General features: G+C 71.1%; 48 protein-coding genes and 2 pseudogenes. 25 read left to right on the top strand and 25 right to left on the bottom strand.

Going from position 1 to position 52,557, the window contains the following annotated elements; genetic code table 11:
- The first annotated feature begins 348 nt into the window (after positions 1 to 348).
- Complete coding sequence (locus NGB36_RS30355) at positions 349 to 1,149, top strand: SDR family oxidoreductase (protein WP_255923809.1); 801 nt, start codon at positions 349 to 351, stop codon at positions 1,147 to 1,149.
- Positions 1,150 to 1,502: 353 nt separating this feature from the next.
- Here the strand turns inward: NGB36_RS30355 and NGB36_RS30350 are convergent, their stop codons facing one another.
- From NGB36_RS30350 to NGB36_RS30315, 8 genes are all read right to left on the bottom strand, one after another.
- Complete coding sequence (locus tag NGB36_RS30350; protein ID WP_255923808.1) at positions 1,503 to 2,129, bottom strand: HdeD family acid-resistance protein; 627 nt, start codon at positions 2,127 to 2,129, stop codon at positions 1,503 to 1,505.
- A gap of 85 nt (positions 2,130 to 2,214) precedes the next feature.
- Positions 2,215 to 2,811 carry a TetR/AcrR family transcriptional regulator gene (locus NGB36_RS30345; RefSeq protein WP_255923807.1) on the bottom strand — a complete coding sequence of 199 codons (597 nt, stop codon included), beginning with the start codon at positions 2,809 to 2,811 and terminating at the stop codon, positions 2,215 to 2,217.
- Positions 2,799 to 3,572 (bottom strand): enoyl-CoA hydratase family protein, encoded by a 774-nt coding sequence (locus tag NGB36_RS30340; protein WP_255923806.1) that lies wholly within the window; start codon positions 3,570 to 3,572, stop codon positions 2,799 to 2,801. The genes NGB36_RS30345 and NGB36_RS30340 overlap by 13 nt, the downstream gene beginning before the upstream one ends.
- Positions 3,573 to 3,605: 33 nt before the next feature.
- Positions 3,606 to 4,769 (bottom strand): acyl-CoA dehydrogenase family protein, encoded by a 1,164-nt coding sequence (locus NGB36_RS30335; RefSeq protein WP_255923805.1) that lies wholly within the window; start codon positions 4,767 to 4,769, stop codon positions 3,606 to 3,608.
- 22 nt (positions 4,770 to 4,791) lie between these two features.
- On the bottom strand, positions 4,792 to 6,780 hold the full coding sequence (locus tag NGB36_RS30330; RefSeq protein WP_255923813.1) for an acetyl/propionyl/methylcrotonyl-CoA carboxylase subunit alpha: 1,989 nt from the start codon (positions 6,778 to 6,780) through the stop codon (positions 4,792 to 4,794).
- 8 nt (positions 6,781 to 6,788) lie between these two features.
- Positions 6,789 to 8,387, bottom strand: coding sequence for an acyl-CoA carboxylase subunit beta (locus NGB36_RS30325; RefSeq protein ID WP_255923804.1), 1,599 nt, complete (start codon positions 8,385 to 8,387; stop codon positions 6,789 to 6,791).
- The gene (locus tag NGB36_RS30320; protein WP_255923802.1) at positions 8,384 to 10,087 is read right to left on the bottom strand and encodes an acyclic terpene utilization AtuA family protein; all 1,704 of its coding nucleotides are present in this window, start codon (positions 10,085 to 10,087) and stop codon (positions 8,384 to 8,386) included. Before NGB36_RS30320 ends, NGB36_RS30325 begins: the two co-directional genes overlap by 4 nt.
- Entirely contained in the window at positions 10,084 to 10,905 is an 822-nt protein-coding gene (locus NGB36_RS30315) for a TIGR03084 family metal-binding protein (protein WP_255923801.1), read from the bottom strand. Before NGB36_RS30315 ends, NGB36_RS30320 begins: the two co-directional genes overlap by 4 nt.
- A gap of 262 nt (positions 10,906 to 11,167) precedes the next feature.
- Here NGB36_RS30315 and NGB36_RS30310 point away from each other — a divergent pair, with 262 nt between their 5' ends.
- Positions 11,168 to 13,351 carry a SpoIIE family protein phosphatase gene (locus NGB36_RS30310; protein ID WP_255923800.1) on the top strand — a complete coding sequence of 728 codons (2,184 nt, stop codon included), beginning with the start codon at positions 11,168 to 11,170 and terminating at the stop codon, positions 13,349 to 13,351.
- A 41-nt stretch (positions 13,352 to 13,392) separates the two neighbouring features.
- Here NGB36_RS30310 and NGB36_RS30305 read toward each other — a convergent pair whose 3' ends face one another.
- Positions 13,393 to 14,766 carry an MFS transporter gene (locus NGB36_RS30305; protein ID WP_372509567.1) on the bottom strand — a complete coding sequence of 458 codons (1,374 nt, stop codon included), beginning with the start codon at positions 14,764 to 14,766 and terminating at the stop codon, positions 13,393 to 13,395.
- Positions 14,767 to 15,028: 262 nt separating this feature from the next.
- Between NGB36_RS30305 and NGB36_RS30300 the strand changes: the two genes are divergently transcribed.
- Positions 15,029 to 15,766 carry an aquaporin gene (locus NGB36_RS30300; protein WP_255923799.1) on the top strand — a complete coding sequence of 246 codons (738 nt, stop codon included), beginning with the start codon at positions 15,029 to 15,031 and terminating at the stop codon, positions 15,764 to 15,766.
- A 326-nt stretch (positions 15,767 to 16,092) separates the two neighbouring features.
- Entirely contained in the window at positions 16,093 to 16,263 is a 171-nt protein-coding gene (locus NGB36_RS30295; protein ID WP_255923798.1) for a hypothetical protein, read from the top strand.
- Between the two features lie 15 nt (positions 16,264 to 16,278).
- Here NGB36_RS30295 and NGB36_RS30290 read toward each other — a convergent pair whose 3' ends face one another.
- On the bottom strand, positions 16,279 to 16,914 hold the full coding sequence (locus NGB36_RS30290) for a MarC family protein (protein WP_255923797.1): 636 nt from the start codon (positions 16,912 to 16,914) through the stop codon (positions 16,279 to 16,281).
- A gap of 161 nt (positions 16,915 to 17,075) precedes the next feature.
- Here NGB36_RS30290 and NGB36_RS30285 point away from each other — a divergent pair, with 161 nt between their 5' ends.
- Together NGB36_RS30285 and NGB36_RS30280 are read left to right on the top strand one after the other, a co-directional pair.
- On the top strand, positions 17,076 to 17,585 hold the full coding sequence (locus NGB36_RS30285; protein ID WP_255923796.1) for a DMT family transporter: 510 nt from the start codon (positions 17,076 to 17,078) through the stop codon (positions 17,583 to 17,585).
- A gap of 67 nt (positions 17,586 to 17,652) precedes the next feature.
- Positions 17,653 to 18,519 carry a polysaccharide deacetylase family protein gene (locus tag NGB36_RS30280; protein WP_255923795.1) on the top strand — a complete coding sequence of 289 codons (867 nt, stop codon included), beginning with the start codon at positions 17,653 to 17,655 and terminating at the stop codon, positions 18,517 to 18,519.
- Positions 18,520 to 18,523: 4 nt separating this feature from the next.
- On the opposite strand, the gene NGB36_RS30275 is transcribed toward NGB36_RS30280, so the two are convergent.
- Together NGB36_RS30275 and NGB36_RS30270 are read right to left on the bottom strand one after the other, a co-directional pair.
- Positions 18,524 to 18,958 (bottom strand): hypothetical protein, encoded by a 435-nt coding sequence (locus tag NGB36_RS30275; protein WP_255923794.1) that lies wholly within the window; start codon positions 18,956 to 18,958, stop codon positions 18,524 to 18,526.
- A 369-nt stretch (positions 18,959 to 19,327) separates the two neighbouring features.
- On the bottom strand, positions 19,328 to 20,083 hold the full coding sequence (locus tag NGB36_RS30270) for an SDR family oxidoreductase (RefSeq protein WP_255923793.1): 756 nt from the start codon (positions 20,081 to 20,083) through the stop codon (positions 19,328 to 19,330).
- 71 nt (positions 20,084 to 20,154) lie between these two features.
- On the opposite strand from NGB36_RS30270, the gene NGB36_RS30265 reads away from it, so the two are divergent.
- The 8 genes from NGB36_RS30265 (at position 20,155) to NGB36_RS30230 (ending at position 27,746) form a co-directional block, all read left to right on the top strand.
- A complete protein-coding gene (locus NGB36_RS30265; protein ID WP_255923792.1) occupies positions 20,155 to 20,466 on the top strand; it encodes a 4a-hydroxytetrahydrobiopterin dehydratase in 312 nt (103 codons plus the stop codon).
- Positions 20,467 to 20,552: 86 nt separating this feature from the next.
- Positions 20,553 to 21,848 carry a multidrug effflux MFS transporter gene (locus tag NGB36_RS30260; RefSeq protein ID WP_255923791.1) on the top strand — a complete coding sequence of 432 codons (1,296 nt, stop codon included), beginning with the start codon at positions 20,553 to 20,555 and terminating at the stop codon, positions 21,846 to 21,848.
- Positions 21,845 to 22,984 carry a serine hydrolase domain-containing protein gene (locus NGB36_RS30255; protein ID WP_308288950.1) on the top strand — a complete coding sequence of 380 codons (1,140 nt, stop codon included), beginning with the start codon at positions 21,845 to 21,847 and terminating at the stop codon, positions 22,982 to 22,984. Before NGB36_RS30260 ends, NGB36_RS30255 begins: the two co-directional genes overlap by 4 nt.
- Before the next feature lie 87 nt (positions 22,985 to 23,071).
- Positions 23,072 to 24,022: a metal ABC transporter solute-binding protein, Zn/Mn family gene (locus NGB36_RS30250; RefSeq protein WP_255923790.1), complete on the top strand. Its 951-nt coding sequence runs from the start codon at positions 23,072 to 23,074 to the stop codon at positions 24,020 to 24,022.
- A 12-nt stretch (positions 24,023 to 24,034) separates the two neighbouring features.
- Entirely contained in the window at positions 24,035 to 24,934 is a 900-nt protein-coding gene (locus NGB36_RS30245; RefSeq protein ID WP_255923789.1) for a metal ABC transporter ATP-binding protein, read from the top strand.
- Positions 24,921 to 25,850, top strand: a complete 930-nt coding sequence (locus NGB36_RS30240) for a metal ABC transporter permease (RefSeq protein WP_255923788.1) — start codon at positions 24,921 to 24,923, stop codon at positions 25,848 to 25,850. Before NGB36_RS30245 ends, NGB36_RS30240 begins: the two co-directional genes overlap by 14 nt.
- Positions 25,847 to 26,701 (top strand): metal ABC transporter permease, encoded by an 855-nt coding sequence (locus NGB36_RS30235; protein ID WP_255923787.1) that lies wholly within the window; start codon positions 25,847 to 25,849, stop codon positions 26,699 to 26,701. Before NGB36_RS30240 ends, NGB36_RS30235 begins: the two co-directional genes overlap by 4 nt.
- Positions 26,702 to 26,726: 25 nt before the next feature.
- The gene (locus NGB36_RS30230; RefSeq protein WP_255923811.1) at positions 26,727 to 27,746 is read left to right on the top strand and encodes a small ribosomal subunit Rsm22 family protein; all 1,020 of its coding nucleotides are present in this window, start codon (positions 26,727 to 26,729) and stop codon (positions 27,744 to 27,746) included.
- A 49-nt stretch (positions 27,747 to 27,795) separates the two neighbouring features.
- On the opposite strand, the gene NGB36_RS30225 is transcribed toward NGB36_RS30230, so the two are convergent.
- From NGB36_RS30225 to NGB36_RS30210, 4 genes and pseudogenes are all read right to left on the bottom strand, one after another.
- Complete coding sequence (locus NGB36_RS30225; RefSeq protein ID WP_255923786.1) at positions 27,796 to 29,325, bottom strand: phytoene desaturase family protein; 1,530 nt, start codon at positions 29,323 to 29,325, stop codon at positions 27,796 to 27,798.
- 38 nt (positions 29,326 to 29,363) lie between these two features.
- Positions 29,364 to 30,224, bottom strand: a pseudogene (gene alc, locus NGB36_RS30220) (allantoicase); the annotation flags it as partial.
- A pseudogene (locus tag NGB36_RS34100) lies at positions 30,130 to 30,387 on the bottom strand (helix-turn-helix domain-containing protein); the annotation flags it as partial. The pseudogenes alc and NGB36_RS34100, both read right to left, overlap by 95 nt.
- Before the next feature lie 74 nt (positions 30,388 to 30,461).
- A complete protein-coding gene (locus NGB36_RS30210) occupies positions 30,462 to 31,127 on the bottom strand; it encodes a biliverdin-producing heme oxygenase (RefSeq protein WP_255923785.1) in 666 nt (221 codons plus the stop codon).
- 239 nt (positions 31,128 to 31,366) lie between these two features.
- Here NGB36_RS30210 and NGB36_RS30205 point away from each other — a divergent pair, with 239 nt between their 5' ends.
- The gene (locus tag NGB36_RS30205) at positions 31,367 to 32,074 is read left to right on the top strand and encodes a bifunctional DNA primase/polymerase (protein WP_255923784.1); all 708 of its coding nucleotides are present in this window, start codon (positions 31,367 to 31,369) and stop codon (positions 32,072 to 32,074) included.
- 37 nt (positions 32,075 to 32,111) lie between these two features.
- Here the strand turns inward: NGB36_RS30205 and NGB36_RS30200 are convergent, their stop codons facing one another.
- Positions 32,112 to 33,137, bottom strand: coding sequence for an SCO2278 family lipoprotein (locus NGB36_RS30200; protein WP_255923783.1), 1,026 nt, complete (start codon positions 33,135 to 33,137; stop codon positions 32,112 to 32,114).
- A gap of 70 nt (positions 33,138 to 33,207) precedes the next feature.
- Positions 33,208 to 34,065 (bottom strand): type I methionyl aminopeptidase, encoded by an 858-nt coding sequence (map, locus tag NGB36_RS30195; RefSeq protein ID WP_255923782.1) that lies wholly within the window; start codon positions 34,063 to 34,065, stop codon positions 33,208 to 33,210.
- A gap of 123 nt (positions 34,066 to 34,188) precedes the next feature.
- Here map and NGB36_RS30190 point away from each other — a divergent pair, with 123 nt between their 5' ends.
- The 3 genes from NGB36_RS30190 to NGB36_RS30180 all read left to right on the top strand — a co-directional run bounded on the left by NGB36_RS30190 (position 34,189) and on the right by NGB36_RS30180 (position 35,477).
- Positions 34,189 to 34,410 carry a hypothetical protein gene (locus NGB36_RS30190; RefSeq protein WP_255923781.1) on the top strand — a complete coding sequence of 74 codons (222 nt, stop codon included), beginning with the start codon at positions 34,189 to 34,191 and terminating at the stop codon, positions 34,408 to 34,410.
- A 54-nt stretch (positions 34,411 to 34,464) separates the two neighbouring features.
- On the top strand, positions 34,465 to 35,175 hold the full coding sequence (npdG, locus tag NGB36_RS30185; RefSeq protein ID WP_255923780.1) for an NADPH-dependent F420 reductase: 711 nt from the start codon (positions 34,465 to 34,467) through the stop codon (positions 35,173 to 35,175).
- A gap of 92 nt (positions 35,176 to 35,267) precedes the next feature.
- On the top strand, positions 35,268 to 35,477 hold the full coding sequence (locus tag NGB36_RS30180; RefSeq protein ID WP_255923779.1) for a hypothetical protein: 210 nt from the start codon (positions 35,268 to 35,270) through the stop codon (positions 35,475 to 35,477).
- Between the two features lie 4 nt (positions 35,478 to 35,481).
- Here the strand turns inward: NGB36_RS30180 and NGB36_RS30175 are convergent, their stop codons facing one another.
- A complete protein-coding gene (locus NGB36_RS30175; protein ID WP_255923778.1) occupies positions 35,482 to 36,267 on the bottom strand; it encodes a site-2 protease family protein in 786 nt (261 codons plus the stop codon).
- A gap of 132 nt (positions 36,268 to 36,399) precedes the next feature.
- On the opposite strand from NGB36_RS30175, the gene NGB36_RS30170 reads away from it, so the two are divergent.
- On the top strand, positions 36,400 to 39,750 hold the full coding sequence (locus NGB36_RS30170; RefSeq protein WP_255923810.1) for an AfsR/SARP family transcriptional regulator: 3,351 nt from the start codon (positions 36,400 to 36,402) through the stop codon (positions 39,748 to 39,750).
- Positions 39,751 to 39,788: 38 nt separating this feature from the next.
- Here the strand turns inward: NGB36_RS30170 and NGB36_RS30165 are convergent, their stop codons facing one another.
- From NGB36_RS30165 to panB, 5 genes are all read right to left on the bottom strand, one after another.
- Entirely contained in the window at positions 39,789 to 40,601 is an 813-nt protein-coding gene (locus NGB36_RS30165; RefSeq protein WP_255923777.1) for an ABC transporter permease, read from the bottom strand.
- The gene (locus NGB36_RS30160; protein WP_255923776.1) at positions 40,598 to 41,605 is read right to left on the bottom strand and encodes an ATP-binding cassette domain-containing protein; all 1,008 of its coding nucleotides are present in this window, start codon (positions 41,603 to 41,605) and stop codon (positions 40,598 to 40,600) included. Before NGB36_RS30160 ends, NGB36_RS30165 begins: the two co-directional genes overlap by 4 nt.
- An 81-nt stretch (positions 41,606 to 41,686) precedes the next feature.
- Complete coding sequence (locus tag NGB36_RS30155) at positions 41,687 to 42,394, bottom strand: anti-sigma factor family protein (RefSeq protein ID WP_255923775.1); 708 nt, start codon at positions 42,392 to 42,394, stop codon at positions 41,687 to 41,689.
- Positions 42,391 to 42,945, bottom strand: a complete 555-nt coding sequence (locus NGB36_RS30150) for a sigma-70 family RNA polymerase sigma factor (protein ID WP_255923774.1) — start codon at positions 42,943 to 42,945, stop codon at positions 42,391 to 42,393. Before NGB36_RS30150 ends, NGB36_RS30155 begins: the two co-directional genes overlap by 4 nt.
- A 194-nt stretch (positions 42,946 to 43,139) precedes the next feature.
- Positions 43,140 to 43,994 (bottom strand): 3-methyl-2-oxobutanoate hydroxymethyltransferase, encoded by an 855-nt coding sequence (gene panB, locus NGB36_RS30145; RefSeq protein ID WP_255923773.1) that lies wholly within the window; start codon positions 43,992 to 43,994, stop codon positions 43,140 to 43,142.
- Between the two features lie 231 nt (positions 43,995 to 44,225).
- Here panB and NGB36_RS30140 point away from each other — a divergent pair, with 231 nt between their 5' ends.
- Positions 44,226 to 45,263: an endonuclease/exonuclease/phosphatase family protein gene (locus NGB36_RS30140; protein WP_255923772.1), complete on the top strand. Its 1,038-nt coding sequence runs from the start codon at positions 44,226 to 44,228 to the stop codon at positions 45,261 to 45,263.
- A 166-nt stretch (positions 45,264 to 45,429) separates the two neighbouring features.
- A complete protein-coding gene (locus NGB36_RS30135) occupies positions 45,430 to 46,692 on the top strand; it encodes an MFS transporter (protein ID WP_255923771.1) in 1,263 nt (420 codons plus the stop codon).
- A 42-nt stretch (positions 46,693 to 46,734) separates the two neighbouring features.
- Here NGB36_RS30135 and NGB36_RS30130 read toward each other — a convergent pair whose 3' ends face one another.
- Positions 46,735 to 48,489, bottom strand: coding sequence for an NAD+ synthase (locus NGB36_RS30130; protein ID WP_255923770.1), 1,755 nt, complete (start codon positions 48,487 to 48,489; stop codon positions 46,735 to 46,737).
- 109 nt (positions 48,490 to 48,598) lie between these two features.
- Between NGB36_RS30130 and NGB36_RS30125 the strand changes: the two genes are divergently transcribed.
- The 4 genes from NGB36_RS30125 (at position 48,599) to NGB36_RS30110 (ending at position 52,278) form a co-directional block, all read left to right on the top strand.
- On the top strand, positions 48,599 to 49,432 hold the full coding sequence (locus NGB36_RS30125; protein ID WP_255923769.1) for a DUF998 domain-containing protein: 834 nt from the start codon (positions 48,599 to 48,601) through the stop codon (positions 49,430 to 49,432).
- Entirely contained in the window at positions 49,429 to 50,277 is an 849-nt protein-coding gene (locus NGB36_RS30120; protein ID WP_255923768.1) for an alpha/beta fold hydrolase, read from the top strand. Before NGB36_RS30125 ends, NGB36_RS30120 begins: the two co-directional genes overlap by 4 nt.
- Positions 50,278 to 50,481: 204 nt before the next feature.
- Positions 50,482 to 51,843 (top strand): gamma-glutamylpolyamine synthetase GlnA2, encoded by a 1,362-nt coding sequence (gene glnA2 / locus NGB36_RS30115; RefSeq protein ID WP_255923767.1) that lies wholly within the window; start codon positions 50,482 to 50,484, stop codon positions 51,841 to 51,843.
- Positions 51,844 to 52,050: 207 nt separating this feature from the next.
- Entirely contained in the window at positions 52,051 to 52,278 is a 228-nt protein-coding gene (locus NGB36_RS30110; RefSeq protein WP_255923766.1) for a tautomerase family protein, read from the top strand.
- The last annotated feature ends 279 nt before the right edge of the window (positions 52,279 to 52,557 follow it).

The following is a 52,557-nucleotide window of genomic DNA, read 5'->3' as shown; positions in this document are numbered from 1 at the left end:
GAGGCGAAGGAGCCCCGAGCCGGCACGGACAGCCGGCTCGGGGCCTTCCGATGCCGGGGTCTTCGCATCCGCCAGCAGGCGCCGGGCAGTTGTGTCACGTGATGTCAGACTGTGGCGCATGCCTGGGGACATGACCCGCGGAGAGGTATCGGCCACCCGAATTCGCCACGTCGCCATCAAGCGGCTCGGCGAAGGAGCGCGGGGAGGCGGGCTCGTCCCGCGTGGTGCAAGCTGCGGAGGAGGAGGCGACACCTGCCGAGCCGCATCCGTAGGCGGTGGTGGGCCGGCTCGTGTGGCCGGGGCGCCACCCTCGGCCCGCGTGAGCCGGATGAACTGCGAAGGGCGATCATGAGTGCGAGGGGTACGAACGCAGGGAAGTCCGGGGCCGCGGTTCGGGACGACACACCGTTGTCGGGGTGTGCGGCGCTGGTGACCGGCGCGTCCAGCGGCATCGGAGCGGCCACCGCCGTGGCGCTGGCCGAGCAGGGGGCTGCCGTCGCACTGGTCGCACGCCGCGCCGACCGGCTTGAGGAACTGGCCGCAACCATCCGCGGTGAGGGCGGATCGTGCGCCGCCCTTACCGCCGACCTGAGCGACCCGGTACAGGCGCGCACGGTGGTCGAGGACGCTGCGGAACGCTTCGGACGGCTGGACGTGCTGGTGAACAACGCCGGCTATGTGGCGATGGGTGCGGTCGAGGAGGTCGATCCCGGAGATCTGAACCGCATGGTCGACCTCAATCTGACGGCCGTCCTGCACACCTCGCAGGCGGCGTTGCCGCACCTGCTGAGTGCGACAGCGGACGGCCCCCGAGGCGTCGCCGATCTGGTGAACGTCAGCTCGGTCGCGGGCCGCGCGGTGCGCAGGAACAACGGAGTCTATTCGGCGACGAAGCACGCCGTATGCGCGTTCAGCGAGGCCCTGCGCCAGGAGGTGACCGGGCGGGGCGTCCGGGTCGGCCTCGTCGAGCCGGGTCTGACCATGACCGAGATGGCGGCCGGTGCCGGATCCTCGGCGGCACGCGGCATGCCTCAGGAGTCCTGGCTGCGGGCTGACGACATCGCCCGCGCCCTGATGTTCATGATCACCCAGCCTCCGCATGCAGCGATCAACGAGATCCTGGTGCGTCCGACGGCCCAGGAACACTGATCTCCCCCGCGTGGGATGAAGGTCCCCGCCCGCGGCGGCCGCGCCGTGGCCCGGGGCGCAGGGCTGCCCACGGGCGGGCTGCTTCCAGTTGTGCGGCCACCCTGATCACCACCGGCGACCCCAACCATGTAGTGGTCGTAGTGGTCTTCGACGGCCCGCACCGCGACTCCATCGTGGCCCCGTAGGTCCCCCGCCAGGTCTTCTACGCGCCCGATCCACCCCAGATCCAGAACGGCCTGATGCGCACGGAGCAGGGGTGGGTCCGCGCCGGCAACTGGATCCAGCGCTACCAGGCAGCGCCCCTGCCACACCCCAGGCCCGTAGCGGACCGCCGCCGCAGCACTGTCGCCAGGTCAGAGGCTCTGCCCCGCCGGCTCCTGCGGCAAGTGTTCGACACGGCTGCGCAGTTGCACACCGTGCACCACCTCGGTGATGCCCAGGGCGAGCAACCAGATTCCCGCGACCAGCGTGAGCGCGGCGATCGAGCCGAACGGCGAGATGATCAGCACGATGCCGGCGAGCAGGGTGATCACCCCGAGGAAGGCCTGCCAGCCGCGGGCGGGCATGCCTTCGGTGGCTATCGCCGCGGCCGTCAGCAGGATGCCCCTCAGCAGCCAGCCGAATCCGATCCACAGGGCGAGCAGCAGAATCGACTCCGCCGCCCCGCGGAAGCAGATCAACCCGAGCAGGATCATCAGTGCGCCGCTGACGAAGCTCAGGACGCGCATATGGGCCGCCACATGCGCACCGAATGCCCCGGCGAGCTGGAGAACACCGCTGACCAGCAGATAGATGCCGAAGAGAGCGCCGACCACTACCAGCGACGCACCTGGCCACACCAGGATGATGATGCCCAGCACGATCGCGGCCACGCCGGTGGCCAGGAGGATCTGCCATGCGGCCTTGCCGAGGGAGGCAAGGACGCCACTGTAGGGTCCGGCCTGCGGTGTGTCACGTGGAGTGTCCGAAGGGATGCTCATGGTGTTCGCCTCCTCGATGGGACGGAAGGGATGCACCGACATGACCATGGTCACCCGAATGCCCCGGTCCCGCCTGATCGCCGTGTCACGGCGCCGAGAGCGCGTCCTCGATGAGGTGGGACCAGTGGGCCACGATGCCGTTGCGGCGTGTGCTGTCGTCGGTGAGAAGGTTGGCCAGGCCCAGCCCGCGTGCCATGTCGAGGAATCCTTGGACCGTCTCGCGGACGCCGGGGCGGGATTCGTCCGCGCCCAGGAGCTCCACGGCCATGCGATGGGACTCGCGGCCGATGCGGGCCTCCAGCGCGATGACCGTAGGGGCCAGCGACGGTTCGTTCGAGGCAGCCACCCACAGCTGCAGCGCCGCTCGGAACAGCGGGCCGGTGTAGAGCCCGACGATCGCCGAAACGATGTCGTGCGTCGTCCTGACGCCCTCGCCGCCGACGAGTTCGCGCAGGGCGGTGGAGCGTTCTTCGGCCATGTGCTCGACCGCGGCGGTGAACAGGTCCTCGCGGGTGGGGAAGTGGTGCTGCGCGGCGCCCCGCGAGACCCCGGCGCGCTCGGCGACGACGGCGACGGTGGAACCCGACCAGCCGTACTCCGCAAGGCAGGAGACCGCCGCCTGCAACAGCTTCTGGCGCGTGGCGCGGCTGCGGTCCTGCTTGGGGGATGTCACCGTACCCATGACGGATCCCGGCGTTCGAGGAAGGCGGCCATCCCCTCGCGCGCCTCGGCCGAGGCGAACAGGCGCGCGGAGGTGGCGGCGAGGTCCTGCGTGTCGCGGTCGAAGGAGTCGCGCAGGACCTGCGTCGTCAGCCGTTTGGATTCGGCGAGGCCCTGGGGTGAGCCACGGAGCAGGCCCTCGATGACGGGCGCCAGGAGCTCGTCCACATCACCGGAGCCGGCCAGGGTGACCAGGCCGACGCGTACGGCCTCCTCGGGTCCGAAGCGCTCGCCGGTGAGGTAGTAACGGGCGGCGGCGCGCGGGTCGAGGCGGGGCAGCAGCGGGATTGAGATGATCGCCGGGGCGAGCCCGAGGCGGGCCTCGGTGAAGGCGAACGATGCGCCGGGCCCGGCCGCCGAGATGTCGCAGGCGCCGAGCAGCCCGAGGCCGCCGGCCCGGGCGTGGCCCGTGACACGGGCGACGACGGGCTTGGGCAGCTCGACGACGGCGCGCAGCAGACGGGCGAGACCGAGCGGTCCCGATGCCAAGGCCTCGGCATCTGACGATGCTTGCGAGAGGTCGGCGCCCGCACAGAAGGTGGTGCCGGTGTGGGTGAGCAGTACGGCGCGGGTGGCGTCGTCGGCCGCCGCGGCGTCGAGGGCGTCGTGCAGTTCGCACACCAGGCGTGCGGAGAGCGCGTTGCGGTTGTGCGGGGAGTCGAGGGTCAAGGTGGTGATCCCGCGGTCGTACTCCCGCCGCACCAGCGGTGTTGCGTCGGCCATGAGGTGTGCTGTGTTCCCTTCGCTGTGTTCGCTTCAGTATGACTTCGGCAGTCCCAGGGTCTGGTGGGATACGTAGTTGAGGATCATCTCGCGGCTGACCGGCGCGATCCGCGCCACCCGGGCCGCGGTGACGAGCCTGCCGAGCCCGTACTCCGTCGTCAGGCCGTTGCCGCCGAGGGTGTGCACCGCCTGGTCCACGGTCCTGACGGCGGCTTCGGCCGCCGCGTACTTCGCCATGTTGGCCGCCTCGCCGGCGCCCACGTCGTCGCCGCGGTCGTAAAGGTGGGCGGCCTTGGACATCATCAGCCGGGCCAGTTCGAGCTCGATATGTGCCTGGGCGAGCGGGTGGGCGATGGCCTGGTGGGCGCCGATGGGCTCCTTCCACACCTGCCGGGTGCGAGCGTAGTCGACCGCCCTGGCGAGCGCGTACCGGCCCAGGCCCAGGGCGAATGCGGCGGTCATGATGCGTTCGGGATTGAGCCCGGCGAACAACTGCAGCAGGCCGGCGTCCTCGTCACCGACGAGGGCCTCGGCGGGGAGCCGCACATCGTCCAGGACCAGCTCGAACTGCTTCTCCGGAGCGTGCAGTTCCATGGGGATGGGGCTGCGGGAGAAGCCGGGGGTGTCGCGGGGGACGATGAACAGGCAGGGCTTGAGCTTGCCCGTCCTCGCGTCCTCGGTGCGGCCGACGATGAGCGTGGCATCGGCGATGTCGACGCCGGATATGAAGACCTTGCGCCCGGTGAGCAGCCAGTCCGTGCCGTCCCGGCGTGCCGTGGTGGTGATCCGGTGCGAGTTGGAGCCGGCGTCGGGTTCGGTGATGCCGAAGGCCATGGTGATCCTGCCGTCGGCAAGACCCGGCAGCCAGCGCTGCTTCTGCGCCTCGGTGCCGAACCGCGCGATCACCGTGCCGCAGATGGCGGGCGATACGACGAGCATGAGCAACGGGCAGCCCGCGGCACCAAGTTCCTCCAGCACAATGGCAAGTTCGGTGATGCCGCCTCCTCCGCCGCCGTACGCCTCGGGGAGGTTGACGCCGAGATAGCCGGCCTTGCCGGCCTCCGCCCACAGCTCGTCGGTGTGCCGGCCTTCGCTGACGACGCGTTCGAAGTAGCTTCGTCCGTAGCGGGCGCCGAGAGAGGCGACGGCGGCGCGCAGCGCTTTGTGTTCGTCGGTTTCGAGGACCGCGGTGTTCATGGAGATCCCTCCTGGGCTACGGCTACGGCTGCGGCACTTGCTGCGGACGGGGCTCGTCGGTGACGACGGCGAGAAGGGCGCCGAGTTCGACCTGGCGGCCGGGGGCGGCGTGGAGCGCGGTGAGGGTGCCTGAGGCGGGGGCGACGATCTTGTGTTCCATCTTCATGGCCTCCAGCCACAGCAGCACTTGGCCTTCGATGACGGCTGCCCCGGGGGCGAGGCCGTCGGCGACGCGGACCACGGTGCCGGGCATCGGGGCCAGCAGTGAGCCCGGTTCGGTCCGGGCGGTGGGGTCGGTGAAGCGGGGGAGAGCGGTCAGGGCGTGAGCGCCGAGCCCGCTGCTGTCCACGTGGATGCGGTCGCGGTAGCGGGCGATCTCGAAGTCCCGCCGCACACCGTGGACGTCGAGCGTGACGCGGCCGGGAGCGGCGCGGTGCAGCCGGACGCCGGGGAAGCCGTCGGCGTCGAGACCGTCGCGGGTGAGCCGGTAGCGGATCTCGACCTCGGTGCCCACGGGCTCGATCACGTATCTCTTCACCTGGGGCAGGGAGGGCACATTGCGCCAGCCACCGATCCGGCCGGGCAGGGTGCGGGTGTGCGCGGCGGTGTCGGACAGGGCGCAGGCCAGCGCCGCGAGACGCTGCGGGTCCTGCGCGGTGGGCGCGGCGTGTGCGGCAGGCGCGGTGAGCTGTCCGAGGTGGCGTTCGTAGAAGCCGGTGTCGATACGGGCCGCGACGAACTCCGCAGAGGTGAGCGAGCGCACCAGCAGGTCGCGATTGGTGACGGGGCCGTGGATGCGGGCGCGTTCAAGGGCGTGCGCCAGCAGGCGCACCGCCTCGGAACGGGTAGGGGCATGGGCGATCACCTTGGCGAGCATCGGGTCGTAGTGGGGGGTGATGGCCGAGCCCTCGGTCACCCCTGAATCGACCCTGAGCCGTCCGCTCCCGGCGGAGCTTCCGTTCGCTTCTCCGCCCGCAGCCGGCACTTGCAGACGGTGCAGCACACCCGTCTGCGGCTGCCACGAGTTCGCCGGGTCCTCGGCGTACAGGCGGGCCTCGACCGCGTGGCCGTCGGCGGCGGGCGGCTCGGACGGCAGCTTCTCGCCCTCGGCGATGCGCAGTTGCAGGGCGACCAGGTCGATTCCGTGGACGGCCTCGGTGACCGGGTGTTCCACCTGCAGGCGCGTGTTCATCTCCAGGAAGTGGGCGCGGCCGTCGGGGGCGACCAGGTATTCGACGGTGCCCGCACTGACGTAACCGACCGCGCGGGCAGCGGTGACCGCCCTGTCCTGCAGTTCGCGGACGAGCCGGTCGGGCAGCCCCGGCGCGGGTGCCTCCTCGATGACCTTCTGGTGGCGGCGCTGGAGCGAGCAGTCGCGGGTTCCGAGCGCCCATACCGTGCCATGGGCGTCGGCGAGCAGCTGAACCTCCACATGGCGGGCGTGCTCCAGGTACGGCTCGACGAAGACCTCTCCGTCGCCGAAGGACGATGCGGCCTCGGTGGAGGCGGCCGCCAGCTGCCCGGGGAGCTCGTCGAGGTCGCGGACGATGCGCATGCCCCGTCCGCCGCCGCCCGCGGCGGCCTTGACGAGAACGGGCAGGTCGGCCGCGGTGATGCGGTCAGGGTCCAGCAGCCGCCCGCCCATGAGCTGCTTGGCGCGGGTCTTGGACGCCATCGCCTCGATGGCGTCGGGCGGCGGTCCGATCCACGTCAGCCCGGCATCGGTCACCGAGCGCGCGAACTCCGGGTTCTCGGCGAGGAATCCGTAGCCGGGGTGGACGGCGTCGGCTCCGGACGCCAGGGCCGCCTTCACGATCAGATCGCCGCGCAGATAGGTGTCCGCGGGCGAGTCGCCGGACAGGCGCACCGCGGCGTCGGCCTCCCGCACGTGCGCGGCCGACTCGTCCGCGTCGGAGTGCACGGCGACCGTGGCGATGCCGAGGTCACGGCAGGTACGGAAGACGCGGCGGGCGATTTCACCGCGGTTGGCGACGAGCAGGGTGCGGATCAACGTGCGCCTCACATTCGGAAGATGCCGAAGCCACCCCGCGCTCCCTCGACGGGTGCGGTGTGGATCGCCGACAGGCACAGGCCGAGGACGGTGCGGGTGTCGCGGGGGTCGATGACACCGTCGTCGTAGAGCCGGCCGGACAGGAACATCGGCAGCGACTCGGACTCGATCTGCTGCTCGACCATGGCACGCAAGGAGGCGTCCGCCTCCTCGTCGTAAGGGCGGCCCTTGGCCTCGGCCGATGCCCTGGCGACGAGGGAGAGGACCCCGGCGAGCTGCTGCGGGCCCATCACCGCGGACTTGGAGCTGGGCCAGGCGAACAGGAAGCGGGGATCGTACGCCCGCCCGCACATGCCGTAGTGGCCGGCGCCGTAGCTGGCCCCGACCAGCACGGACAGGTGGGGGACACGGGAGTTGGAGACCGCGTTGATCATCATCGCGCCGTGCTTGATGATGCCGCCCTGCTCGTACTGCTTGCCGACCATGTAGCCGGTGGTGTTGTGCAGGAACACCAGGGGGATGTCGCGTTGGTTGGCGAGCTGGATGAACTGGGCGGCCTTCTGCGACTCGGCGCTGAACAGGACGCCCTGGGCGTTGGCGAGAATCCCGACGGGGTAGCCGTGCAGCCGAGCCCATCCCGTCACCAGGCTGGGGCCGTAGAGCGGCTTGAATTCGTCGAAGTCGGAGGCGTCGACGATGCGGGCGATGACCTCACGGGGATCGAAGGGCGTCTTGAGGTCGTCGGGGACGATGCCGAGCAGCTCGTCCTCCGCGTACGCCGGAGGCTCGGCGGGTCCCGGATCCGGGTGTGCCTTACGCCAGTTGAGCCGGTGGACGACGCGCCGGGCCTGGCGCAGGGCATCCTGCTCGTCGGTGGCGAAGTAGTCGGCGAGTCCCGAAGTGCGGGCGTGCATCTCGGCGCCGCCCAGCGACTCGTCGTCGCTCTCCTCGCCCGTGGCCATCTTGACCAGCGGCGGCCCGCCGAGAAAGACCTTGGCGCGCTCCTTGACCATGATGACGTGGTCCGACATGCCGGGGATGTAGGCGCCGCCGGCGGTGGAGTTGCCGAAGACCACGGCGATGGTGGGGATTCCGGCCGCCGACAGCCGGGTCAGGTCCTTGAAGAGCGCCCCGCCCGGGATGAAGATCTCCTTCTGGCTGGGGAGATCGGCCCCGCCGGATTCGACGAGACTGACGCAGGGGAGCCGGTTGGCGAAGGCGATCTCGTTGGCACGCAGCGCCTTCTTCAGGGTCCACGGGTTGCTGGCTCCGCCGCGCACGGTCGGATCATTGGCGGTGACCAGGCACTCGACGCCTTCGATGACACCGATTCCGGTCACCAGGGAGGCGCCCACCTGGTAGTCGCTGCCCCACCCGGCCAGCGGGGAGAGTTCCAGGAAGGGTGTGTCGGGGTCGAGGAGCAGTTCGATGCGTTCGCGGGCGAGGAGCTTGCCGCGTCGATGGTGGCGCTCGACGTACTTCGGGCCGCCTCCGGCGACCGCTTTGGCGTGCTCGGCGTCGAGTGCGGCGAGCTTGCCGAGCATGGCCGCGCGGTGGGCGGCGTACTCGGGACCGTCGGAGTCGAGCGTGGAGCTGAGCACGGTCACAGCGGCTCTCCCATGAGCAGGATCTGCGGAATCTCCAAGTAACGGGCGCGCAGCCACTCCCCGACGGCCTTGGCCTGCGGGTCGAAGCGGGCTTGCGAGGCGACGCCCTGGCCGAGAAGGCCCTCGACGACGAAGTTCAGCGCCCGCAGTCGGGGCAGGACGTGGCGCGCTACCGGCAGGTCCGCCGCATCCGGGAGCAATTGCCGGAAGCGGTCGACGGTGAGCTCATGGGCGAGCCAGCGCCAGGCGTCATCGGAGCGGGCCCACACCCCCACATTGGCGTCGCCGCCCTTGTCGCCACTGCGCGCTCCGGCGACGGCACCCAGCGGGGCACGGCGGGTGGGACCGGCCGGCAGGGGTTCGGGCAGCGCAGGCTCCGGGAGGTCGTCGAGCGCCTGGAAGTGCGGGGGAGGGGGAACGGCGATGCGGCTCCCGTCCGGCAGTACGGCGGTATGGGACACGCTGCCCTGCGCGGTGCGGGCCGCGGAGAACACGCCGTACACCGAGCCCTTGCCCGGCGGGGCGGTCAGATGGAAGCCGGGGACACTGGCGAGGGCCAGCTCGATGGCGGGCGCACTCACGGCACGCCCGACCTTCTCCGGATCCGGATCGCGCGCGACGAGGCGCAGCAGGGCGCTCGCCTCCTCCTGGACCGCGGCGTCGGGGTGGTCGGTGCGGGCCAGCGTCCAGCGCAGCTCAGCGGGGCGCCGTCCGCCGGCGGCGACGGCGGCGTCCATCTGGTCGCGCACGAGGGCCGCCTTGGCGTCGATGTCGAGCCCGGTGAGGACGAAGACGACCTCGTTGCGCCAGCCGCCGATGCGGCTGAGGCCGACCTTGAGGTCGGGCGGCGGGGGTTCGCCGCGCACATCGGTGATCCGGACGCGGTCGCGGCCGGCCTGGGCCGTCCGGACCGAGTCGATGCGCGCCGTGACGTCGGGACCCGGGTAGCGGGACCCGGCCGTCTCGTACAGCAGCTGGGCGGTGACGGTGCCGACGGTGACGGCGCCGCCGGTGCCCGGGTGCTTGGTGATGACGCTGGAGCCGTCGCGCTCGATCTCCGCGACGGGGAAGCCCGGGTGGCGCACGTCGTGTTCACGGAAGAAGGCGTAGTTGCCGCCGGTGGCCTGGGTGCCGCATTCGAGCACGTGCCCGGCGACGACCGCCCCAGCCAGAGCGTCCCAGTCGTCGGCGGCCCAGCCGTAGTGCGCGGCGGCGGGACCGCTGACCAGGGCGGCGTCGGCCACCCGGCCCGTAACCACGACATCGGCGCCCGCCCGCAGGCACGCCGTGATCCCGGCCCCGCCGAGATAGGCGTTGGCGGCCACGACGCCCTCGCCCCAGTCGCCGCGCCCGATGAGCTCGTCGCCCTCCACATGTGCGACGCGGACGGGAACGCCGACGCGGGTGGCCAGTTTCCGTACCGCGTCTGCGAGTCCCGCCGGGTTGAGCCCGCCCGCATTGGCGACGATCCGCACCCCGCGCTCCTGCGCCAGACCGAGCCCCTCCTCCAACTGCCGGAGAAACGTTCTGGCATAGCCGAGTCCCGGATCCCTCATCCGCTCCCGGCCGAGGATGAGCATCGTCAGCTCGGCGAGGTAATCGCCGGTGAGCACATCCAGGTCACCGCCCAGGAGCATCTCGCGCATCGCGTCGAAGCGGTCGCCGTAGAAACCGGAGGCATTGCCGATCCGAAAGGTCACCTCGCCGGTCCCTTCGCACGCCCCTCGGACTCCTTGGGCTCACGCCCAGGGCCGGGTGGTCCGGCGAACGCCTGCGCGATCCCGAGCCACCGCTCGGCGTCCGGCCCCTCGGCGGCCAGGCCGGTGTCGTCACGGTGCACCCGCTGAGTGACCAGGAGACAGAAGTCGAGGGCCGGGCCCACCACCCGCTGGGCAGCGTCCCTCGGCCCGTACACCCACGGAGCATCGTCGCTGCGCACCGGGACCAGCTCGACCCGGAACTCCTCGGCGGGCGGGTTCAGGCCACGCGAGACGAAGGCGAAGTCCCGTGTGCGGACACCGATCCATGCCACATGCCGCAGCCGCGCGGTGGGCTCCCGGCACACGCCGAGCGCATCGGCAACGTCCTGTCCGTGCGCCCAGGTCTCCATGATCCGCGCCGAGGCCATCGCGGCGACGCCCATCGACGGGCCGAACCAGGGCAGCCGCGCCCCTGACGGCAGCGCCCGCAGCGCCTTGAGCAGGGCTTCGCGGCCCTCCCGCCAGCGCGCGAGCAGCTTCGCGGGCGGCATCCCCGCCCCCAGCTGCGCCTGCGCGTCGACGATGCCGAGGCCCGAAGCGACCGCCCGGCGGACCTCGCGCGCGAACCCCTCGGGATCGGCTGCGGCCTGCAGGGCCCGCTCGTCGGTCCAGGCGAGGTGGGCGATCTGATGGGCGACGCTCCACCCCGGTGCGGGCGTGGGCCGTGCCCACAGCTCCGGCGCGAGCCCGGTCACGAGCGCGTCCAACTCGGCACTCTCGGCGCTCAGATCGTCGAGTACCGCGCCAGGATCCGCCATGATCCGCTCCGTTCGCAGGATGGACGACCGACACTCCTCAGCTTCGCAGTGCTGCAAGAAACAAGCAAGCGTGCTTGCATGATTTTTCCGCGCTCGCACCCGTGCGTCCCCCGCCACGCTTCCTGCTACCGTGCGTGGCGAGCCGGTCCGCTGCAGCGATCGACCCGGCCGGGACCTGGCATCCTCGCGGCACTGTGTCAGAGTGTGGGTACCGGGTAGAACGCGACGGCGCGCTCGCCGTACGCACGAGAGGTGGACCGCCATGTCCACACACACTGATCGGCCTGGCTCGGTCGCTGCACATCCACCGTCCGCGCACCCACGGACCGAGGACTACGCGGACCTGTTCGGGCAGGCCCCGGTGATCTTCGCCGCACTCGGCGGCCCGACGCACGTGCTGGAGGCGGCGAATTCGGCGTTCTTCGAGGCATTCGGCGGCGACCGGCGGCGTACCGGTGCGCCGATCGGCGAGGTGATCCCGGAACTGGTCCCGCAGGGCGTCCTCGACCGGCTCGACACGGTCTACTACACCGGCATCGTCCACCGGGCCCGCGGAGAGCGGCTCGTGCTCGGTGAGCCGGGGGCGGAGCGGGCGGAGTTCTTCGACGTCACGTACGAGCCCCGCCGGGACGCATTCGGCCAGGTAGACGGGGTCGTGGTGCTCGCCGTCGAGACCACCGCGTTCCGCCGCACCCAGCTCCTCGCCGCGGAGCAGCGCGCCCTGCTGGAGCAGATCGCGCGGCAAGCCCCTCTGGAGGAGATCCTCGACGGCATGGCCAGGGCGATCGAGGAACTGTCACCGGGCACGATCGCCACAGTGCTGCTCGTCGATCCCGACGGACGGCATCTGCGGCACGGCGCCGCGCCGAGCATGCCGGCCTTCTACAACGAGGCGGTCGACGGCCTTGCCATCGGCGAGGCCACCGGGTCGTGCGGCACGGCAGCCCACCGCCGCGCGCCGGTGGTCGTCACGGACATCGCAGGCGATCCCCTGTGGAAGGACTACCGCGAACTGGCCCAGCGGGCCGGGGTCGCCGCGTGCTGGTCCACGCCGATCGAAGGCCCGGACGGCCGGCTGCTGGGCACCTTCGCGATGTACCACCGCACGCCCAGAGCTCCCGAGGACACGGATGTGGCGATCAGCGCCGCATTCACCCGTATCGCCGCCCTCGCCATCGAACGGCACCGCGCGGTCGAGGCCGGCCGTGCCGCGCAGGAGAGGGAGCGAGAAGCCCGCGAGGACCTGGCCTTCGTACTGGAGGCCAGCACCGCAATCGCAAGCGAGGCCCACTATGCCGACAGCCTGAAGCGCATGGCCCGGCTGATCGTGCCGACCCTGGCGCAGCTGTGTGTCGTCCATGTGCTCGAGCGCGGGTCGGTCCGGCGTGTCGCTGTGGCCTGCGCCCCCGGCGCCGAGGAGGAAGTCCTCGCCGCTCCCGACCTGCGCGACAGGATCGACATCGCGGTGGCGCGGGTGCTGGACTCCGGCGGAACCGAGGCCGAACGGGTCCTCGCCCGTCCCGGCAGTCTCGCCGCGCGGCTCGGCGTCACCGGTTACGCCTGTGTGCCGCTGGCTACGCGCGGCCGTACGTTCGGCGTGCTGACCCTCCTCGCCACCGACCGACCCCTCAACGACCACACCATCGCCCTGGCGGAGGAACTCGCCAGCCGGGCCGCGATCAGCGCGGACAACGCCCATCAGTTCAGCGACCGCGTCCAACTCGCCCGCGACCTGCAAGCCGGGCTGCTGCCTCCTCAGTTGCCCCGCATAGCCGGCGCGACCCTGGCGGCCTCCTACCACCCGGCCGGTGAAGGGCTCGACGTCGGCGGCGACTTCTACGACGTCTTCCCGCTGCCTGACGGCCGTTGGGCGCTGATGATCGGTGACGTGTGCGGGCGCGGCGCCCTGGCCGCCGCCACCACCGGCATGGTCCGTCACACCGCACGCGCCGCCGCCCTTCTCCGGGGCGGCCCGGCAGCCGTGGTCGGGGCCATCAATCACGCTCTGACGGACGGCACGACCGACGAGGAGTGCTTCGTCTCCCTCGTCTACGGCGAACTGCGGCGCATCGCATCCCACCTCGCGCTGGACCTGATCCGCGCCGGCCACGTGCCACCACTGGTACGCCGCGCCGACGGCACGGTGGAACAACTCGCCCGGCCGGGCCTGCTCCTGGGGATCGCACCGGAGATCGACGGCTCACTCCTCAGCGTCGACCTGTACCCGGGCGACGGGCTCGTCCTCGTCACCGACGGCATCACCGAGGCCCGCTCCGTCACTGGGGAGCTCTTCGGCGAGGACCGCCTGGCCGACGTCATCGCCACGCCCCGGAGCGCATCTCCCGACGCCGCCGCCCTGATCGATTCCCTCACCGGCGCGGTCGCCGACTTTGCGGGCGGTTCCGCCCTCGACGACCAGGCAGCGCTGGTGCTGACCGTCACCTGACGACGGCCCGCGGATGCGGCGCCGGCCCGACCGTGCCCGCCTCAGCGGTAACGACGGAATTCGGGGACGGCCGCCGTGAGCGCGAGCATTGCGGCGACGACGAGCAGGCCGCCCGCGGCGACCGCCGTCCGCGGGCCCAGCACGGAGCCGATCGTGCCGTGCAGCAGGTCGGCCAGGCGCGGGCCGCCCGCCACCACCACGGTGAACACGCCCTGCATCCGGCCGCGCATGTCGTCGGTGGCCGCCGACTGCAGGATCGCTCCCCGGAAGACCATCGAGACCATGTCCGCCAGGCCCGCCACGGCGAGGAAGGCGGCAGCCCACCACAAGCCGGCGCTGAGGCCGAATCCGACGATGGCGAGTCCCCACCCGACCACGGCGACGGCGACCATGAGACCGTGCCTGCGGGCTCTGGAGAACGTCCCGGACATCAGCCCGCCGGCCACCGCGCCGATCGGGATCGCCGCGTACAACAGCCCCAGGGCGAAGCCGGAGCCCCAAGGTGCGTAGGCGGTGGCGGCGAGTTGCGGGAACAGGGCTCGCGGCATGCCGAAGACCATGGCAATGATGTCCGCGAGGAACGACAGCAGCAGCACCCGCTGTGCGGTGATGTACCGGAAACCGGCCGCCACTTCGCGCCATCCCGCCCGACGGGCGGTGGACCCCGCCAGCGGCGGCAGGGCGGGCAGCCGCCACACCGCCCATACGGCCGCGCACAGTCCGATGCTGTCGATCAGATACAGCTCCGGAAGCCCGATGACGGGGATGAGCACACCCGCGAGCAGCGGGCCGATGATCGCGCCGGTCTGGAAGACGGTGGCTCCCAGGGCGTTCGCCGCCGGCAGTTCGTGCGCGGGAACCAGGCGGGCGATGGACGCGCTCCGAGTCGGCTGGTTGATGCCGTAGAACGCCTGTTGCATGGCGAGCAGGACCATGAGCAGCAGCACCGAGTGGGCGCCGGAGAACGCCTGCACCCAGAACAGCAGCGAGGTGAGGGCAATGCCCACGTTGGTGATGAGCAGCAGCTTGCGCCGGTCCACACTGTCGGCGATCGCGCCGCCCCACAGTGCGAAGATCACCAGCGGCACCAGGCCGGCCAGGGAGGCGTAGCCGACCCAGGCCGAGGAGCCGGTGATGTCGTAGATCTGCTTGGGAACGGCGACCGCCGTCAGCTGACTGCCGACCGCCGTGACGATGGTCGAGGACCACAGGCGACGGAAGGCCAGGTGCCGCAGCGGTCGGGTGTCAGCCACCCACCGGCGCCATCCGGTTCTGTGTGTTATGCGCGAAGCGTCCCCGTTTATCAGGTTTATCGCGCTGTCATCGGATCTCGCTCCAGCATCGGCGTCGTCGGCCTCGGAGTTGTTGTCGGTGCTGTTCACGGTGTCCACTGACGGCCCGGCTTCCTCGTACATCCATTCGGTCGAGGAGCCATTGTCGCCGGGAGCCCGCCCACAGCCAAAGGCTTATCGCACCGACCGGCCTGCAGCGCCATGGCCCAGGCGGCAGACCGGTCCCGATGCGGACCCGCTACACCGTACCGTCCGTCGAACGGGCGACGCATGCCGAGCGGCGCGGCGCCGTCGGCGCGGGTCGCGGGCACAGTGGATGCGATCTGTATGTCGCTGCGTCTATCGCTGCGTCATACCGCTATGAATCGGCGCAAGGAGCTCGGAAATGGACAGAAGAGCACTCGTCTGCGAGTTTCTCGGGGCCTTGCTCCTGGTCTTCTTCGGTGTGGGATCGATGGTCCTCGCCGGGCCCTCGATCGGCGTGCTGGGAGTCGCCCTGTCCTTCGGCTTCGTCCTCCTGGCGCTGTGTTATGCCTTCGGGCCGATTTCCGGCTGCCACGTCAATCCTGCGGTGACGCTGGGCATGCTGTGTGCCGGGCGTATCGGTCTGCGCGGGGCGGCAGGCTACTGGGTGGCCCAATTCGTGGGCGGAATCGCGGGGGCAGGATTGCTGTTCACCGTGGCCAAGCAGATTCCGGGCTTGTCCGTCGGTGCGTTCGGCAGCAACGGCTACGGCAGTCGTTCCGCCGTGGGCATCAACATCTTCGGTGCGTTCCTGTCCGAGACCGTCCTGACCTTTCTGCTGGTGACGGTCGTGCTCGGTGTCACGCACCGGCTCGCGGCGCCGGGCTTCGTGGGGGTGCCGATCGGCATTGCCCTCGGGGTGATCCACCTCGTCGGAATCCCGCTGACCGGTACGTCCGTCAACCCCGCCCGCAGCCTCGGCCCCGCGCTGTTCTCGGGGGCGGCGGCCCTCTCCCAACTGTGGCTGTTCATCGTGGCGCCGTTGGCGGGCGGCGCGATCGCCGCGCTGGTGCACAGGGCGACGCACCCCGCCGAGACGGCGGACGGACGACAGCCCGAGCATGCGGAGGAAGCGGCCACTCGAACGGAACCGCGCTGAGCGCGATCCGGCGGAGCAGCCCGGCGGGACGCGGACGGCATACGACAAACGGGCCGCCGCATCCCGCCGTCTGACGGAACGTTATGTCAGCCCTTGCCGGTGCTTGCCGGGCCTCGACCGCGTTGTCGAGGGGCGTGTTCACGGCACAACAAAGTCAGCTACGCGGGCAGATCCGTGCGAACAATCCTGCCGCGGTTCATCGCGTCGAACCACTCACGCGCCATCGGCGCCGGCCTCGACCCGCACCAGTACGCGCGCGTCACCGGGCACCGCACCTCCCTGTACGACTGGTCACAGGCCTTCCGCGCAGCCGCGCTCGGGGCGGAATGGACGTCATCCCGGGCGTCACCAACGGCGGGCGCCTGGCCGCGGAGGCTCCGCAGGGCGAGTACCTCCTCGTCCCGCACGGCGACCATCTGCTCGGCAACGCACGGGCAGACTGGCTGCCGTCCACGGCCGACTGGCTCGCCGACCGGCTGCAGCTCACGGATTGGTGACGTCCCAGGTCGCCGCTAGTAATGCGGCCGCAGCAGCGGGACTCCCAGGCCGCCGAGGCCGTCGAGGAAGAGCTCGACCCCGACCGCCGCGAGCAACAGCCCCAGCAGGCGCGACAGCACTTCGAGGCTGGTCCTGTGCGTGCGGTGCAGCAGCGGCAGGAGCAACAGCAGGCAGACGCAGTCGATCACGAGCACGGACAGGTAAGCCACCGCGATCGTGGTGCTCCACGACAAGGTGTTCTTGGCGAGCGACTCGACCAGGACGGCGGTGATGGCGAGCGGGCTGGCGACATACGGGAGCGACAACTCCCGCAGCGCGCCGACCATGGGGCGCTCCGCCTCGGTCCGGGCGCCCTCCTCGGTGCCGAGACGGGTCCCCAGGACCAGGCCGACGGCATAGATGAAGAAGATCACTCCACCGGCGAGCTGCAGCGACTCGTCGCTGATGTGGAAGAAATCCACCACGTAATCGGCCGCGTAGGCCATGACCACGCCGACGAAGGCCGCGATCAACGTGCTGACCAGCACCAATCGTCGCATCTGCGGCAAACTGCGTTCGGCGGCCAGATGCGCGAAGGAGAGCATCACCTTGGGCGGGCCGATGACGGCGAAGAAGGTCACGAAGGCGGTGGTGAGGTTGAGGACCGGCATGCGCCCAAGCATGTGTGAAAGACGTCGCTATGCCGTAAATGCCGCGCCCATCGCGCGTCCGCGCCGCGTCCGCTTGATCGACTTGCCCGGACCGGAATACGGGTATGACCTGATGGTGAGGTGAAGGGTGGAGGAGAGGAGACGCAGAGAGGAGCGTCACCATGCCCGCACACACCGCAGGGAAGCTGCCACGACTGCACCGGGAGCAGCAGCGTGGCGAGCGGCACCGCCGGTCGGCCTGGGCGATCCCCGTCGTCCTGGGCGTCGTGTACGGAACGTATGCACTCTGGCTCGACTCGAACAGCCCCCAGCCCACTCCGACCGCCGCACTGCTCGGACTGATCGCCGCCATCGTCATGGGTGCACTGTGCTACGCGGTGGGCAGGGCGCAGCCGCGCATGTCCGCCGAGACCCGGGGGATCGTCTACGGAGTGCTCTTCGGCGTCGGGATCGGCTTCCTCGTCAGCCTCACCCACGACTCGGTCCTCAAGTGCGCGGCGATCGCACTCGCGAGCGGTGCGGGGATGGGCATCTGCGCGTTCTACATCTCCTACGGGGGCCGGGAGCACCAGAAGGGCGTCGAGCCCTCGCAGCCTGGCAAGAGCGTCGAGCGCGCGGAAGGCGCCGGGCACGCCACACGTGAGGTCGACGAGACGCGCCGGGCCCACTGACGTCGGCGCCACAGTCATCTCATAGGGTTGCCCCGGGCGAACGGATGCGAGCCAGGGCGGAGGGGCGATGGCAGTCAGTCGACGGGCGGTGCTGTGGGCTGCGATGGCAGGGGGCACGCTCGCCGGATGCGGTACGGCACCGAGCCGTACGCCTGTCGCAGCGACACCCACGCCCCGGCCGGGCAGTGCTGCACCCTCGCCGTCCGCCACGGCCGACGTGGTCACCCGCGAGGAAGTGATCGCCCGCTACGGGCGTATGAGGCCCACCAGTTGGGGCTTCGACGCGCCCGGCGTGCTCACCGAGCTGCCGCACTCCACCGAGCGCCGCCTGGCGTTGACCTTCGACGCATGCGGCGGGCGTGGCGGCAGCGGATACGACGCCCGACTGATCGATGTCCTGCGTGGCCACCGGACACCGGCGACCCTCTTCCTCAACTCGCGCTGGATCGACGCCAATCCGACCGCCTTCCGCGCGCTCGCCGCGGACCCGCTCTTCGAGCTCGCCAACCACGGGACGAAGCACCGCCCCCTGTCGGTGACCGGCCGCTCCGCGTACGGGATACCCGGCACGCGCAGTGCGGGTGAGGTCTACGACGAAGTCGCCGGAAACCAACAGAAGCTGACCGGGCTGCTGGGGCGCCCGCCGCGCTTCTTCCGTTCCGGCACGGCGTACTGCGACGACGTGGCCGTCCGCATCGTCTCCGACCTCGGGGAGCGAGCCGTCAGCTTCAACGTCAACGGCGACGGCGGCGCGACCTTCACCCCGCGGGAGGTCTACGAGACGGTGATCGCGGCCCCGGCCGGCTCGCTCATCATCGGCCACATGAACCACCCGGAGGGCGGCACGGCCGAGGGCATGGCCCTGGCCCTGCCGCGCCTGCTGGGCACGGGCCACCGCTTCGTCCGCCTCTCCGACGCGGTGAGCGCGCGGTGAGTACTCAGCCGAAGTCGCTTGGTACGTAGGCGTTGGTCCAGGTCGAGAACGTGGCGCGGTCCTGCGCGGTGAACGCTCGGTCGACGATGCGGTACTGCCGGTAGAAACGCTCACCTCGGTCCATCCGCACGCCGTGCACCTGCAGTTCGGCGCCGTGCAGAACGCGGGTGCGACCCTGCGCGCAATTCGGCGTGCAGGTGTCGATGGTCAGGGTTCCCTCGCCGCGTGCCGTGGGTGTGCCCCAGCCGGACCAGTGCAGCCCGCTCAGCGCGATGTCGTTCGTCACCTGGAACGTGGCCGGCTTGACGGAAGCGTGCTGGGACAGATCGTCGAGGAGGATGGCCGGGCTCGCAGCCCCTGTTGCCGGGATTGCGGCCGGGATTGCGCCCGGCATGAGCACGGCAACGGCTGCGGCGGCCGCAGCGAGGACGTGTGACACGGGAGCCACCTCCTTGCACCAGCTGACCGGCCCGTAGCTCCAGGCTAGGCCTGCTGCACCGAGGGCGCTCCCTGAGCAGGTGCGGTAAGACGTGTCAGCTCATCTCGATGGTGTGCAAACGTCTGCAAGTCGCCGGCGTGTTGCCCTTCGGGCGGCGCAAGCTCACATTCGGCAGGACGCAGCGCCAGGCTCGCCAGGGTAGGGAAAGATGCCACGACAGTTCCGTCCGGCTGGGGCGCACCCATGGCACGCGGCGACGGCGACGGTTGCCAAGCTCACCGACGCCCTGAACCGTGCCAGACCCGAATACGGCTGCCCCGGGCATTGACCTCCCGTCAGGGAATCCGCGCCGCCGTGCCGCTCACGGTGTCAGCCGCGCCCGATGTACGGCATCGTCGTGGCGATCACCGTCGCGAACTGCACGTTCGCCTCCAGCGGCAATGACGCCATGTGCAGCACCGTCCGTGCCACGTCCGCCACGTCCATCACCGGCTCGGCGAGGATCGTGCCGTTCGGCTGCTGGATCCCGGCCCGCATGCGTGCCGTCATGTCGGTGGCGGCGTTGCCGATGTCGATCTGGCCGCACGCGATGCGGTAGGGGCGGCCGTCGAGCGACAGCGAGCGCGTCATGCCGGTCATGGCATGTTTGGTCGCGGTGTACGCGATGCTGTTCGGGCGCGGTACGTGCGCCGAGATCGAGCCGTTGTTGATGATGCGGCCGCCCTGCGGGTCCTGCGTCTTCATGGCCCGGAACGCCGCCTGCGCGCAGAGGAACGCGCCATTGAGGTTCACGTCCACGACCGCTCGCCACTGCTCGTACGGCAGCTCGTCGACGGGGATGGGCGGCGTGCTGCTCCCGGCGTTGTTGAAGAGCAGGTCGATGCGGCCGAAGCGGTCGCGCACCTCGTCGAAGAGCCCGTCGACCTCCTCCGGAAGGGTGACGTCCGTCGGGGTGACCGCGACGGACGACCCCGGGCCCGCGAGCCGTGCCGTCTCCCGCAATGGGTCCTCGCGGCGGCCCGCGAGCCCCACGGACCATCCCGCGCCCGCGAGGGCGAGTGCCACCGCGCGTCCGATTCCCGACCCGGCACCGGTCACCAGGGCGACCTTCTGGATTTCGCTCATGCTTCCGCAGGGTATGCGGTGGGACGATGCGCACAGGCAACGACCCGAGTGACGCGAGGGAGACCAGCCACATGCCGACCGCCGACCCGCTGTCGCACAAGGAGATCGAGGACCGGCTCGCCGAGCTGCCGGGGTGGCAGCTGTCGGAGGACGAGACGAGCCTGGAGCGGACGTATCACCTGGCCCACCTGCCGGCCGCGGTCTTCGTGGTGCATATCGCCAGAATCCAGGATGAGTTGAACCACCACTCGGACCTCACCCTGGGCTACAACACGGTCACCGTCTCGATCACCACGCATTCCGCCGGTGGCCGGCTCACTGCCAAGGACTTCGATCTCGCGCGCCGCATCGCCGAGATCGCTCCCGGGCACGGAGCGCAGTGACGGCCTGAAAGGACACGTCATCGGGTTCTGTCCAGGGCGGGGGAGCTGAGACGATAGGCGGCGCCCCCGCCCCCATGGAGTTCCGCATGCCGGAGACCGGCCCCACCACGCCCGCCCACATACCTGGCCGCACATCTGACATGTCCGGCGCACCCCGGTCCATGGCGCCGCGCCGCGCCGGCCTGCTGGTCACCTTCGTGCTCGGCGGGCTCACCGCACTTCCGCCGCTCTCCATGGACATGTACCTGCCGTCGCTCCCCGCGGTCACCCGCGCGCTCGGCAGCCCCGCGGCGACCGTCCAGCTCACGCTCACCGCATGCCTGCTCGGCATGGCGCTCGGCCAGCTCGTCGTCGGACCGATGAGCGACAAGTGGGGGCGCCGGCGTCCGCTGATGGTCGGCATGTCGGTCTACGTGCTCGCCACCGTCGTCTGCGCGCTCGCACCCGACGTCGAACTGCTCATCGCCTTCCGGCTGTTGCAGGGCCTGGCGGGCGCGGCCGGGATCGTCATCGCCCGTGCGGTCGTCCGGGACCTCTACGACGGCGTGGCGATGGCCCGGTTCTTCTCCACCCTCATGCTGATCTCCGGTGTCGCACCGATCGTCGCGCCCGTCATCGGCGGCCAGATCCTGCGATTCACCGACTGGCGCGGGGTCTTCGTCGTCCTCACCGTCATCGGCACGCTGCTCACCCTGCTCGTGCTGCGCAAGCTTCCCGAGACGCTGCCGCCCGCGGGCCGTCACACCGGAGGTCTCGGCGAGGCGCTGCGCACCATGCGCGGACTGCTCGGCGACCGCGTCTTCACCGGGTACATGCTCGCCGGCGGCTTCGCCTTCGCCGCGCTCTTCGCGTACGTGTCCGGGTCGTCCTTCGTGATCCAGGACATCTACCGCGCCTCTCCGCAGACCTTCTCGCTCCTCTTCGGTCTCAACTCGATCGGCCTGGTCTCGATCGGGCAGCTCAACAGAAAGATGCTGGTCGGCCGGGTGTCGCTGGACAAGGCGCTCGGCACGGGACTTGCGGTGATCGCCGCAGCCGCCGTCGCGCTGCTGCTGATGACCTCGGGGGTCTTCGGCCGGGTGGGCCTGGTGCCGGTGGCGGCCGCGCTGTTCGTGCTGATGTCGGCGATGGGCCTGGCCATGCCCAACACCAACGCTCAGGCGCTGATGCGTACGCCCCACGCGGCCGGGTCGGCATCGGCGCTGCTCGGCAGCAGCCAGTTCCTGATCGGCGCGGTCGCCTCGCCTCTCGTCGGCATCGCGGGAGCGGCCACGGCGGTGCCGATGGCGCTGGTGCAGGTCGTCTGCGCCGGCGTGGCGGTGGTCTGCTTCGTCGCCCTGTGCAGGCCTTGGCGGCCGCGCAGCGCTACCGTCGCCGGGTGACCGATCACTTGGCGCTGCTTCTGCGCGAGCTGGCGGCCGCCCTCGAACCTCCGGCGCCCCTACGTCCGTGGGCCGCGGGCGCCGTCGTACTCGCCGGGCGGGGCCCGGACGTCGCCCTGCACGAGGCGCTGGGCTGGGCGGTGCGCTACGCCGCATACGACGAGACGTGCGACCGCGGCGTGGAACTGCCGCGTGAGCAGTGGGTGCCGATGCGCCGGGAGACCGTCTTCGATCTGGCCTCGCTCACCAAGCTCTTCACGGCGATCGTCGCCGTCCAGCAGATCGAACGCGGGAGGATCGCGCTGGACGGCCGGGTCGCCGGCTATCTGCCGGAGTTCGGCGGCGCGGGCAAGGAGGGTGTGACCGTACGGCAGTTGCTCGCGCACACCTCGGGTCTCCGCGCCGAGCTGCCGTTCTACGACCAGCCCTCGCACGAGACCCGGCTGCGCCTGCTGTGGGACGAGGCTCTGCTGCAGCCGCCCGGCACCGCGTACGGCTACTCCGACCTCAATCTCATCGCGACGCAGCTGGTGCTGGAACGGGTGACGGGCGCGCCGCTCGCCGCGCTCGTACAGGACGGGATCACGCGCCCGCTCGGGATGGCGGACACCTGCTTCAACCCGCCGCGGCGTCTGATCGCGCGGATCGCCGCGACCGAGGACCAGCGGCGGCCCTGGGGGCGGCTCGACCGCGGCATGGTGCACGGGGACGTGCACGATGAGAATGCGTATGCGATGGGCGGTGCCGCCGGGCACGCGGGGCTGTTCTCGACCGCCGCGGATCTCGGCGTCCTGTGCCGGGCGCTGCTCGCCGGGGGCGGGGGGATTCTGGGGCCGGAATCGGTGGCGCTGATGTTCGCGGACGCCGGGCCGTTGGGGCGGCCGCGCGGGCTGGGGTTCGATCTCGACCAGCCGTCGTTCATGGGGGAGCTGGCCGGGCCGCGCACGGCAGGGCATACCGGGTTCACCGGCACCAGTCTCGTGATCGATCCGGAGAGCGCGAGCTACCTGATCCTGCTGGCCAATGCCGTGCATCCGACACGGCTGTGGCGGGAGGGGCAGCAGATGCAGCAGGGGAGCGGCGTACGGGCGGCGACGGCGACCCGGCTCGCCCGTTGGGTCAAGAGTCTGCAATGATTTTCACTGCCGGCCCGGGGTGGGTTGGAGCTGAAAATCATTGTCAAGTAAACTGGACTCCTGCCCGTAGATCAGGAGACCCATGCGATGAGAGCCGCCGCCATATCCCGCACCCCGCGCCTTGCCTTCGCCGGCCTCGGCGTCGCAGTGCTCGCCGCCGCGACGAGTGCCTGCGCAACGACGGCTCCGAGTGCGGACGGCGCCTCCGGCTCCACCGGCAAGACGATCAACGTCGTCGCCGCCGAGAACTTCTGGGGCAGCATCGCCCAGCAGCTGGGCGGCCGCCACGTCAACGTCACCAGCATCATCACCAACCCGGCCACCGACCCGCACGACTACGAGCCGACCCCCGCCGACGGACGGGCCGTCGCCGAGTCGCAGCTGGCCATCGTCAACGGCGTCGGCTACGACGCCTGGGCGGACAAGCTCCTCGCCTCCAATGCCGGCGCCGACCGCACGGAACTCAACGTCGGCGACCTCGTCGGCATCAAGCCGGGCGGCAACCCGCACCGCTGGTACGACCCGGACAACGTCCGCCAGGTCATCGACAAGATCACCGACGACTACAAGAAGATCGACCCGGCCGACGCGGCCTACTTCGACCGGCAGAAGAACACCTACGTGACCAAGACCCTCGCCCCGTACACCCAGCTGATCGACGGCATCAGGGCGAAGTACGCGGGCACCCCCGTCGGCGCCTCGGAGTCCATCGTCACCCCGCTCGCCGAAGGCCTCGGACTGACCATGAAAACCCCCGAGTCCTTCCTCGACGCGATCAGCGAGGGCTCCGACCCGACCGCGCATGACAAGGCGACGATCGACCAGCAGATCAAGAGCAAGCAGATCAAGATCTACGTCTACAACAGCCAGAACTCCACCCCGGACGTGCAGGCGCAGGTCAACGAGGCCAAGGCCCAGGGCATCCCGGTCGTCTCCGTGACCGAGACGCTTGCCCCTGCCGGAACCTCCTTCCAGGACTGGCAGGTCAAGCAGCTGCAGGAGATCGAGCAGGCCCTGGCCAAAGCAACCGGCAAGTGACGGAGTAGGACGATGACGCTGACCATCCCCGCACAGAGCCGCACCCCCGTCGGCGAGCCGGTGCTCGAACTGCGCGACGCCACCATGCGCGTCGCGGGCCGCACCCTCTGGTCCGGCGTGCGACTGGACCTCGGCGCAGCCGAGTTCACCGCCGTGCTCGGCCCCAACGGGGTCGGCAAGTCCACCCTCCTCAAGGCCGTGCTCGGCCTGCAGCCCCTCGCGTCGGGCGAGATCCGGATCCTCGGCGCGCCCCCTGGCCAGTCCGGCCCCCGCGTCGGCTACCTCCCGCAGCGCCGCAGCTTCGACGCGAACCTGCGGATCCGCGGCACCGACATCGTCGGGCTCGGCCTCGACGGCGACCGGTGGGGCGTCCCGTTCCCGCGGCCCGCCCGGTTCAGCGCCAAACGGCGCGCCGCCCGCGCCCGCATCGCCGAGGTGATCGAGCTCGTCGGGGCGACGGCCTACGCGGACCGGCCCATCGGGCAGTGCTCGGGCGGCGAGCAGCAGCGCCTGCTCATCGCCCAGGCACTGGTGCGCAGGCCCGAACTGCTGCTTCTCGACGAGCCGTTGGACAGCCTCGACCTGCCCAACCAGGCCGCCGTCGCCGCGCTCATCGGACGGATCTGCCGGGAGGAGGGGCTCTCGGTGGTGATGGTCGCCCACGACGTCAACCCGATCCTGGCCTACCTCGACCGCGTCGTCTACCTCGCCGAGGGCGGGGCCGCCACCGGCACCCCGCAGCAGGTCATCACCTCCGAGACGCTCACCCGGCTGTACGGGACGCCGGTCGAAGTGCTGCGGACCTCCGACGGGCGGCTCGTCGTCGTCGGCACCCCCGAGCCGCCGGCCCGCCACACCGACCGGCACGATGCGTCAGCCGCGCCCGAAGGGACCGGTCATGCTGCTGGCTGACGCCGCGACGCAGGCCGCCGCGGGCTGGTCGTGGAATCCACTGACCGACATCGACCTGATGTGGTCCTACCCGTTCATGGTCAACGCCTTTCGCGCGGGCACGGTGATCGCCGTACTCGCCGCCGCCGTCGGATGGTTCGTCGTCCTGCGCCGCCAGACGTTCGCCGCGCACACGCTCGCCCTCGTCGGATTCCCCGGCGCGTCGGGCGCGGTGCTGCTCGGGATCTCGGCGGGCATCGGCTACTTCGCGTTCTGCGTCACCGCCGCCGTCGTCCTCGCCCTGCTGCCGCGGGCGGGCGGCCTCCGTGGGCCCGGGGGCAGCCCCGGCGGCAGCCACGAAGGCGAGGAGTCGGCGCTCACCGGTACCGTCCAGGCATTCCTGCTCGCCTGCGGATTCCTCTTCGTCGCCCTCTACAAGGGGTTCCTCGGCGGGGTGAACGCGCTGCTGTTCGGCAGCTTCCTCGGCATCACCGACAGCCAGGTGACGCTGCTCGCCGCCGTCGCCGTCGTGGTGCTCGCCGTGCTCGCCGCCATCGGGCGCCCGCTGCTCTTCGCATCGGTCGACGAGGCGGTCGCCCGGGCGCGCGGCGTCCGTACGAAGCTGCTGTCCACCGCCTTTCTGATGCTGCTCGGCGCCGCGACCGCCGAGGCCAGCCAGATCACCGGATCGCTGCTGGTCTTCGCGCTGCTGGTGATGCCCGCGGCCACCGCCCAGGTGCTCAGCCCGCGGCCCGCGGTGAGCCTGCTGCTCGCCGTGGTGATCGCACTCGCCGTCACCTGGCTTGGGCTCACCGCCGCTTGCTTCTCCGTTTACCCGGTCGGCTTCTACGTGACGACGTTCGCCTTCGGCGCGTACGTGCTCGCGAAACTGGCCACACAGGCCCGGCCGATACTGAGGAGGGCCGTCACGGCATGAACGCGCTCTCGCACCCCTTCTTCCTCCATGCCGTCCTCGCGGGCACCGCCATCGCCGCCGCGGCCGGGCTCGTCGGCTATTTCCTGGTGCTGCGCGCCCAGGTGTTCACCGGCGACGCGCTCAGCCACACCGCGTTCACCGGGGCGCTCGCCGCGCTCGCCATCGGATGGGACCTGCGCATCGGCCTGTTCGCCACGACGATCGGCGTCGCCGTGCTGCTCGGGCTGCTCGGCCGCAGGAGCCGTGCCGACGACGTGGCAATCGGCAGCGCCTTCTCGTGGATCCTCGGCCTCGGCGTCTTCTTCCTCACCCTCTACACCACCTCCCGCTCCACGGCGGACGGCAACGCCGGGACGAGCGTGCTCTTCGGGTCGATCTTCGGGCTCTCGGCCTCCGCGGCCTGGACCGCCGTGGTCGTCGCGGGAGTGCTCTGCCTGGCGGTGCTCGGACTCGCCCGCCCGCTGCTGTTCGCCTCCGTGGACGAGGCGGTGGCGGCGGCACGCGGCGTGCCCGTGCGCCTGCTCGGGCTCGGCTTCCTGGCGCTCGTCGGCGCGTGCGCGGCCGAGGCGACCCAGGCGGTCGGCTCGCTGCTGCTGCTCGGGCTGCTCGCCGCACCGGCCGGCGCGGCGCAGCGGCTCACCGACCGTCCGTACCGGGCGCTGGCGCTTGCGGCCGGTCTCGCGGTCGCCGAGATGTGGATCGGGCTCGGCGTCGCCTACGCGGTGCCTAGCATGCCGCCCAGCTTCACCATCCTCGCCACCGCGACGCTGGTGTACGCCGCGACGTATCTGCCGCGGCCGCAACCGCGTCGTGGGGCCGGGAGCCGCACGGCGTACGCCCGCACCACCTAGACCTAGGCTTGGACCCGTGCCCCCTGTGCCACCCGTGCCCCCTGCGCCATCTGCGACAACACCTCCGCTCGGCGACGAGCTGCGTGCCGCGCTCGCCGAGCTGCTCAACGGGCTGCCGCCGCGCCGCGCCGCCCAGGCCGTCGACCGGCTGATCGCCAACTACCGGGGGCGCACCCCGACCGACGCGCCCGTCCTGCGGGACCGGTCCGACGTCGCCGCCTACGCCGCGTACCGGATGCCCGCCACCTTCGAAGCGGTACGGGCAGCGCTCGCCGCGTTCCGCGCCTGCGCGGGACCGTGGTCACCGTCCCGCCACATCGACATCGGTGGCGGCACGGGCGCCGCCACCTGGGCCGTCGCCGACGCCTGGCCCGGCGCCGACCTCACCACCACCGTCCTCGACTGGTCCGAGGCCGCGCTCGATCTCGGTCGCGCCCTCGCCTCACGCGCCCCGCACCCGGCGCTGCGCGCCGCGCAGTGGCAGCGACAGGCCATCGGCGGCTCCCTCGCCCTCCCCGCCGCCGACCTCGTCACCATCAGCTACGTGCTCGGCGAACTCGCCGACGCCGACGCCGTATCGGTGGTCGCCGAGGCGGCCCGCTCCGCGCACACCGTCGTGGTGATCGAACCGGGCACGCCCGCCGGGTACCGCAGGGTGCTGCGCGCGCGGCAACAGCTCGTCGACGCCGGGCTGACTGTGGTAGCGCCCTGCCCGCACAGCGGCACCTGCCCCGTCCAGGGGGACGACTGGTGCCACTTCGCGGCTCGCGTCACCCGCTCCTCGCTGCACCGTCAGGTCAAGGGCGGCTCGTTGCCGTACGAGGACGAGAAGTTCTCCTACGTCGCAGCGGTGCGCAGCCAGGGCGCGCACCCCGCGCCCGGGCGCGTCGTACGGCATCCGCAGCTCCGCAAGGGACAGGTCCTCCTCGACCTGTGCCTGCCCGAGGGCGCCCTGGAGCGCACCACCGTCACCAAGCGTCAAGGCGAGCTGTACCGGGCCGCCCGTGACGCCGAGTGGGGCGACCGCTGGCCGCCCGCGCAGTGAACCGGCGTTGGAAACCGGCTTGGAAACCGGCTTGGAAACCGGCGTTGGACTACCGCTCCAGCACCGCCATCGCCGCGTTGTGGCCGGGGATGCCGCTCACTCCGCCGCCGCGCACCGCGCCCGCGCCGCACAGCAGGATGTTCGGGTGCCGGGTCTCCACGCCCCAACGGCCGGTCCCCTCACCGGCGTACGGCCAGGACAGATCGCGGTGGAAGATGTGCCCGCCCGGCAGGCCGATCTCACGCTCCAAGTCCAGCGGCGACTTCGCCTCGATGCAGGGCCGCCCCTCGGCGTCCACCGCCAGGCAGTCGGCGAGCGGCTCGTCGAGCACGGCGTCGAGCTGCGCGAGCGTCGCCTTCAGCAGCGCCTCCTTGGCGCCACGCCGATCGGCGGCGAAGAGGCGGGCGGGCGCGTGCAGTCCGAAGAGGGTAAGGGTGTGGTAGCCCTGCTCGGTCAGCTCGGGGGAGAGAATCGAGGGGTCGGTGAGCGAGTGGCAGTAGATCTCCGAGGGCGGAGTGTCCGGGAGTTCACCGGCGGCTGCCTGCTCGTAGGCGGTGGCCAACTGCCCGTAGGACTCGGCGATGTGGAACGTTCCGGCGAACGCCTGGCGCGGGTCGACGGAGGTGTCCCGCAGCCGCGGAAGGCGGCGCAGCAGCATGTTGACCTTCAGCTGCGCGCCCTCCGGAGCCTCGGCAGGAGCCTCACCGAGCATCAGGGAGAGCGCCTGCGGCGAGGCGCCCACCAGCACGTGCCGCGCGCCGACGGTCCCGCCGTCGTACTCCACTTCGGCGCGCACGCCGTCGGTGCGGACGGCCGTCACCTCGCAGTTGGTGACGATCTCCGCGCCCGCGGCCCGTGCGGCGCCGGCGAGCGCATCCGTCAACGCGCCCATGCCGCCCACGGGAACGTCCCAGTCACCGGTGCCCCCGCCGATCACGTGGTAGAGGAAGCAGCGGTTCTGCCGCAGTGACGGGTCGTGCGCATGGCTGAACGTGCCGATCAGCGCATCGGTCAGTACCACGCCCCGTACGACGTCGTCCGCGAAGACGGACTCGACCGTCTCGCCCAGCGGCCGCTCGAACAGCGACTCCCAAGCGGCCGGATCGTCCACCGTCCGCTCCAGTTCGGCGCGGGTCGGCAGCGGCCCGGTGAGGGTCGGGAAGACGCGCTCGGCGACGCGGTGCGTCATCGCATAGAAGCGCTGCCACGCCTCGTGGTCCCGCGCGTCACCGGTGAGCCTGATGAAGGACTCACGCGTGCGCGCCGGATCCTCGGCGTCCACCAGCAGCCCGGTGCGCCCGGCCGGGGTGTAGGAGGAGATCCGGCGCCTGCGCACGGCGAACCGCAGCCCAAGATCGCTGACGATCTTCTTCGGCAACAGGCTGACCAGGTAGGAGTAGCGGGAGAGCCGGGCGTCCATCCCGGTGAAGGCCTGCGTGGAGACGGCGGCGCCGCCGGTCACCGCAAGCCGTTCGAGCAGCAGGACGCTGCGGCCGGCGCGGGCGAGGTAGGCGGCGGCGACCAGACCGTTGTGGCCGCCGCCGACGATGACGGCGTCGTACGAGGAGTGCATCGGCATACGCCAGTTCTACCCTGTCCATCCCGCGCAGCGGCAGGTCACCCGGTGAGCCGCGCGAAACGGGCGGCGAGGGCGTCGCGCCCTGCGGCGGTGAGGCTGCCGTGCACCCGCAGCCGTGCGACGCCGCCGTCGGGCAGCACGTCGAGGCGCAGGTGCGTCGCGGTGGCCGGGGCCGGGAGCGTGAAGCGGTACAAGGTGTCGGGCTGGAGCGGGGTGCGCGGAAGGATCTCGGTCCACTCGCCGCCGGTGGTCTCGTCGCGGGCGTGGAGCGCGATCCAACCGGCCGCGTTTCCCTTGTAGTTGGCGGTGTCGATCTCGACGGCCCGGATCTCGCCCTGCGCGGCGAGGCGCAGCCGCACCCAGTCGTTGCCGCCGTCGCGCCTGCGGCGGTTCTCCCAGCCGTCGTCCATCTTCCTCGACCGGTCCGGGAGGATGAGGTTGAGGGGCGGGGAGTAGAAGCGGTCGGAGGCGTCCTCGATCGCGCCGCCGTTGAGGACGCCGGCGAGGTCGAGGGTGCCGAGCAACTCCAGCCAGGACGGATCGGGGACCGCCTCCCCGTACACGCGCAGCCGGGCGATGCCGCCGTCCGGGTGCTGCTTGAGGCGCAGATGTGTGAAGCGGCGCTCCGCGGTGACGGTGAAGCCATTGGCGGCGTGGCCGCGCACGGGCGTGGGCGGCACGATCTGCTCCCACTTCACGTCGTCGGCGAGCAGCCGCTCCGGGCTCGGCGAACCCTCGACGGCCGTCGCCTCCACACTGACCGCCTGCGGGTAGTTGCCGCGGAAGTGCGCGGTGTCCACGATCAGCCCGCGGATGACGCCGGGCGCACCGAGCCGGATCAGCGCCCAGTCGTGGTCGTCGCCGTCCGGGTGCGGGGTGGCCGCGGAGGTACCGCGCCGCGAGGAGCGTCACGCCGAGCTGCCGGGAGAGCGCCGCAAGATGCTGGGAGACCGCCGAGGGCGTCATGCGCAGCACCTCGGCGGTGGCGGTCACGGTGCCCTGCTCTCCCAGCGTGCGCAGGATCCGCAGCTTTCTGAGGTTCCAGCCATCCCAGTCGACCATGCAGAAAATCTAATCGATGGGTGAGGCCGCCGCGCATGAGGCTGTCAGGTGCGCAGTGGTTCCGCAGCCGGGGATCAGGCGCTGAGCGGGAACTCGGCGCCCAACTCCGCGAAGAGCGCGGTGTTGAGGGCGAAGGCGCGGCGGCACTCCTCGACCACCCGCTGCCGCTCCACCTCGTCCACCGGCAGCGCGTCGAGCAGCTCACGGTATTCGCGCTTGAACGCCGCCGGGTTGGCGATGGAGTCGAAGACGTAGAACCGCACGCCGTCTCCCTTGCGTTCGAAGCCCCAGGTGCGCTCCGCCACGCCGCGGATGACCTGGCCGCCCGACAGGTCGCCGAGGTAGCGGGTGTAGTGGTGGGCGACATAGCCGGCCGGCCAGGTGCGGCCGACGTCGCGGATGCGGTCGGCATACGCGGCGGTGGCGGGCAGGGCGCTGGTGGCCGCCCGCCATCCGGGACCGCCCAAGTGCGCCAGATCCCGCTCCAGTTCGGCCACCCGCATCAGTTCGGGCCGGATGAAGGGGCCGGCCACCGGGTCGTCGGCGAGCAGGTCCGCGGCGTCCTCCAAGGCGCGGTAGACGAACCAGAGCTGCTCGGTGTAGCGGGCGTACGCCTGTACGCCGAGCTGCCCGCCGAGCATGTCTCCCATGAACGCGGACTCCTCGGCCTCGGTGTGCTGCGCATGGGTCGCGGTGCGGATCTGGGCGGAGAACGGTGTCACGGTCACGCGGGCCTCCATCGGCTCGGCTGAAAGAAGTTTTACCGACACGCTGTCGGTAAAACTGTACACCGCCATTGATCGCCGCGCGCGGGCACTGGCAGCCGCAGCGCCTCGACCTGTCGGGATTCGGCCACATCTCGCGGTTGACGGCGCCGGAAGCCACCCCGCGTTCACGCGCACGACACAGAGGGAGGAGGATGGGTCCTCCACGTACCGGGCGGGCCACAAGCCGGCGGCAGGAGCGAGAGAGGGGCTCGATGGAACGCAGGAGCAGGATGTCCGAGTGGCTGCGGCGTCGTTCCCGCAGCTCAGCCGGTGCGGATCAGCCTGCGCCCGGAGTGACGGAGCTCCTGTTGTCCGCGGCGGCCGCGTCGTTCCCCGTCGCCCCTGCCGCGCACGTGTCCGGATTCGGCTGCTCCTGCGACCGGATCGGCTGTCCCACCCCCGCGGTGCACCCCGTCTCGTTCGCCTGGCAGACCCAGGCCACCACGGACCCGGAGCAGATCGCCCGCTGGCTGCGCAGCGAGCCGCGCGCCAACTTCGTCACCGCGACCGGCGTCAACCACGACGTGCTCGACGTACCCGCCTCCGCGGGGCAGATCGCCCTGGAGCGCCTGGCCGCGGAAGGCCTCGCCGTCGGCCCGGTCGCCTCGCGCGGACCGGGCCGACTGCTTTTCTTCACCGCGACCCGCGGCACCCCCGAGGACGAGGACGAGTGGTGGCCGTGCGAGCTCGACTGCCACCCCGAGACCCTCGACGACCACCCCGGACTGCGGTGGCACTGCCGCGGCAGCTACGTGCTGCTGCCGCCCTCCCGGCTCCCCGACGGCTCGGTCGTCACCTGGATCCGCCCGCCCGACCTCCCGCTGCCCGATGCGCTGCCGTTGCTCGACGTGCTCGCCGACGCATGCGCACAGGCCGCCGACGAGGAGGGCGAACAGGCCGCGCCGCTGCCGTACGGCTGACGGTCCGGTCCTCCCGGACCCCTACCGGCCTGCCGGCTTACTGGCCGGTGACGCTGACCAGGCCCTCGATCCGGTTCACGAAGACGACCTTGCCGCCCGAGGCGGCGGCCGGCACCCGCACGAGCTCCTCGGCGATCTTGTTGAACGTCACGGACTTGTTGGGCGTTCCCTGCATCAACGCGTTGATGTCGGGATCCGTGATCTTCACCGGTCCCTGGGCGACCGTCTGCCGCATCACGTGGTGCGTCGTGAAGAAGACCAGGGCGCTTCCGTCCGTGAGCCGCAGCGCGACCGGCGGATACTGCGACGGATCGGCGGGCTCGTCCGCGAACTGGGTGACGAGCTGTGAGGTCGGCGCGTACTGCGTGCGCCGCTGCTGCCGCAGGCCCGAGGTGTCGTTGCCGTCGGCGAAGACCGCCGAGCCCTTGTCGCCCTGCTGCAGATAGGCGGCGTACTGGGCGCTCAGCTGGTCCGGCTGCACCACCAGGCCGGAGCCGGAGACCGGCACCGGCTCCACGTACCCGGAGGCGTCGGTGGCGAACTGCGGCAGCTGCGACTGCGGGAGCGTGGTGAGGTATTCGGCCCGCCACGGTTCGCTCGAGCTGTTGCGGGTGAACACCATCAGCCAGCGTTCGGTGTCCCGGTTCGACGCGGTGTCGGCGATGAACCACTTGGGCCAGCCGCGCTGCTGCGGGATGAGGAAATGCGCGTCGGAGAACCGCAGCTGCTGGTAACCCGGGTTGCCGGCGGGGTCGTTGATGTGCCGCGCCTTGATGCCCGCCTGGTCGATCGCGCCGAGTGCGCCGGTCTCGATCCCGTCGTTGAGCGACGCATCCAGCTGGGCGTTGGCCTCGTTGTTGACCTGCGCGAAGTGGTCGAGCACCTGTTGGGCATCGGACTGCTTCACCGAGGGTATGAGCGCCTCGGCCCCGTCCACGGTCACGCACCCGGCCGCCGAGGGGACCAGCAGCGCCGATGCCGCGAGCAGGAGTACGCCACGTCGCAGCCTGCGCTGCTGTCGAAGCCGAACGGTCAGCCGGGCGAGCGGGGGCGGCGCGGTCATCGGGGACAAGCTCCTTCTGGCGTGAGAACCGGCGCAACCATACCGGCGACGGACCGGTTGCGGCGCACGGCTACGGCAGCGTGAGCACCTCGGCGCCGCTTTCCGTCACGACCAGCGTGTGCTCGAACTGGGCGGTGCGCTTGCGGTCCTTGGTCACCACCGTCCAGCCGTCCTCCCAGATGTCGTACTCGTACGTCCCCAGGGTCAGCATCGGCTCGATGGTGAACGTCATGCCCGGCTTCATCACGGTCGTTGCACGCGGGTCGTCGTAGTGCGGGATGATCAGCCCGGAGTGGAACGCCGTGTTGATCCCGTGGCCGGTGAAGTCCCGTACGACGCCGTAGCCGAAGCGCTTGGCGTACGACTCGATGACGCGGCCGATGACGTTGATCTGACGGCCCGGCTTGACGGCCTTGATGGCGCGGTTGAGCGACTCACGGGTCCGCTCGACGAGCAGCCGCGACTCCTCGTCGGCATCGCCGCACACGTAGGTGGCGTTGGTGTCGCCGTGCACCCCGTGGATGTATGCCGTCACATCGAGGTTGACGATGTCGCCGTCGCGCAGCTCGGTGGAGTCCGGGATGCCGTGGCAGATGACCTCGTTGAGCGAGGTGCAGATCGACTTGGGGAAGCCCCGGTAGCCCAGGTCGGAGGGGTAGGCGCCGTGATCGCACATGTACTCGTGGGCGATCCGGTCCAGCTCGTCGGTGGTGGTACCCGGCTTGATCGCCGACGCGGCCTCCTGCATGGCCTGCGCCGCGATGCGCGAGGCGATCCGCATCTTCGCGATCGTCTCGCCGTCCTGCACCTCAGGACCGGTGTACGGGGTGGGCGCGGGCTTGCCCACGTACTCCGGGCGCGGGATCGAGGCAGGCACCTTGCGGGTCGGTGACAGTGTGCCGGGAACGAGAAGAGACTGGCCAGACATGTCAGCGAGTGTATCGGCGCGGCAGAATCGAAGATGCGGCGCGCAGCGCCTAGTCCGAGGGTGGTGGAGGGCGACGGGTGGGAACCATGGCCAGCAGGGACGTGCGTTAACCAGGAGGCGGCGATGGCGCTGTTCAGACGCAAGCCGGTCGGCAAGCCGGGTGAGTGGTACTACTGCCTGAAGCACAGGACGGCGGAGGAGGGGCTGCAGTGCCCCGCGAAGCAGCGGATGGGTCCCTACCAGAGCCGTGACGAGGCCGAGCACGCCATGGAGATCGTCGCCGAGCGCAACGACGAGTGGGACGCCGGCGGACCCGGGGCCGGGCAGGGCGGCGAGCCGGGGTAGGGATCGGCGAAGCCGGGTGCGGCGGGGCGCCACCGCGGCTGGCAGGATCCCGGTATGACTACAGAAGCTGCAGCTGAAGCGAACAAGCCCGCGGCCAAGGATCCCCGGGCGCTGCCGGACGTCTCCGGACTGGTCGTCGGCGTCCTCGGTGGCACGGGCGACCAGGGCCGGGGGCTCGCCTACCGGCTGGCCACGGCCGGCCAGCGGGTGATCGTCGGCTCGCGCAGCGCCGACCGGGCGCGCACCGCGGCCGAAGAACTCGGACTCGGCGTACGCGGCCTCGAGAACGCCGAATGCGCAACGGAAAGCGACGTGGTGATCGTGGCCGTGCCGTGGGAGGGGCACGCGAAGACGCTGGAGTCGCTTCGGGACGAGCTCGCGGGCAAGCTCGTCATCGACTGCGTCAACCCGCTCGGCTTCGACAAGAAGGGCGCCTACGCGATCCGGCCGGAAGAGGGCAGCGCCGCTGAGCAGGCCGCCGCCCTGCTGCCGCAGTCGCGGGTGGCCGCCGCCTTCCACCACCTGTCGGCGGTTCTGCTGCAGGACCCGCAGGTGGCGCAGATCGACACCGATGTGATGGTGCTCGGCGACAACCGCGAGGACACCGACATCGTGCAGGCGCTCGCCGCCCGCATCCCCGGGATGCGGGGGATCTACGCAGGCCGGCTGCGCAATGCCCATCAGGTCGAGTCGCTGGTGGCGAATCTGATCTCGGTCAACCGCCGCTACAAGGCGCACGCGGGGCTGCGGATCACCGACGTGTGAGCCGCGGGCGGGCCGTGGTGCAGGCGGTGGCGGGGCGTGGGAGACAATTGCCGGGACGTACGACGTATACGACCCGACAGGAGCCGACCCCCATGCCCCGCTTGCTCCCACCCGGCCCGACCGGGCGACTCGCCCTCTTCGCCGCCGCCGTCTGCGTCCTCGCGCTGATCGCGGCGGGTGTGGCCTTCTCGCAGGGCAGCTTCCTGGGCGTGGTGTGGATCCTGCTCGCCGGCCTGTCGAGCAACATGGCGTGGTTCTACGTCCGCAAGGCGAAGGCACAGCGCGCCGCGGCCGGGAACTGACCGGTCAGGAGCCGAACGGGGAGCCGTCCCAGAAGCGGAACCAGCTGTAGCCGAGCGACGAGTAGTAGTCGTCCACGTGGAAGGCGCGCATGATCGCGTGGATGGCGTCGAAGAACTGGACGTTGACGCTCGGCACCCACAGCAGCCCGAACACCGCGATCAGCCCGAACGGTGCGAACGGCTCCAGCTGGCGGCGGATCCCGTACGACAGCCACGGCTCGATCACCCCGTAGCCATCCAGGCCCGGCACCGGTACGAGGTTCAAGATCGCCGCCGTGACCTGCAGCAACGCCAGGAACGCCAGCGCCGCGTGGAAGGCGAGCGGCGCGCCGTCCAGCAGGCCGAAGGTGAACGGCAGCATCAGGGCGAGCGCGAAGACCAGGTTCACCAGCGGTCCGGCCGCCGAGATCAGGCTGTGCTTGAGACGGCCCTGGATCCGCCCGCGCTCGATGAACACCGCACCGCCGGGCAGTCCGATCCCGCCCAGGATGACGAAGATCACCGGCAGCAGGATGCTGAGCGCCGCGTGCGTGTACTTCAGCGGGTTCAGCGTGAGATAGCCCTTAGCGCCGACCGTGATGTCACCGCCGTGCAGCGCGGTGCGCGCGTGTGCGTACTCGTGCAGGCACAGCGAAACGATCCAGCCGGAGACGACGAAGAGGAAGATCGCAAAACCGGTGCTCGCCGAGTACTGGGCCCACACCGCCCAGCCGGTCACGGCCATGATCGCCACCAGCCCGAGGAACACGGGGCTGACCTGCCGGTCTCGGCGGATGGAAGCGGTGGTCATCGCGGGGGCTCCTGAGGTACGGGCGTACGGCATACGCAGGGCATACGGACGCGACGGTACAGGGTCCGCCGGCTGCGCGCGGAGCCGCCGTCCACGGCGTGACACCGCCGCATGCCGGCGCCATCCACCACAATGAGGGGCGTGCGCTACTGCATCCTGGGACCGACGCGGGCCCACCGTGACGACGGCACCGCCGTACCCCTCGGCGGTGCGCGGCTGCGTGCCCTGCTCGCGGCGCTCGCGCTGCGGCCCGGCAGGGTGCTGCCCGCCGGCACGTTGATCGACGAGGTGTGGGACGGAGAGCCGCCCGCGGACGCGGCAGGCGCGTTGCAGGCGCTCATCGCCCGGCTGCGCCGGGCCCTCGGCCGCGAGGCGATCGGCTCCGTCGACGGGGGCTACCGGCTTCAGGCCGCCACTGACGACGTCGACCTGTACCGCTTCGAACGGCTCACCGCCGATGCCGCCCGCGCGCTCGCCGACGGGGACCCCGCCAAGGCGGCCGGGCTGCTGGACGACGCGCACGCGCTGTGGGACGGCGGTGCGCCCCTCGCCGATCTGCCCGACCGCGCCGCGCACGCGGGCCGCGCCGAGGTGCTGCACGCGAAGGCGGTCAGGCTGCGGCTCACCGCCGACGCGGCGCTCGGCAACGCCGAACGCGTCCTGCCCGAGCTCGAAGCGCTCTGCGCGGCGCACCCGCTCGACGAGCAGCTGCACGCCCTGCGCATCCGCACCCTGCGCGACGCGGGGCGTACGGCCGAGGCCCTCGCCGCCTACGAGCAGATACGCGCCGCCATCGCCGAGGGGCTCGGCGCCGATCCGGGACCGGAACTGCGCGCTCTGCACGCCGAGTTGCTCGGTCCGCCGGCGCATACGCCGGCGATCAGCAAGGGGGTGGTCGGCAAGAGGGTGGTCGGCAAGGGGAATCTGCGGGCGCGGCTGACGAGCTTCGTCGGGCGCGAGGGCGACCTCGCCGCGCTGCGTGACGATCTGGCCGCGTCCCGCCTGGTCACCCTCACCGGGCCGGGGGGCTCCGGCAAGACCCGGCTGTCGCAGGAGGCCGCCGACCGGTACGGGCAGCGGTGGCCCGATGGCGCCTGGCTGGCCGAGCTGGCGCCCGTCGCCGACGGGCGCACCGTGCCCGAGGTGGTGCTGAGCGCCCTGAGGCTGCGCGAGACGGCGATCCACGCCGGCAGCGCTGACCGGGCGCTCGCCGATGCGGCCAGGCACCAGGACGCGCTCGCCACCCTCACCGAGTACTGCTCAAGTCGTCAGCTCCTGCTCGTCCTCGACAACTGCGAACACCTCATCGGCGCCTGCGCCGGTCTCGCCGAGCGGCTGCTGGTGCACTGCCCGCAGGTGACGGTCCTCGCCACCAGCCGCGAACCGCTCGGTGTGCCCGGCGAGTCGGTGCGTCCCGTCGACCCGCTGCCCGAGCCCACCGCGCTGCGACTGCTCGCCGACCGCGGCGCCTCGGCGCGCCCGGGTTTCGACCCCGACGACGATCCCGAGGCCTGTGCCGAGATCTGCCGCCGCCTCGACGGCCTGCCGCTCGCCCTCGAGCTCGCCGCGGCCCGGCTGCGCAGTTTGACGCCACGCCAGATCGCCGACCGGCTCGACGACCGCTTCCGGCTGCTGACCGCCGGCAGCAGAACGCTGCTGCCGAGGCAGCAGACGCTGCGTGCGGTCGTCGACTGGAGTTGGGAGCTCCTCGAAGCGGGGGAGCGGACGCTGTTGCGCCGGCTGTCGGTCTTCTCCGGCGGCTGCGACCTCGCCGCCGCGGAAGCCGTGTGCGGGGACGCCGCACTGGATGTGCGGGACGTCGCTTCCCTGCTGGGTTCCCTTGTCGACAAGTCGCTGGTGGTCGCCGATCTCGCGGTTGAGGACGGCGCCCGCTACCGGATGCTGGAGACCATCGCCGAGTACGCCGCCGAGCGGCTCGCCGAGGCAGGCGAGGAGCGTGCGGTCGGCGCCCGCCACATCGCGTATTACCGCGAGTTCGCACGTACTGCCGACCCGAAGCTGCGCGGACGGGAGCAACTACGGTGGCTGGAGCGGCTGGAGGGCGAGCACGACAACATCCGGGCGGCGCTGCACCGCGCCGTCGACACCCGTGACGAGCAGGAGGCGCTGCAACTGGTGCTCTCCTGCTCGTGGTTCTGGTCGATGCGCAACTACCAGAGCGAACTGTCCACCTGGGCACGGGAGGTGGCGGCCCTCGGCCCCGACCCGTTCGGCGATCCCCCGGCGCCGTTGCTGCCGCTCACCGCCGAGCCGCTCGACGCGCCGCTGCCCATGCCCGCCGAGCAGCTCGATGAGGCCCGGCGGTGGTTGCGTCTGATCCAGATCACGGCCACCGACAACGATCTGGTGCGGCTGTCCTCCACTCCCGACCGCGCGCGCTGCGAGGCAATGATGGCCGCATACGCCCCGCCGCTGCCGCAGGCGAGTTCGCGCGCCGGCATACTGCGGCCGTTCGCCTCCTGGATCGGCGGGCTCTTCGACGAGATAACCAGGCTCCTCGACGAGCTCGTCGACGTCTGCCGCGCCCACGGCAAGGTGTGGGAGCTGGCCTTCGCCCTGCAGATCCGGGCCAAGGTGCTCAACGACGCCGCGGGGCGGCTCGCCCAGTCGCTGGACGACGCGCGGGAGAGCCGTGAGCTGTTCACGCGGATCGGCGACCGCTGGGGCGTGGCGGAGGCGCTGGCGGCGGAGGCTGAAGCGGCGATCGCGCTGGGCGAGTTCGACCAGTCGGCGCAGTGCTGCCGCGAGGCGCTCGCCATCGCCCGCGAACTCGGCGCCCATCAGCAGGTGCCCGAGCTCACCGTTCGGCTGGGCCAGGCCCTCCTCAACGGCGGGAAGAGCGCCGAGGGCGAGCGGCTGATCCACGTCGGCATCGAGGACGCCGAGCGGTTCGGCACGGTGGGGAGCGGTGCCCGGATGATGGGCCGGATGCTGCTGATCCTGCTCTTCGGCAGGGGCGGCCACCTGGAGGAGGCACATCTCCAGCTCGACGCGATGCGGGAAGAACTGCTGCCCGGCACGCCCGGGTTCGTCGCCGGCATGCTCGACGCCTTCGGCGGCTGGCTGGCGGCGCGCGCCGGGGACCCGATGGAGGGCTTGCTCATGGCCCGCCGTTGCTATGACAGACTGCTCGGCCATCCGCTCTCCGAGGCCATGGCCCCGCGGATGGGCGTTGTCCTGATGCCGTTGATCATCGGGGTGGTGGCGATGAGCACGACGGCGCGCGGCGGCGGCGGCCCTGAGGCCGCCGCCGAGCGCGCCAGGCGGGGGGCGGTCCTGCTCGGCGCACATCATCTGCTGCACCCCGACAGCAGCAGCCCGATGGAACGCCAGGAGTTGGAGGAAGCCGCCGGGCTGCTGCGTCCCCTCCTCGGTGACGAGGCGTACGAGGCCGCCTACGCCGAGGGCGAGCGCCTCACCGCTGAGGAGGCACTCGCCGTGGCGCACGACGCGTGCCGCTGACGGACGGCGCCCTGCGGGGGTGGTGATGTGTGGCGGCGTCAGGTCTTCTTGCGGAACTTGGCGACCGCGAGCGGCGCCGTCACCGCCGTGATCCCGACGGTCCAGGCGAGCGTCATCCACACCGAGTGGGCGACCGCGCCGCCGTTGACGAGGGCGCGGGAGGCGTCGGCGAGGTTGGAGAGCGGGTTGTACTTGGTGAACCCCTCCAGCCAGCCCGGCATCGTGCTCGGCGGCGCGAAGATCGAGCTGCCGAACTGCAACGGCATCAGCACCAGCATGGCAACCCCCTGCACGGCCTGCGCCGTCTTCATGGTCAGTCCCAGCAGAATGAAGATCCACATCAGCGACGCACCGAACAGCATGGCCAGTGCGACCGCGGCGAGCAGCATGGACACCGAGGTGTGAATGGTCAGGCCCAGCAGGAACCCCATGCCGAGCAGAATCGCGACCGCGATCAGCATCCGTCCCATCTCGACGACGATCTTCGCGATCAGGACGGAGGACCTGGCGATGGGCATCGTCCGGAAGCGGTCCATCACGCCGTTCTTGAAATCGTCGTTGATGCCGGTGCCGACGCTCATGGCGATGTTCATGCCCATCATCGCCAACAGGCCCGGGATCACGTAGTTGAGGTACTCGTGCTGGTGGCCCTTGCCGGAGATCGCGCCGCCGAAGACGTAGACGAACAGCAGCGTGAAGATGATCGGCATCAGCAACACGTCGAACATCGACTCCGGATCCTGCTTGATCCGCAGCGCGTTGCGGCGGGCGAGCGCCCCGATGTGCCGCAGATTGGCCCGCACCCCGATCCGGCCCTCGCCGACGGGTGCATCGACCGTGACGGCACTCATGCGACCATCTCCTCGAGTTCGCTCGCGCCGCGGTCCTGTGCCGGAACGGACGCCTTCTGGCCCGTGATGGCGAGGAACACCTCGTCCAGGCTGGGCAGATGGGTGCTGATCCCGGCGATCGCGAAACCGCCGGCGCCCAACCTGCCGATCACCTCGGTCAGTTGCTCGTCGCTGCGGATTGCAACGTTGAGCACGCTCGTCTCCGGATCCGGCGTCGACTGCGGCAACATCCGCGCCATGGCGGCCAGCTGCCCCGGATCCGCAGGCCGTATCTGCAGCGTCCGGCCGCCGACCTTCGCCTTCAGCTCGTCCACCCGCCCCGAGGCGATCACCCGCCCCCGGTCGAAGACCGTCAGTTCGTTCGCGAGCTGCTCGGCCTCCTCCATGTACTGGGTGGTGAGCAGCACCGTCGCGCCGTCGGCGACCATGCGCTGCACCTCCTCCCACACCTCGTTGCGGGTGCGCGGGTCGAGACCGGTCGTCGGCTCGTCGAGGTAGAGCACCGCCGGATGCCCGATCATGGACGCGGCCAGGTCGAGGCGGCGACGCATGCCACCGGAGTACTGCAGGGCAGGCCGCTTGGCGGCGTCGGTCAGCGAGAAGCGCTCCAACATCTCGTCGGCGCGCCGCCTCGCCTCCTTGCGGGACAGGTCGAGCAGCCGGCCGATCATGTAGAGGTTCTCGCGCCCGGAGAGCTTGTCGTCCACCGAGGCGTACTGGCCGGTCAGCCCGATCACCCGGCGCAGCTGCCGTGGCTGGGCCACCACGTCGTACCCGGCGACACGCGCGCTGCCCGCATCCGGCGCGATCAGGGTGGACAGGATGCGTACGAGGGTGGTCTTGCCCGCACCGTTGGGCCCCAGCACGCCGAGGACGGTGCCCTGGCGCACGTCCAGGTCCACGCCGTCCAGCGCCCTGGTCTCGCCGTAGTGCTTGACCAGGCCCCGTACCTCGACGGCCACCCGACCAGCGCCGGCCGTCCTGGTCACTTTTGAACTCGTCATGCGACCGACTGTCGCCGACGCCACCGACAAACCGCCGACAGGCCACCGACACCGGCACCGACACCGGCACCGACACGCCGGTTACACCGGCACGCTGACCAGATGCTGCCCGGTCGAGGCGATGACGTCGAACCGGGCGATGTCGGACGGCGACATGGCGGTGGATCCCTGGACCGTGAGCGGGGCGGGCTGATATTCGGTGCCGTAACCCGACGTCGGCACCGTCCAGTTGGCCACCGTCTCCTGTCGCCCGGAGCGGCCGACCGCCACCAGACGGCAGGTATTCGGGCCGTAGACGCTGGTGAGCGTCAGATCGACGTGGGTACCCCACTTCTGCCCGGTCAGCCGCAGGGTCGCGTGTGCGCCGCTGCTCGGGTCGGTCGCGCTGTACTGCGCGCCCGGCTGGGTCTGGACGTATGGCGGCGGCCCGGAGGCCTGCGTCCCGAGGACGGCCGCTGTCGGCCCGGCCACGATCAGCACCGAGGCGGCGACACCCACCAGCACGCGGCGTCGCTGCTTCGCACGGCGCTCGGCCGCCACCGAGCCGAGCAGCCGGTCGAGCATCCCGTCGCCCGGCGGCCGGGGCACGCCCGTCGCCTTCACCTCCGCAAGCACCGGCACCACGCCACTGAGCTCGTCGAGCCGGGCGGAGCACACGGCGCAGGTGGCGAGGTGCCGCTCGAATTGGTCCATTGCGTCGCCGTCCAGCGCCCCGAGGAGGTAGGCAGCCACATCGACATGGGGGTCGCGGGGGGTCGCATGGGGATCGAGGTGGTCGTGGTCATTCATGGGGTCACACCTCTCTCCTCCAACGCGATCCGCAGGCTGCGCAAGGCATAGAAGAGCCGCGACCGTACGGTACCCGGCGGCACTCCGAGTTCGGTCGCGGCCTCGTTGGCGGTGCGCCCCTTGAAGTATGTCTCGATGAGCACCTGGCGATGGGCGTCGGAAAGCTCGTCGAGCGCGTCCGAGATCGTCATCAGCCGCAGCGCACGCTCGAGTTCGTCCTCCGCGGGGACCCGCTCCAGGGCGACGGGGCCCGTCTCGTCGGGCCGGGCGAGACGACGGCGGTGGATGTCGATGACCACCCTGCGCGCCACGGTCACCAGCCACGGGCGCAGCGATCTGGCGGTCGGATCGAGCCGGGGGGCACTCCGCCAGGCACGCAGCAGGGTCTCCTGCACCACGTCCTCGGCGAGATACCGATCGCCGCCCACCAGGCGGGAGACGTACGCGAGCAGCGGGCCCGCGTGATCGCGATACAACGCCCGCATCAGTTCCTCCTCCCGGCCGGAGCCGGGGGAGCGCCGCTGGTCGGCCACGAGTGCATCCTCGCGCATGCCCGGTCCTCGGTCGACTCGCTCCGTACGTCCTGTCGTATGTCCCGGCTCCCGGGCACGCCGGGAACCACCAGGACATACGGAGCGCGCCGACCGATTGCTCAGTGCGACCGATTGCTCAGTGCGACCGATTGCTCAGTGCGACCGTTTGTCAGTGTGACCGTTTGCTCAGTGCGTCGGTTCGCTCTGTGGAGTCAGTGGAAGGAGTGCTCCGCGGCCGGGTAGACGCCGCCGACCACCTCGTCGGCGAAGGCCGTGGCGGCGCCGCTGAGCACGTCGCGCAGCTGCGCGTACTGCTTGACGAAGCGCGGCACCCGGCCGGCCGTCATGCCGGCCATGTCCGTCCACACCAGCACCTGCGCGTCGCAGTGCGGCCCCGCGCCGATGCCGACCGTCGGGACGTGCAGCGCGGTGGTGACCTCGGCGGCCAGCTCGGCCGGCACCAGTTCCAGGACGACTGCGAAGGCTCCCGCGTCCTGCACCGCCTTGGCGTCCCGCAGCAGCTGCTGCGCGGCCTCCTCGCCGCGCCCCTGCACGGGGTATCCGCCGAAGGCGTTCACGGACTGCGGGGTGAGGCCGACATGCGCCATTACCGGGATGCCGGCCGAGACCAGCCGCTCGATCTGGTGCGCGGAGCGCTCGCCGCCCTCCAGCTTCACGGCGCCGACACCGGCGTCCTTGACGAGGCGGGTGGCGCTGCGCAGTGCCTGGGTCGGACCTTCCTGGTACGAGCCGAACGGCAGGTCGCCGACGATCAGCGCCCGCTTGGTGCCGCGCACCACGGCGGCGGAGAGCATGGTGATCTCGTCCATGGTGACCGGGACGGTGCTGTCGTAGCCGAGGTGACAGTTGCCCATGGAGTCGCCCACGAGCAGCACCGGGATGCCGGCCTCGTCGAAGACGGAGGCGGTCATGGCGTCGTACGCAGTGAGCATGGGCCACTTCTCGCCGCGGTGTTTGGCGGCGGCGATGTCGCGGACGGTGATACGGCGGGTGCCCGTCCCGCCGTAGAGGGCCTTCGGGTCGTGCGCAGCCTCGACGTGCGTCATGGCAACGGCTCCTGTTCGTCGTCTCGAGGCGCCCTGACGGCGTCCCCGGATCAGCTCCATGCTGGCACGAGCGGAGTGCGGCGGAAAGCCCTGGACCCGGCGAGGCCCGAATGTGCGCATCGTGTCACAGAGGCCCGTCCGGGCCACGATCTTGGAACCCGCCCCGCGGCAGGGCTCGTCCCACCAGCCGTAACCACCCGTAGGAGCAGGCACGCGACCGGAAGGGGGCCCATGGCTCAGGCGGACACGACGGACGGGACGACGGGCAGCACGGGGCCCTGGAACGGGTCGGCGCCCTGGAACGGGCGCCGGCCGCGTCCGCGCAGCCGTTGGCGCGACGGCCGTACCTGGCGGCGAGGCAGCCTCACCGCGACGCTCGCGGTGGCGGTCGCCCTGGTCATGGCGTTCCACACCTCCGTCCCCGACTCGGTCGGCAACATCGGCAGCCTGGTGGAGACGTTCCTGCCGTGGTTCGGCCTCGCCGTTCCGCTGTTGCTGGTGGTCGGGCTGCTCCGCAGGTCGGCGCTGACGCTGGTCGCGGTGGTCGTGCCGACGCTGGTGTGGCTGGATCTGTTCGGCGGACTGGTCACCGGCAAGTCCGCTCCCGGCGGCAACCTCACCGTCCTCACCCACAACGTGGACGCCGCCAATCCCGACCCGGCCGCCACCACCCGGCACGTGCTCGCCGCCCACGCGGGCATCGTCGCCCTCGAGGAGCTGACCGGCAGGGCGCTGCCCGTCTATGAACGCGGTCTCGCCGGCGCCTATCCCTACCACGCGGTCGAGGGGACCGTCGGGCTGTGGAGCAGGTACCCGATCAGGGACACGCAGCCGGTGGACATCAAGCTCGGCTGGGTGCGCGCGATGCGTACGACCGTCGCCACCCCCTACGGCGACGTCGCCGTCTACGTGGCGCACATGCCATCGGTGCGGGTGCACCTGAAGGGCGGCTTCACCGCCGGCCAGCGCGACGTCAGCGCGGCCGCGCTGGGCGAGGCGATCGCATCCGAGCCGCTCCACGACGTGATCCTGCTCGGCGACCTCAACGGCACCATGAACGACCGCAGCCTGGCACCGCTGACGTCGCAGCTGCGCTCCGCCCAGGGCGCGGCGGGTGACGGATTCGGCTTCAGCTGGCCGGCCCGGTTCCCGATGGCGCGCATCGACCAGATCATGGTCAAGGGCGTCGTCCCGACCACCTCGTGGGTGCTGCCCGACTCCGGCAGCGACCACCGTCCCGTCGCCGCCACCGTCGAGGTCGGCCCGTGACTGCGTAGTCCCGCGCTCCCGCTGCACCCGTCTGTAGCAGAACCGGTACATCGCGGACCCGTCCGATTCACGCAGGGGAATCATCCATGGCCCATACTTTGTTCCGGAACTGAACGAAACCCTCCCGTCCATTGCTCCACCTCGATCCGGAAGGTCCCGCACCCCCATGCCCCTGGCCTTGCTCGCCCTCGCGATCAGCGCCTTCGGAATCGGCACCACCGAGTTCGTGATGATGGGCCTGCTGCCCAACGTCGCAGGCGACCTGCACACCTCCGTCCCCACCGCCGGGTATCTCGTCTCCGCCTACGCCCTCGGCGTGGTCGTCGGAGCCCCGCTGCTCACCGCGCTCACCTCGAAGCTCGACCGCAAGCGCGTGCTGCTCCTCCTCATGGCGCTCTTCACCGTCGGCAACCTCGTCTCGGCGCTCGCTCCCGGCTTTTCCACGCTGCTCGCCGCCCGCTTCCTCGCAGGTCTGCCGCACGGCGCCTTCTTCGGCGTCGGCGCGGTCGTCGCGGCCCGCATGGTGGACGAACGACGCGGCGCCCGCGCCGTGGCGACGATGTTCCTGGGGCTCACCCTCGCCAACGTCCTCGGTGTCCCCGTCGCGACCCTCCTCGGCCAGCAGGTGGGCTGGCGCGCCACGTTCGGCGTTGTCACCGTCATCGGGCTGATCGCCGTGGCGGCGCTCGCCGCGCTCGTGCCGCAGCTGCCCGCTGAGCGCAAGGGCGGGCTGCGCCGCGAGGCCGGAGCACTGCGCAACCCGCAGGTACTGCTCGGACTGTTGACGACGGTCTTCGGCTTCGCCGGCGTCTTCGCCGTCTACAGCTACCTCGCCTCGATGATGACCGACGTGACCGGCCTGTCGCCGTCGATGGTGACCCTCGTGCTGGCGCTCTTCGGCGTGGGCATGACGCTCGGTGCGCTCATCGCCGGCCCGCTCACCGACCGGGCGCTGCGGCCCACTCTCTACGGCGCCCTGGGTGCGCTGGCACTGGTCCTCGCGCTCTTCCCGCTCGCGGTGCAGAACAGGGTGACCGCCCTCGCCGCCGTCGTCGCCCTGGGCCTCGTCGGCTTTGCCACGACCACCCCCCTGCAGATCACGGTGATGGACAAGGCCCGGCACGCACCGACGCTCGCCTCGGCGGCGAACCAGGCGGCGTTCAACCTCGCCAACGCCGGCGGCGCCTGGATCGGCGGTGTCGCCATCAGCCTCGGCTGGGGCTGGACCTCGCCGGGCTACGTGGCGGCCCTCCTCGCCGCCACCGGCCTGGCCGTCGCCGTCACCGCGGGCGTGCTCGACCGCGCGGCCCCTGCCGGCTCCCGCGTCGTCGCCGGCAGGGGGCACCTCCCGCCGAAGGCAGGGGGAGGGCACCTCACGCCGAAGGCAGGGGGAGCATCCCACGTCGAGACGGCCGCCGACCGCGTCTGAGGACGCGGCCCGACGGCCGGGACGCCGTCAGGCAGGCAACCGTCAGCCGCCCTCGCGCCAGCGGTTGGTGATCGGCAGGCGGCGGTCCTTGCCGAAGCCCTTCGCGGTGATCTTCGTGCCCGGCGGGTACTGGCGGCGCTTGTACTCCGCGGTGTCCACCAGACGCAGGATCCGCACCACGGTGTCGGCGTCGAACCCGGCGGCGATGATCGCCTCCCGGCCCTGGTCCTGCTCCACGTACAGGTCGAGGATGCGGTCGAGCAGCTCGTAGTCGGGCAGCGAGTCGGTGTCGACCTGGCCGGGACGCAGCTCGGCGCTGGGCGGCTTGATGATCGAGTTCTCCGGGATCGGGGGGACCTGGCCGCGCTCGACGGCTGCGTCGTTGCGCCACCGCGCCAGGTCCCAGACCTTGGTCTTCAGCACGTCCTTGATCGGCGCGAAGCCGCCCACCGCGTCGCCGTACAACGTCGAATAACCGCAGGCCAGTTCGGACTTGTTGCCCGTGGCCAGCACCAGGTGGCCCTCCTGGTTGGAGACCGCCATCAAGGTGGTGCCGCGCAGCCGGGCCTGCAGATTCTCCTCCGCGAGGCCCGTGAGGTGCAGCGACCCCATGTACGCGTCGAACATCGGGCCGATCGGGACGGTCCGGTAGTTCAGCCCGGTACGCCGGGCCATCTCGGCCGCATCGCCCTTGGAGTGCTCCGAGGAGTAGCGCGAGGGCATCGAGACCGCATACACGTTGCCGGCGCCGATCGCGTCGCAGGCGATCGCCGCGACGAGTGCCGAGTCGATGCCGCCGGACAGGCCGAGCAGCACAGTGCGGAAACCGTTCTTCACGAGATATGCGCGCAGGCCCACGACGAGAGCGGTGTAGATCTCCTCGTCATCCCCGAGCCGCGCCGCCTGCTCACCGTGCACCGGCGCCTCGTACGCGGGCAGCGGCGCGGCCGAGATCGTGCGGTGCTCGATCTCCAGACCGTCATCCGCCGTGCCCGAGGGCGCCTCGTCCGCCGCGGCGGGCAGGTCGAGGTCGACCAGCACACACCCCTCCTCGAACTGCGGTGCGCGGGTGATCACCTCGCCCTCCTCCGAGACGACGATCGAGTCGCCGTCGAAGACCAGCTCGTCCTGGCCACCGGTCATCGCCAGGTAGGCGAGGGTGCAGCCCGCCTCCTGGGCGCGCTTGCGCACCAGCTCCAGACGGGTGTCGTCCTTGGCCACCTCGTACGGCGACGCATTGATCGACAGCAGCAGCCCGGCGCCCGCGGTACGCGTGGCCGGCACCCGGCCGCCGTCCTGCCACAGGTCCTCGCAGATGGCGAGCGCGACGTCGATGCCGTGCACCCTGATGACGGGCAGGGTGTCGCCGGGCACGAAGTAACGGAACTCGTCGAAGACGCCGTAGTTGGGCAGGTGGTGCTTGGCGAACGACAGCACCACCTCCCCGCGGTGCAGCACGGCCGAGGCGTTCTGCGGCGCGCCCGCGGGCTGCCCGTAGCGGGGCTGCGCCCGCTCGCTGCGGTCGAGATACCCGACGACGACCGGCACCTCGCCCAGGCCCTCGTCGGCCAGGCGCCCCGCGAGCGCGGCGAGCGAGGCCCGCGACGCCTCGACGAAGGACGGACGCAGCGCAAGATCCTCGACCGGATACCCCGTGAGCGCCATTTCGGGGAACGCGACCAGATGCGCACCCTGATCGGCGGAGTGCCGGGTCCAGCGCACGATCCGGTCGGAGTTCCCGGCGAGGTCCCCGACGCACACGTCGATCTGATTGAGGGCGAGACGAAGTTGAGGCACGCGCCCAGCGTAATCGTCCAACCGACGCAATGGGCCGGGCGGGGGCTCACAGACTCGCCCGACCCGCGCCGGGCGTGCAAGGGACCCCGGCACCGGGCGATCATGCGCTATGGCGCTCTCCACCCACCGCCGCAACATTGCGCGCCCCCGCAAGCGCCCGCGCCGCTGGGAATTCCGGCTGACCGGCAGCCTGCTGCTGCTCGGCGCCGTCGCATACACCGCGTGGGTGCTCGAAGCCGTCCTGGTCACGCGGCAGGACCCGGTGCACGCGTACGTCAGTGAACTGGCCGCGCAGGACCGCCCGCTCGGCGGGATCTTCCGCGCGACGGACCTGGTGGCCGGGCTCGCCGTGCTCGGCGGCTGCGCGATCGTCCTGGCGCGGCCGCTCGCCCGGCCGTTCGCCCGGCCGTTCGCCCGGCCGTTCGTCCGGCCGCCCGCCGTACGACGGGCTCTGGCCCGGCCCCTGGCCCCGCCCCTGACGAGGCTCGTGATGGTGACCGGCTGGGCGTCGCTCGCGCTCTTCGGCGTCGCCACCGTCGTCGACTCCCGGCTGCCGCTCAGCTGTGCCCCGACCAGCGACCGGGCCTGCGAGGCACGCGAGACCGCCGGTCTGGTCCCGGCCACGCACACCGCGCACGGCGTCGTCAGCTCCCTCGCCGTGCTCTGCGCGCTCGTGGGCCTGGTGACGCTCACGGTCGCCGCCCGCCGGGACCGCTGCCGGCCGTGGCTCGGCCGCGTCGGCCCCTACCTCGTCGCCGCCGAGCTCGGCGCCACCGTATGGACGCTGGCCGCCGTCGCCGCATTCGAGGCCTGGCGCGTCAGATGGGCCCTCGGAGCGGGACAGCGTGCCCAGGTCGCGCTCATCGCCGTCTGGCTCGCCGTTCTCGGCGCGTCGCTCGTCCACGCGGGGCGAGCCGGCGGCCGGGAGGGGACCCCGCCGTGATCCTGCGCATCGACGGCATCCCGCTGCACGTCGTCCGCGAGGGCAGCGGCCCGGTGTGCGTGCTCAGCGCCGGCCTCGGCATGTGCTGGTTCGACTGGGACCCCGTCGTGCCGCTCCTCACGCCGTACCGCACCGTCGTCCGTTTCGACCGCCCCGGCCTCCGACTCAGCGCGCCCGCCACCACACCCCCGACCCTCCTCGCCGAGGCACACCGCATCCGGAGCGTCCTCGACGCGCTCGCGCTGACCGGCCCCTGCACCGTCGTCGGCCACTCCCTCGCCGCCTTCCACGCCGAGGCCTTCGCCCGCCTCCATCCCGGGCGTACCACAGGCGTCGTCCTCGTCGACGGCAGCGACGCGATCCGCCGGAAGCCGCCCCCCGCCCCGTGCCTGCGCATCGCCGCCGCGCAGGCACTTGCCGACGTGCTCACCGCCTCCGCCGTCCCGTACCTGCTCGGTCCTGCCGCCCGCCGCCTGGTGTGGCGGGCTTCGTCGCTCTCCGCCCGAGACCCCGCCCCGCCCGCCCTCGTACGCCGCTGCTACCGCACCGGCCGAGGGCTGCGCGCCGCACTGCAGGAGAACGTCCGCCACGGCGACGTCGCCGCCGAGCTCTGCGCCCTGCGCTCCCGCGCCCCGCTGCCGCCCGTCCCGGTCACCGTCCTCGCCGCATACGACGCGAGCGGCTCGGCTCGGTCCCGCCGCTCGCTGGAGCGCCAGCGTGCACTCGCGGACACCCTCGGCGCCGCCTTCCGCGTCGCCGCCCCGGCCGGACACATGGTGATGACCGACAGCCCCGGCGACCTCGCCTCCGCGATCCTCGCCACGGTTCCGGCCGCGTCCAGGTGACATCCGAGGCGGGAGGGTGGGTCGATGAAGTCGGGCGGCGTGTCCCACAATGGCGGTACGCCACGGGCGACGACGCGGAAGACGATCGCAAGACGAAGCGAAACGCGTCGGAAACCAGGCGGAGTGATACTGAGGTGCCGTCCTCTTGCCCCACACCGGCCCATACCGGGTGACCAGCCGTCCGACCTGCAAGGATAGGGGATCATGGATAAGCAGCAGGAGTTCGTGCTCCGCACTCTCGAGGAGCGCGACATCCGTTTTGTGCGGCTGTGGTTCACCGACGTGCTCGGCTTCCTGAAGTCCGTCGCGGTGGCCCCTGCCGAACTGGAGCAGGCATTCGACGAGGGCATCGGATTCGACGGCTCGGCGATCGAGGGGTTCGCGCGCGTCTACGAGTCCGACATGCTGGCCAAGCCCGACCCCAGCACCTTCCAGATCCTGCCGTGGCGTGCCGAGTCTCCCGGCACGGCCCGCATGTTCTGCGACATCCTCATGCCCGACGGCTCCCCGTCGTACGCGGACCCGCGCTACGTCCTCAAGCGCACCCTGTCCAAGACCTCCGACCTCGGCTTCACCTTCTACACCCACCCCGAGATCGAGTTCTTCCTGCTCAAGGACAAGCCGGTGGACGGCACCCGACCCACCCCCGCCGACTCCTCCGGCTACTTCGACCACACCCCGCAACACGTCGGCCAGGACTTCCGCCGCCAGGCGATCACGATGCTGGAGTCCATGGGGATCTCGGTCGAGTTCTCGCACCACGAGGGCGCCCCGGGCCAGCAGGAGATCGACCTGCGGTACGCCGACGCCCTCTCCACGGCCGACAACATCATGACCTTCCGGCTCGTGATGAAGCAGGTCGCGCTGGAGCAGGGTGTGCAGGCCACCTTCATGCCCAAGCCGTTCTCCGAGCACCCCGGCTCCGGCATGCACACCCACCTCTCGCTCTTCGAGGGCGACCGCAACGCCTTCCACGAGTCGGGCGCCGAGTACCAGCTGTCCAAGGTCGGCCGCTCCTTCATCGCCGGGCTGCTCAACCACGCCGGCGAGATCTCCGCGGTCACCAACCAGTGGGTCAACTCCTACAAGCGCATCTGGGGCGGCTCCCAGCGCACCGCGGGCGCTGGCGGCGAGGCCCCCTCGTACATCTGCTGGGGCCACAACAACCGCTCCGCGCTCATCCGCGTCCCGATGTACAAGCCGGGCAAGACGGTCTCGACCCGCGTCGAGGTCCGCTCCCTCGACTCCGGTGCCAACCCGTACCTGGCCTACGCGGTCCTGCTCGCCGCCGGCCTCAAGGGCGTCGAGGAGGGCTACGAACTCCCGGCCGGCGCCGACGACGACGTGTGGGCGCTCACCGACCGCGAACGCCGAGCCCTCGGCATCGAACCGCTGCCGCAGAATCTCGGCGAGGCGATCTCGCTGATGGAACGCAGCGAACTCGTCGCCGAGACGCTGGGGGAGCACGTCTTCGACTTCTTCCTGCGCAACAAGAAGCAGGAGTGGGAGGAGTACCGCTCCGAGGTCACCCCGTTCGAGCTGAAGAAGAACCTGCCGGTGCTGTAGGCGCAGGTCAGGGCCTTTCGGCGCCCAAGACGTATCCGGGCCAGCGGTTCAAATGGTCTCGGTGGCATAGGCCGGTTGGGCTTGGGGCACCGCTGGTTACACGAAGAGCGGCACACCCATCAGAGGCCGCACGGCCCTATCTGCGCCCTCTTGGACGAATGAGGGTGAGGGGTGATAACCCCCGACCACAGCAGGGAGGAGGAGGTTATGCCGTTCATCGACATCAAGGTGATCGCCGGAGCGTTCACACCCGAGGAGAAGCGACGGCTGGTCGAGAACGTCTCTGAGGCAGTGATCGCCATTGAAGGCGAAGCGCTGCGACCGTTCACGCACGTCGTGATCACCGAGACCCCCAGTGGCGAGTGGGCGGTTGGCGGCGAGGCACTTACAGCCCAAGATGTCCGAGCCAAGCGCGCGACTGCACCGGCGGCCTGATCTGCCTGGACGCGCGCATCGAGACGCTCAGCGCGTGCCACGCGCGTGCCAGGTCGGGCGGGGAACAGCAGGAAATCACGGTCACTCGAACGCGCCGGGAATGAGATCGGCCCCTGACCGTTCTCGCTGGTCAGGGACCGTTTCTTCCGTGTGGCGGCAGGGTTCGAACCTGCGTAGGCATAAGCCGACAGATTTACAGCTTGCGCATCAGCGGATGGCCCCGGCGTTGTCGTCGCGGCCGTTGTACTCCTGCCCGTTGTCGTCGCGGCCGTTGTACTC

It is taken from the genome of Streptomyces humicola (assembly GCF_024436035.1).
GTDB classification, from domain to species: Bacteria; Actinomycetota; Actinomycetes; order Streptomycetales; family Streptomycetaceae; genus Streptantibioticus_B; species Streptantibioticus_B humicola.
Note: the sequence above shows the minus strand (reverse complement) of the source record. Positions and strands in the feature narration are given on the sequence as shown.

What these genes read in the sequence shown, in the direction of transcription:
- NGB36_RS30315 (WP_255923801.1), bottom strand. Translation starts at nt 10,905, where the DNA reads ATGGCGGATCCTGGCGCGGTACTCGACGATCTGAGCGCCGAGAGTGCC.
- NGB36_RS30140 (WP_255923772.1), top strand. Translation starts at nt 44,226, where the DNA reads ATGGCTCAGGCGGACACGACGGACGGGACGACGGGCAGCACGGGGCCC.
- NGB36_RS30225 (WP_255923786.1), bottom strand. Translation starts at nt 29,325, where the DNA reads ATGCCGATGCACTCCTCGTACGACGCCGTCATCGTCGGCGGCGGCCAC.
- NGB36_RS30350 (WP_255923808.1), bottom strand. Translation starts at nt 2,129, where the DNA reads ATGAGCATCCCTTCGGACACTCCACGTGACACACCGCAGGCCGGACCC.
- NGB36_RS30345 (WP_255923807.1), bottom strand. Translation starts at nt 2,811, where the DNA reads ATGGGTACGGTGACATCCCCCAAGCAGGACCGCAGCCGCGCCACGCGC.
- NGB36_RS30180 (WP_255923779.1), top strand. Translation starts at nt 35,268, where the DNA reads ATGCCCCGCTTGCTCCCACCCGGCCCGACCGGGCGACTCGCCCTCTTC.
- NGB36_RS30305 (WP_372509567.1), bottom strand. Translation starts at nt 14,766, where the DNA reads ATGTACGAGGAAGCCGGGCCGTCAGTGGACACCGTGAACAGCACCGAC.
- NGB36_RS30265 (WP_255923792.1), top strand. Translation starts at nt 20,155, where the DNA reads ATGCCGACCGCCGACCCGCTGTCGCACAAGGAGATCGAGGACCGGCTC.
- glnA2 (WP_255923767.1), top strand. Translation starts at nt 50,482, where the DNA reads ATGGATAAGCAGCAGGAGTTCGTGCTCCGCACTCTCGAGGAGCGCGAC.
- NGB36_RS30310 (WP_255923800.1), top strand. Translation starts at nt 11,168, where the DNA reads ATGTCCACACACACTGATCGGCCTGGCTCGGTCGCTGCACATCCACCG.
- NGB36_RS30280 (WP_255923795.1), top strand. Translation starts at nt 17,653, where the DNA reads ATGGCAGTCAGTCGACGGGCGGTGCTGTGGGCTGCGATGGCAGGGGGC.
- NGB36_RS30175 (WP_255923778.1), bottom strand. Translation starts at nt 36,267, where the DNA reads ATGACCACCGCTTCCATCCGCCGAGACCGGCAGGTCAGCCCCGTGTTC.
- NGB36_RS30240 (WP_255923788.1), top strand. Translation starts at nt 24,921, where the DNA reads ATGCTGCTGGCTGACGCCGCGACGCAGGCCGCCGCGGGCTGGTCGTGG.
- NGB36_RS30135 (WP_255923771.1), top strand. Translation starts at nt 45,430, where the DNA reads ATGCCCCTGGCCTTGCTCGCCCTCGCGATCAGCGCCTTCGGAATCGGC.
- NGB36_RS30270 (WP_255923793.1), bottom strand. Translation starts at nt 20,083, where the DNA reads ATGAGCGAAATCCAGAAGGTCGCCCTGGTGACCGGTGCCGGGTCGGGA.
- NGB36_RS30300 (WP_255923799.1), top strand. Translation starts at nt 15,029, where the DNA reads ATGGACAGAAGAGCACTCGTCTGCGAGTTTCTCGGGGCCTTGCTCCTG.
- NGB36_RS30260 (WP_255923791.1), top strand. Translation starts at nt 20,553, where the DNA reads ATGCCGGAGACCGGCCCCACCACGCCCGCCCACATACCTGGCCGCACA.
- NGB36_RS30125 (WP_255923769.1), top strand. Translation starts at nt 48,599, where the DNA reads ATGGCGCTCTCCACCCACCGCCGCAACATTGCGCGCCCCCGCAAGCGC.
- NGB36_RS30170 (WP_255923810.1), top strand. Translation starts at nt 36,400, where the DNA reads ATGAGGGGCGTGCGCTACTGCATCCTGGGACCGACGCGGGCCCACCGT.
- NGB36_RS30205 (WP_255923784.1), top strand. Translation starts at nt 31,367, where the DNA reads ATGGAACGCAGGAGCAGGATGTCCGAGTGGCTGCGGCGTCGTTCCCGC.
- NGB36_RS30165 (WP_255923777.1), bottom strand. Translation starts at nt 40,601, where the DNA reads ATGAGTGCCGTCACGGTCGATGCACCCGTCGGCGAGGGCCGGATCGGG.
- NGB36_RS30160 (WP_255923776.1), bottom strand. Translation starts at nt 41,605, where the DNA reads ATGACGAGTTCAAAAGTGACCAGGACGGCCGGCGCTGGTCGGGTGGCC.
- NGB36_RS30150 (WP_255923774.1), bottom strand. Translation starts at nt 42,945, where the DNA reads ATGCGCGAGGATGCACTCGTGGCCGACCAGCGGCGCTCCCCCGGCTCC.
- NGB36_RS30190 (WP_255923781.1), top strand. Translation starts at nt 34,189, where the DNA reads ATGGCGCTGTTCAGACGCAAGCCGGTCGGCAAGCCGGGTGAGTGGTAC.
- NGB36_RS30290 (WP_255923797.1), bottom strand. Translation starts at nt 16,914, where the DNA reads ATGCCGGTCCTCAACCTCACCACCGCCTTCGTGACCTTCTTCGCCGTC.
- NGB36_RS30155 (WP_255923775.1), bottom strand. Translation starts at nt 42,394, where the DNA reads ATGAATGACCACGACCACCTCGATCCCCATGCGACCCCCCGCGACCCC.
- NGB36_RS30355 (WP_255923809.1), top strand. Translation starts at nt 349, where the DNA reads ATGAGTGCGAGGGGTACGAACGCAGGGAAGTCCGGGGCCGCGGTTCGG.
- NGB36_RS30250 (WP_255923790.1), top strand. Translation starts at nt 23,072, where the DNA reads ATGAGAGCCGCCGCCATATCCCGCACCCCGCGCCTTGCCTTCGCCGGC.
- NGB36_RS30340 (WP_255923806.1), bottom strand. Translation starts at nt 3,572, where the DNA reads ATGGCCGACGCAACACCGCTGGTGCGGCGGGAGTACGACCGCGGGATC.
- NGB36_RS30210 (WP_255923785.1), bottom strand. Translation starts at nt 31,127, where the DNA reads ATGGAGGCCCGCGTGACCGTGACACCGTTCTCCGCCCAGATCCGCACC.
- map (WP_255923782.1), bottom strand. Translation starts at nt 34,065, where the DNA reads ATGTCTGGCCAGTCTCTTCTCGTTCCCGGCACACTGTCACCGACCCGC.
- NGB36_RS30110 (WP_255923766.1), top strand. Translation starts at nt 52,051, where the DNA reads ATGCCGTTCATCGACATCAAGGTGATCGCCGGAGCGTTCACACCCGAG.
- NGB36_RS30200 (WP_255923783.1), bottom strand. Translation starts at nt 33,137, where the DNA reads ATGACCGCGCCGCCCCCGCTCGCCCGGCTGACCGTTCGGCTTCGACAG.
- panB (WP_255923773.1), bottom strand. Translation starts at nt 43,994, where the DNA reads ATGACGCACGTCGAGGCTGCGCACGACCCGAAGGCCCTCTACGGCGGG.
- NGB36_RS30295 (WP_255923798.1), top strand. Translation starts at nt 16,093, where the DNA reads ATGGACGTCATCCCGGGCGTCACCAACGGCGGGCGCCTGGCCGCGGAG.
- NGB36_RS30335 (WP_255923805.1), bottom strand. Translation starts at nt 4,769, where the DNA reads ATGAACACCGCGGTCCTCGAAACCGACGAACACAAAGCGCTGCGCGCC.
- NGB36_RS30235 (WP_255923787.1), top strand. Translation starts at nt 25,847, where the DNA reads ATGAACGCGCTCTCGCACCCCTTCTTCCTCCATGCCGTCCTCGCGGGC.
- NGB36_RS30245 (WP_255923789.1), top strand. Translation starts at nt 24,035, where the DNA reads ATGACGCTGACCATCCCCGCACAGAGCCGCACCCCCGTCGGCGAGCCG.
- npdG (WP_255923780.1), top strand. Translation starts at nt 34,465, where the DNA reads ATGACTACAGAAGCTGCAGCTGAAGCGAACAAGCCCGCGGCCAAGGAT.
- NGB36_RS30285 (WP_255923796.1), top strand. Translation starts at nt 17,076, where the DNA reads ATGCCCGCACACACCGCAGGGAAGCTGCCACGACTGCACCGGGAGCAG.